Origin of the sequence: Pseudoduganella buxea (assembly GCF_009720835.1) — a bacterium.
In the GTDB taxonomy this organism is placed as follows: Bacteria; Pseudomonadota; Gammaproteobacteria; order Burkholderiales; family Burkholderiaceae_D; genus Rugamonas; species Rugamonas buxea.
The window spans coordinates 1-57,142 of record NZ_WNKZ01000012.1; the positions used below are offsets into that span (position 1 = coordinate 1).

53 protein-coding genes and 1 pseudogene (1 of these 54 cut by a window edge) are annotated in these 57,142 nt (G+C 65.2%); 31 read left to right on the top strand and 23 right to left on the bottom strand.

Features of this window, described 5'->3' with window-relative positions; translation table 11 throughout:
• Window positions 1-164: 164 nt before the first annotated feature.
• From GM672_RS06535 to GM672_RS06570, 8 genes are read right to left on the bottom strand one after another with little or no spacing between them, the layout of a single operon-like run.
• Complete coding sequence (locus tag GM672_RS06535) at window positions 165-407, bottom strand: hypothetical protein (protein ID WP_155469726.1); 243 nt, start codon at window positions 405-407, stop codon at window positions 165-167.
• Between the two features lie 56 nt (window positions 408-463).
• Complete coding sequence (locus tag GM672_RS06540) at window positions 464-1,471, bottom strand: hypothetical protein (RefSeq protein WP_155469727.1); 1,008 nt, start codon at window positions 1,469-1,471, stop codon at window positions 464-466.
• Between the two features lie 11 nt (window positions 1,472-1,482).
• Complete coding sequence (locus tag GM672_RS06545; protein WP_155469728.1) at window positions 1,483-2,679, bottom strand: HNH/endonuclease VII fold toxin-2 domain-containing protein; 1,197 nt, start codon at window positions 2,677-2,679, stop codon at window positions 1,483-1,485.
• A 7-nt stretch (window positions 2,680-2,686) separates the two neighbouring features.
• On the bottom strand, window positions 2,687-3,073 hold the full coding sequence (locus GM672_RS06550; protein WP_155469729.1) for a DUF4150 domain-containing protein: 387 nt from the start codon (window positions 3,071-3,073) through the stop codon (window positions 2,687-2,689).
• A 2-nt stretch (window positions 3,074-3,075) separates the two neighbouring features.
• Window positions 3,076-4,125 carry a hypothetical protein gene (locus GM672_RS06555; protein ID WP_155469730.1) on the bottom strand — a complete coding sequence of 350 codons (1,050 nt, stop codon included), beginning with the start codon at window positions 4,123-4,125 and terminating at the stop codon, window positions 3,076-3,078.
• Entirely contained in the window at window positions 4,122-5,249 is a 1,128-nt protein-coding gene (locus tag GM672_RS06560; RefSeq protein ID WP_155469731.1) for a DUF2169 family type VI secretion system accessory protein, read from the bottom strand. Before GM672_RS06560 ends, GM672_RS06555 begins: the two co-directional genes overlap by 4 nt.
• A gap of 13 nt (window positions 5,250-5,262) precedes the next feature.
• Window positions 5,263-5,781: a DUF6484 domain-containing protein gene (locus tag GM672_RS06565; protein ID WP_155469732.1), complete on the bottom strand. Its 519-nt coding sequence runs from the start codon at window positions 5,779-5,781 to the stop codon at window positions 5,263-5,265.
• A complete protein-coding gene (locus GM672_RS06570) occupies window positions 5,781-7,943 on the bottom strand; it encodes a type VI secretion system Vgr family protein (protein WP_155469733.1) in 2,163 nt (720 codons plus the stop codon). The genes GM672_RS06565 and GM672_RS06570 overlap by 1 nt, the downstream gene beginning before the upstream one ends.
• Window positions 7,944-8,154: 211 nt before the next feature.
• On the opposite strand from GM672_RS06570, the gene GM672_RS06575 reads away from it, so the two are divergent.
• From GM672_RS06575 to GM672_RS06590, 4 genes are read left to right on the top strand one after another with little or no spacing between them, the layout of a single operon-like run.
• Entirely contained in the window at window positions 8,155-8,571 is a 417-nt protein-coding gene (locus GM672_RS06575; RefSeq protein ID WP_155469734.1) for a Rap1a/Tai family immunity protein, read from the top strand.
• Window positions 8,568-9,077 (top strand): T6SS effector amidase Tae4 family protein, encoded by a 510-nt coding sequence (locus GM672_RS06580; protein WP_155469735.1) that lies wholly within the window; start codon window positions 8,568-8,570, stop codon window positions 9,075-9,077. Before GM672_RS06575 ends, GM672_RS06580 begins: the two co-directional genes overlap by 4 nt.
• A gap of 28 nt (window positions 9,078-9,105) precedes the next feature.
• Window positions 9,106-9,582, top strand: a complete 477-nt coding sequence (locus GM672_RS06585) for a DUF4265 domain-containing protein (RefSeq protein ID WP_155469736.1) — start codon at window positions 9,106-9,108, stop codon at window positions 9,580-9,582.
• Between the two features lie 45 nt (window positions 9,583-9,627).
• Entirely contained in the window at window positions 9,628-11,109 is a 1,482-nt protein-coding gene (locus GM672_RS06590) for a hypothetical protein (protein ID WP_155469737.1), read from the top strand.
• 36 nt (window positions 11,110-11,145) lie between these two features.
• On the opposite strand, the gene GM672_RS06595 is transcribed toward GM672_RS06590, so the two are convergent.
• A complete protein-coding gene (locus GM672_RS06595; RefSeq protein WP_155469738.1) occupies window positions 11,146-12,072 on the bottom strand; it encodes a LysR family transcriptional regulator in 927 nt (308 codons plus the stop codon).
• A 129-nt stretch (window positions 12,073-12,201) separates the two neighbouring features.
• Here GM672_RS06595 and GM672_RS06600 point away from each other — a divergent pair, with 129 nt between their 5' ends.
• Window positions 12,202-12,594 (top strand): RidA family protein, encoded by a 393-nt coding sequence (locus tag GM672_RS06600; protein WP_155469739.1) that lies wholly within the window; start codon window positions 12,202-12,204, stop codon window positions 12,592-12,594.
• Between the two features lie 161 nt (window positions 12,595-12,755).
• Here the strand turns inward: GM672_RS06600 and GM672_RS06605 are convergent, their stop codons facing one another.
• The 6 genes from GM672_RS06605 to GM672_RS06630 all read right to left on the bottom strand — a co-directional run bounded on the left by GM672_RS06605 (window position 12,756) and on the right by GM672_RS06630 (window position 22,079).
• Window positions 12,756-13,793 (bottom strand): DUF6708 domain-containing protein, encoded by a 1,038-nt coding sequence (locus tag GM672_RS06605; RefSeq protein ID WP_155469740.1) that lies wholly within the window; start codon window positions 13,791-13,793, stop codon window positions 12,756-12,758.
• A gap of 77 nt (window positions 13,794-13,870) precedes the next feature.
• Entirely contained in the window at window positions 13,871-14,908 is a 1,038-nt protein-coding gene (locus GM672_RS06610) for a DUF6708 domain-containing protein (RefSeq protein ID WP_155469741.1), read from the bottom strand.
• A 79-nt stretch (window positions 14,909-14,987) separates the two neighbouring features.
• Window positions 14,988-16,025, bottom strand: a complete 1,038-nt coding sequence (locus tag GM672_RS06615; RefSeq protein ID WP_155469742.1) for a DUF6708 domain-containing protein — start codon at window positions 16,023-16,025, stop codon at window positions 14,988-14,990.
• Between the two features lie 6 nt (window positions 16,026-16,031).
• Window positions 16,032-18,518, bottom strand: a complete 2,487-nt coding sequence (locus tag GM672_RS06620; RefSeq protein WP_155469743.1) for a T6SS effector BTH_I2691 family protein — start codon at window positions 18,516-18,518, stop codon at window positions 16,032-16,034.
• Window positions 18,519-18,526: 8 nt separating this feature from the next.
• Entirely contained in the window at window positions 18,527-19,366 is an 840-nt protein-coding gene (locus GM672_RS06625; RefSeq protein WP_155469744.1) for a DUF4123 domain-containing protein, read from the bottom strand.
• A 4-nt stretch (window positions 19,367-19,370) separates the two neighbouring features.
• Window positions 19,371-22,079: a type VI secretion system Vgr family protein gene (locus GM672_RS06630; protein WP_229417585.1), complete on the bottom strand. Its 2,709-nt coding sequence runs from the start codon at window positions 22,077-22,079 to the stop codon at window positions 19,371-19,373.
• 435 nt (window positions 22,080-22,514) lie between these two features.
• Between GM672_RS06630 and GM672_RS06635 the strand changes: the two genes are divergently transcribed.
• Entirely contained in the window at window positions 22,515-22,721 is a 207-nt protein-coding gene (locus tag GM672_RS06635) for a hypothetical protein (RefSeq protein ID WP_155469745.1), read from the top strand.
• Window positions 22,722-22,746: 25 nt separating this feature from the next.
• Here the strand turns inward: GM672_RS06635 and GM672_RS06640 are convergent.
• Window positions 22,747-22,950: pseudogene (locus GM672_RS06640) on the bottom strand (ankyrin repeat domain-containing protein); the annotation flags it as partial.
• 127 nt (window positions 22,951-23,077) lie between these two features.
• On the opposite strand from GM672_RS06640, the gene GM672_RS06645 reads away from it, so the two are divergent.
• Both GM672_RS06645 and GM672_RS06650 read left to right on the top strand, forming a co-directional pair.
• Complete coding sequence (locus GM672_RS06645; RefSeq protein ID WP_155469747.1) at window positions 23,078-23,578, top strand: MarR family winged helix-turn-helix transcriptional regulator; 501 nt, start codon at window positions 23,078-23,080, stop codon at window positions 23,576-23,578.
• 11 nt (window positions 23,579-23,589) lie between these two features.
• Window positions 23,590-24,432 carry a CPBP family intramembrane glutamic endopeptidase gene (locus tag GM672_RS06650; RefSeq protein WP_155469748.1) on the top strand — a complete coding sequence of 281 codons (843 nt, stop codon included), beginning with the start codon at window positions 23,590-23,592 and terminating at the stop codon, window positions 24,430-24,432.
• Here GM672_RS06650 and GM672_RS06655 read toward each other — a convergent pair.
• Complete coding sequence (locus GM672_RS06655; RefSeq protein ID WP_155469749.1) at window positions 24,429-25,784, bottom strand: MBL fold metallo-hydrolase; 1,356 nt, start codon at window positions 25,782-25,784, stop codon at window positions 24,429-24,431. The two genes, GM672_RS06650 and GM672_RS06655, sit on opposite strands and share 4 nt — an antisense overlap.
• Before the next feature lie 147 nt (window positions 25,785-25,931).
• Between GM672_RS06655 and GM672_RS28255 the strand changes: the two genes are divergently transcribed.
• From GM672_RS28255 to GM672_RS06670, 3 genes are all read left to right on the top strand, one after another.
• A complete protein-coding gene (locus GM672_RS28255; RefSeq protein WP_170299955.1) occupies window positions 25,932-27,110 on the top strand; it encodes a helix-turn-helix domain-containing protein in 1,179 nt (392 codons plus the stop codon).
• A gap of 157 nt (window positions 27,111-27,267) precedes the next feature.
• Window positions 27,268-28,314 (top strand): hypothetical protein, encoded by a 1,047-nt coding sequence (locus GM672_RS06665; protein ID WP_155469750.1) that lies wholly within the window; start codon window positions 27,268-27,270, stop codon window positions 28,312-28,314.
• 191 nt (window positions 28,315-28,505) lie between these two features.
• On the top strand, window positions 28,506-29,405 hold the full coding sequence (locus GM672_RS06670; protein WP_155469751.1) for a flagellin N-terminal helical domain-containing protein: 900 nt from the start codon (window positions 28,506-28,508) through the stop codon (window positions 29,403-29,405).
• Window positions 29,406-29,885: 480 nt separating this feature from the next.
• Here GM672_RS06670 and GM672_RS06675 read toward each other — a convergent pair whose 3' ends face one another.
• The 3 genes from GM672_RS06675 to GM672_RS06685 are packed head-to-tail and all read right to left on the bottom strand — an operon-like array spanning window position 29,886 to window position 32,303.
• Window positions 29,886-31,232 carry a TadE/TadG family type IV pilus assembly protein gene (locus tag GM672_RS06675; RefSeq protein ID WP_155469752.1) on the bottom strand — a complete coding sequence of 449 codons (1,347 nt, stop codon included), beginning with the start codon at window positions 31,230-31,232 and terminating at the stop codon, window positions 29,886-29,888.
• Between the two features lies 1 nt (window position 31,233).
• A complete protein-coding gene (locus GM672_RS06680) occupies window positions 31,234-31,836 on the bottom strand; it encodes a TadE/TadG family type IV pilus assembly protein (RefSeq protein WP_155469753.1) in 603 nt (200 codons plus the stop codon).
• The gene (locus GM672_RS06685; RefSeq protein WP_155469754.1) at window positions 31,833-32,303 is read right to left on the bottom strand and encodes a TadE/TadG family type IV pilus assembly protein; all 471 of its coding nucleotides are present in this window, start codon (window positions 32,301-32,303) and stop codon (window positions 31,833-31,835) included. Before GM672_RS06685 ends, GM672_RS06680 begins: the two co-directional genes overlap by 4 nt.
• Before the next feature lie 132 nt (window positions 32,304-32,435).
• On the opposite strand from GM672_RS06685, the gene GM672_RS06690 reads away from it, so the two are divergent.
• From GM672_RS06690 to GM672_RS06745, 13 genes are all read left to right on the top strand, one after another.
• Entirely contained in the window at window positions 32,436-34,157 is a 1,722-nt protein-coding gene (locus GM672_RS06690; protein WP_155469755.1) for a sensor histidine kinase, read from the top strand.
• Window positions 34,158-34,180: 23 nt separating this feature from the next.
• On the top strand, window positions 34,181-34,837 hold the full coding sequence (locus GM672_RS06695; protein ID WP_155469756.1) for a response regulator: 657 nt from the start codon (window positions 34,181-34,183) through the stop codon (window positions 34,835-34,837).
• A 167-nt stretch (window positions 34,838-35,004) separates the two neighbouring features.
• The gene (locus GM672_RS29530) at window positions 35,005-35,139 is read left to right on the top strand and encodes a hypothetical protein (RefSeq protein ID WP_260099319.1); all 135 of its coding nucleotides are present in this window, start codon (window positions 35,005-35,007) and stop codon (window positions 35,137-35,139) included.
• 33 nt (window positions 35,140-35,172) lie between these two features.
• Window positions 35,173-35,343, top strand: coding sequence for a Flp family type IVb pilin (locus tag GM672_RS06700; RefSeq protein WP_155469757.1), 171 nt, complete (start codon window positions 35,173-35,175; stop codon window positions 35,341-35,343).
• Between the two features lie 89 nt (window positions 35,344-35,432).
• A complete protein-coding gene (locus GM672_RS06705; protein WP_155469758.1) occupies window positions 35,433-35,996 on the top strand; it encodes a prepilin peptidase in 564 nt (187 codons plus the stop codon).
• A complete protein-coding gene (locus GM672_RS06710; protein WP_229427767.1) occupies window positions 35,993-37,345 on the top strand; it encodes a DUF8689 domain-containing protein in 1,353 nt (450 codons plus the stop codon). Before GM672_RS06705 ends, GM672_RS06710 begins: the two co-directional genes overlap by 4 nt.
• Window positions 37,345-38,199 carry a Flp pilus assembly protein CpaB gene (gene cpaB / locus GM672_RS06715; protein ID WP_155469759.1) on the top strand — a complete coding sequence of 285 codons (855 nt, stop codon included), beginning with the start codon at window positions 37,345-37,347 and terminating at the stop codon, window positions 38,197-38,199. The genes GM672_RS06710 and cpaB overlap by 1 nt, the downstream gene beginning before the upstream one ends.
• A complete protein-coding gene (locus GM672_RS06720) occupies window positions 38,196-39,629 on the top strand; it encodes a type II and III secretion system protein family protein (RefSeq protein ID WP_155469760.1) in 1,434 nt (477 codons plus the stop codon). Before cpaB ends, GM672_RS06720 begins: the two co-directional genes overlap by 4 nt.
• Entirely contained in the window at window positions 39,626-39,877 is a 252-nt protein-coding gene (locus GM672_RS06725; RefSeq protein WP_155469761.1) for a hypothetical protein, read from the top strand. The genes GM672_RS06720 and GM672_RS06725 overlap by 4 nt, the downstream gene beginning before the upstream one ends.
• Before the next feature lie 10 nt (window positions 39,878-39,887).
• Entirely contained in the window at window positions 39,888-41,060 is a 1,173-nt protein-coding gene (locus GM672_RS06730) for a CpaE/TadZ family protein (protein WP_155469762.1), read from the top strand.
• A gap of 25 nt (window positions 41,061-41,085) precedes the next feature.
• Window positions 41,086-42,429 (top strand): TadA family conjugal transfer-associated ATPase, encoded by a 1,344-nt coding sequence (locus GM672_RS06735; protein ID WP_155469763.1) that lies wholly within the window; start codon window positions 41,086-41,088, stop codon window positions 42,427-42,429.
• 10 nt (window positions 42,430-42,439) lie between these two features.
• A complete protein-coding gene (locus tag GM672_RS06740; RefSeq protein WP_155469764.1) occupies window positions 42,440-43,414 on the top strand; it encodes a type II secretion system F family protein in 975 nt (324 codons plus the stop codon).
• 10 nt (window positions 43,415-43,424) lie between these two features.
• A complete protein-coding gene (locus tag GM672_RS06745) occupies window positions 43,425-44,357 on the top strand; it encodes a type II secretion system F family protein (RefSeq protein WP_155469765.1) in 933 nt (310 codons plus the stop codon).
• 17 nt (window positions 44,358-44,374) lie between these two features.
• Here the strand turns inward: GM672_RS06745 and GM672_RS06750 are convergent, their stop codons facing one another.
• Together GM672_RS06750 and GM672_RS06755 are read right to left on the bottom strand one after the other, a co-directional pair.
• Window positions 44,375-44,911: a DinB family protein gene (locus tag GM672_RS06750; RefSeq protein ID WP_155469766.1), complete on the bottom strand. Its 537-nt coding sequence runs from the start codon at window positions 44,909-44,911 to the stop codon at window positions 44,375-44,377.
• 141 nt (window positions 44,912-45,052) lie between these two features.
• On the bottom strand, window positions 45,053-47,254 hold the full coding sequence (locus GM672_RS06755; protein ID WP_229417589.1) for a TonB-dependent siderophore receptor: 2,202 nt from the start codon (window positions 47,252-47,254) through the stop codon (window positions 45,053-45,055).
• A 273-nt stretch (window positions 47,255-47,527) separates the two neighbouring features.
• On the opposite strand from GM672_RS06755, the gene GM672_RS06760 reads away from it, so the two are divergent.
• Window positions 47,528-48,010: a hypothetical protein gene (locus tag GM672_RS06760; RefSeq protein ID WP_155469768.1), complete on the top strand. Its 483-nt coding sequence runs from the start codon at window positions 47,528-47,530 to the stop codon at window positions 48,008-48,010.
• A 21-nt stretch (window positions 48,011-48,031) separates the two neighbouring features.
• Here the strand turns inward: GM672_RS06760 and GM672_RS06765 are convergent, their stop codons facing one another.
• A complete protein-coding gene (locus GM672_RS06765; protein WP_155469769.1) occupies window positions 48,032-49,057 on the bottom strand; it encodes a LacI family DNA-binding transcriptional regulator in 1,026 nt (341 codons plus the stop codon).
• A 200-nt stretch (window positions 49,058-49,257) separates the two neighbouring features.
• On the opposite strand from GM672_RS06765, the gene GM672_RS06770 reads away from it, so the two are divergent.
• From GM672_RS06770 to GM672_RS06795, 6 genes are all read left to right on the top strand, one after another.
• Complete coding sequence (locus GM672_RS06770; RefSeq protein ID WP_155469770.1) at window positions 49,258-50,076, top strand: glycoside hydrolase family 16 protein; 819 nt, start codon at window positions 49,258-49,260, stop codon at window positions 50,074-50,076.
• Window positions 50,077-50,291: 215 nt separating this feature from the next.
• Window positions 50,292-53,297, top strand: a complete 3,006-nt coding sequence (locus GM672_RS06775) for a TonB-dependent receptor (RefSeq protein ID WP_155469771.1) — start codon at window positions 50,292-50,294, stop codon at window positions 53,295-53,297.
• A 108-nt stretch (window positions 53,298-53,405) separates the two neighbouring features.
• On the top strand, window positions 53,406-54,971 hold the full coding sequence (locus GM672_RS06780) for a tryptophan halogenase family protein (protein WP_155469772.1): 1,566 nt from the start codon (window positions 53,406-53,408) through the stop codon (window positions 54,969-54,971).
• 17 nt (window positions 54,972-54,988) lie between these two features.
• Window positions 54,989-55,708 (top strand): SapC family protein, encoded by a 720-nt coding sequence (locus tag GM672_RS06785; protein WP_155469773.1) that lies wholly within the window; start codon window positions 54,989-54,991, stop codon window positions 55,706-55,708.
• Entirely contained in the window at window positions 55,692-56,693 is a 1,002-nt protein-coding gene (locus GM672_RS06790; protein WP_155469774.1) for a cupin-like domain-containing protein, read from the top strand. The genes GM672_RS06785 and GM672_RS06790 overlap by 17 nt, the downstream gene beginning before the upstream one ends.
• Window positions 56,694-56,727: 34 nt before the next feature.
• Window positions 56,728-57,142: the beginning of a tryptophan halogenase family protein gene (locus tag GM672_RS06795; protein ID WP_260099322.1), read on the top strand. Its footprint extends 1,088 nt past the window's final position; the window shows 415 of its 1,503 coding nt (coding positions 1-415); it begins with the start codon at window positions 56,728-56,730; the stop codon falls past the right edge of the window.

The window sequence follows — 57,142 nt, forward strand, 5'->3', positions numbered from 1 at the left end:
CCCGGCTCGTACGTTTCCTTGACCAGCGCAGCCTTTTCCTGCACTGACCAGCGACGGCGCCGCTCCTCCGACACCGTCACTACTTCGATGGTTTGGTTGTTCCTAGTCATATTCACAGTCGTATTCCTATCCGTAAGGATACCGCATCGACTGTGTCTGGTGGATCAGGGGGCTATCTCACGATAGCCCTCAAACTCTATGTCCTGAATACGACTATCTTGCGTTGTATCGGCTAAACACCAAGTTACACGTTTGGTAACAGTCGCTTCCGCCGTCGGGCCGGCACGTTCGGATTCTGCGAGGTTGCGGCTGACGAAATAGTAATGTCCGCGCTTCAGCACCGCGCAATCGGTGACGATGTAGCCATCAAATCGCTTTCGGTATTCCTCTTCAGTTAATCCGAACATGGATTATCCCCCCATCGTCACAGCAATAGTCTCAGCGACACCACATGTGAGCGCGGTCATGGGAACTGCAAGCGGTGGAATATCAATTTCCATTCTTTTCCATCATGAACGGCTGCGCCATGGGTGCCCGCCATCAGCATTTCCCCATCACGGACTGACAGATTGCCCGCGCAGACCTTGATATCGGATGAGGGCAAATCTGCCTCGACCAGTTTTCCGTCGATCAAGTTCCACAAGCCATAGTCACTGGTAAGCCACACTTTGCCAGCATGCCAGACAATGTCTTTAAAAGGCAGCGTGAGCATTTCTCGTACCAGAAGCGTCCATTCGTTATCACGTCCACGGAAAACGCTGCCGGATTGTGCCCCGATGTAGACGTAACCGTCTCCGGCACAGCAGATGGAATACACGTCCATATTCGACGGAAATGCTACTGCGGACCATTTTTCGCCGTTGAAGTGCCAAACACGACCGGCGCCAGCAATAACATACAAATCCTCAGCGGAGAAACCGTCTATGTCGGTGAATGCCATGTTATCGGAGCGGTCCACATCGTTGGCATCTGCGGCAGTAGGCGTCGGTAAATTCAGACACAAGGATTCCCAATTATTTTTCCCTTTTCGGACGCAGACTGTATGACTACCTCCCACCACGTATAAGTTTTCGCCGACAGTTCGCAGTCGACGTATGGCACCACGACGTGGGCCATTTATCGACTTCGGAATAGCGTCCTCGTCTTCACTTGGCTCGCCACCACCTGTTGCGGTAACTAAACCTTCTACTGAAACGCAAAGCATACGCTCCTCGCCGGCAAAGCTAGGCCCGATTTCCAGAGTGCCATAGCCTGCGAAGCGCATATGCTTCAGGCGGTCACCCTCTTGTTGATTGGGGATAAACCAGCTCATACGTTTTGTTACCGTAGCTTCTGCAGTCGGGCCAGCTTTTTCAGATTCTGTTATGTCACGGCTTATAAAATAGTAATGGTTTTTCTTTAAAATGGAACAGTCAGTGATATTAAACCCATCAAAACGCTTTCGATACTCAGCTTCCGTTAACTGCAACATAGTTCCTCCTGTTATTCCTCGGCATCGCGTTTTCGGGGAACTCCCGCCCTCGGTGGGAGTGGTTTTATACATTTTGTTTTATAGTAAGCGTCCAATTGGGCTCGTAAGCATTTGCTGTCGCATTTGGACTCTCGAAACGTAGCTTGTAAGCTCTTTATGCCCAAGTCTCGAGCTTTGTTATAGCTGATGGCGTCTGGGTTTCCGAACACACCATGTACATGTTCTTCGATCCGCGTGTTCATCTGCTGATGAATCCTCCCATGCGATCCATTACTACCGTTAGCCCCCTCCACACAAACCGTAGGCGCGTCCCCGTGCACATAACCCGGGCAATTGCCGTTCTTAGTCATCTCATCCGGCAGCACATGGTGGCCCGTCTGTCCAGGGCAGCACCCGCTGCCGCCCAGGCTCGTCGCTGTTTGAGTTTTGTTGTACGGCACCAGCATGCACCGCCGGGCGCGGGTGCAAGGGTCGAGGCGGGACAGTACGCCCATGCCGTCTGCCATCAGGTCGGTGGGGGTCTTGTTGGCGATGTTGTCGCCCAGGGCGGACAGCTCGCGGCTGGCGGTTTCGGCGATATTGAGGACCGTGCCGATTTCCTTGATGGCGCCGTAGGCTTCGACGCCCATCGTGGCGGCCTGGTAGCCGGTCTTGCCCCAGTCGTAGATGTTCCAGGCCGTCGCGATGGTTTCCGTGACGATGGCGCCGACACCGCCGACGGCGGCGCCGCTCAGGCCGACGCCCCAGCGCGCGCCGCCGCGGATGCCGGCCTTGACGGCTTTTTCCTTGGCTTCGGCGATGGCCTTGTCCTTGATCTCCTGCGTGACCTTTTCCACCAGGGGCTTGACCTGCGATTCGACCGCCTTGCTGACGTCCTTCGACATGTCCTTCAACATGCTGTTGAATTCGAGCAGGTCTTCATTGATGCTGCTGGACGGCTTGACCCACAGGCCGTCGCAATGCGACATCCAGCCCGTGTCCGCCGTGTCCTGGAACTTGCCGCCCTTGATCTTGGTGGCCATCCTGTCCAGCGCGGCCACCGGTTTGTCGCCCAGCATCTTGCGCAGTACGGGGTGCTTGTTCTTCGGCGAGCGGTCGGTCTCCTTTTCGCAGGCCTTGTCGATCTTCTGGAAATCCTGCTTGCAGTCGCGCTTTACATCGGCATTGTCGATGTAATAGGTGACCGGGGTATTCGGGGCGCTCGGCATGGTCGGTTCAGGCGTGGTTGTGGGTCATCGGGTCGATGTGGCGGCACACGTTCAGGCCTTCCACTTTCACGTTCGGCGACCATGCCGTGAAATAGGCCTTGCCCGTGATCGTGTGCGAGGACACGCCCATGGCGAAATTGCGCGTGGCCGGTTCGTTGCCCGTGCTGTTGGCCAGGTAGGAAACGTCGCGCAGCGCCACCGGCGTGCCGCAGACGAAGACCGTGGCCGAGCCCTCCTTCAGGTTCTTCGCGTAGGCCGTGTTCGAGTAGGGAATGACGACGGGGCCGGCGCTGGGGGCTGGCGGGCTCCAGCACGGGTCCGGCGCGACCATCGACTTGCCGTCGGCCGCGCGCGAGCAGATCTCGTTGTCATTGGCGTAGACGTAGGTTTCCATGCTTATTCCTTCGGTGCGTGGACGACGACGGCATTGCGCAGCCCGGCATCGTTGGCCAGGTGCAGCAGTCCGGCGTGCCCTGGACGGCGCTGCGGGTGGTGCAGGTCGCGCGACAGCCAGGCCAGCATGGCCGGACCGGTGGCGGCGCCGATATCGCCCAGCTTGTCGGCCAGGGTCAGGAAGGCCGGCTGGCGGGTGCCGGCCATGACGCGCGTGATGGCGTTGGTGGCGTCGCGGGTGTAGAAGTGCTCGCCGTTCTGGTCGCTCAGGCGGAACTGCAGGTGGCCCGGGGCCACCTGTGCCTCGGCGCAGGCCTCGCGGATCGCCGCTGTCAGTCCTTCGCTGCGGTTCGGTACGCTGCCATCGAGGGTGCCCCGTTCGTTGGCGCTGCCCAGCCCGGCAATGCGGATGCCGCCGGTCGGGGCCGGCGTAGCCCCGAGGACCAGTGCCGCGGCCGCCTCGCCGGGGACGAAGCCGTCCGTATTGCCGGGCACGAACAGGCGCTCCTCCTGCAGGTAGAAGTTGATGTCGGCGGCATTGAGCAGGCTGTCGACGCCCACCAGCAGCACCTGGGCCTTGCCGGCATCGAGTGCGGCGCGGGCCTGGCGCAGTCCGGCCACCAGGCCGGCACGGCCGTGGCGGATGACGTAGGCGGCCGGCGCCGGGGCGTCGACCCCATAGCGTGCGGCCAGGCGCTCCAGCGCGGCGCGCACGGCTTCGGCCGGGTCGTCACCCTCGCTGGACGGGCGCTGGGCGTCCGCCACCAGGATCACGACGGCACTGCGGCGCTCGTCGAACAGGGCGGCCGGGTCGGCGATGGTGGACAGGCAATCCTGCACGGCATGCTCGACCCACCGTTGCAGGCGCTGGGCGCCGTACACCTTCTCGGGCAGCGACGCCACCTGCACCGGGTCGCCGCCCTGGCTGTAGAACGCGCTCTCGCGGAAGTGGTCCATATTGGCGCGCAGCGCGCAGACGGCCGCGTCCAGGTGATAACCCAGCGAGCAGCACAGGCCGGCCGCGTTTACATGCAGGTCGGGCAATCCGCTCACGGTTGCGCCTCCAGGGCATTGCTGTCGGGGGCCTCGCTGCAGCCGTCGCAGCCGTCGATGCCCATGGCCTTGCGGTGCCACCATTCGGTGCTGACGGGGCCGACGGCGACGGTGAGGAATTCCTGCAGCCGTCGCTTGATGGGCACGCTGGCGCGCCACACGACGGAAAAGCGGTCCAGGTCCGGCTCGAAATACAGCGTGTCGGCCACGGCCACCGGTTCTTCCGACGTGTAATCGGCGCGCAGGATGCGCACGGTGACGGTATCCAGCCTGGGCAGCCGGAACCGGACGAAGGGCCGGCCGGCCATCATGTGCTTGAGCACCACGTGCTCGCCGCCCACCGGATAGGGCATCTGCTGGTCCGCCGGCGCGCACTGGTTGAACTGCTCGTCGAAGTCGTCCGGCAGGAAGGGAAAGACGTCGCGCTCCCACGCCGCGTCGTAGGTGCCGGCGTAGGCAGGGCGCGGTTGCCAGTGACGGGCAACGGCGGAAAACGCCACCGGCGCATACGTGCCGCCCGGTTTGCGCACCGGCTCGTCGAGGGCTTCCAGGCACGGCGCCGGCTGGCCGACGGCGTCCTCGTCGGTCTTGGCGCCGAACCAGCCCAGTCCGGCCGGATTGGCCAGGTGCGCCTCGCACAGCACCTGGGCCTTGGCGCCGGACCCTTTCGTGAAGCTGCGGGTACCGCCGAAGGCCATGCCGAAATGCAGCGGCATCTGGGTGACCGGCTCGGCTTCCGACAGGCCGAACAGGCCCAGGCGCTTGCGCCAGGTGCGTGGGCCGTGGACGCGCAAGCCCTTGCGCAGCGGTCCCACCTGCCATGCCACGGCCAGCTCCTTGAACGGCGCGCCATCGGGCGCATGCGCGCTGGCATGGAACAGCACGTCGCAGCGCGGCTTGAAGCGCACCATGTCCGAGCCGTACAGCATCGGGCTTTCGCCCGGTTCGCCCAGGAACACGTCGGCGTGCTGCAAGGCTTGCGGCGGCAGTGGCCGGGGCCGCTGGCCCGGCTGGGGAATCTGCCAGCTGCTCTTGGCGACGACGACCAGGTGCTCGCGTCCCGTGGCATCGAGGACACACGCGGTATCCACGGCCAGGAATTTGGACCCGACGATGATTTCCATCCCGTTCCCCGGCCTAGTTGACGTTGACGGAGCCGCCGAGGATGCGCTGGGTGGCGCTGGCATGGCTGGTGATGTAGGTGCCGCGGATCTGGACGCGCCCGTCCGCCGACAGCACGATGGCCGCTTCGCCGCAGCGCAGTTCGATCTCGTGGCTGGCCGTCAGCACCACTTTTTCGCCATCGACCAGCGCTTCGGCCTGCGCGCGCGCTGGCGCTGCGGGCGGCGCTGCCAGCATCAGGCCCAGGACGATGGGACGGCCCGGGTCCGCCGCCTCGAAACCCAGGGCCACCTGCTGGCCCAGCTGCGCTGCATCGAGCGCGGCGACGCTGCGGGCGCGCACGCCCGTCAGGCCGAAGGCGGCGATATCGACCAGCGCGGTACCGTCGCCATCGAAGCCGGCCAGGATGCCCACCGCGATGCCGTGGGCCGGCCGGTCGCGCAGCGGCGTGCGATCGACGACGTCGTGCAGCAACCGGTCCGGCACTTCCGTGGCGGTGTCCGGCACGGCGGCCGGGTGGTCAGCTTGCAGCATCAGTTCTCCAGGATTTTCTTGCCCTTCATGGTGATGTTGCCATCGGCCTTGAAGGTCTGTTCATCGGTGGTGCCGACACTGAAGGTGTGGCCGTTGATGACGATGGTGCCGTCGGCCTTCATCAGCAGGCTGGCCTGGCCCACGGTGATCGACAGTTCGGTGCCGGCCGTGATGGAAATCGAGTTGCCGACCTTGGTGACCTGGTCCACCCCGACGATGGTGGCCATGCCCATGCCGACGTTGAGGTTGTAGCCCAGGCCGACGTTCTCCATGCGCCCCAGCACGACGTTCTGCAGCGAGGCCATATTGATGGTTTCCGTCTTGTTCTTGCCGACATCGATGGACCAGTTGTCGCCGATGCGGTCATCTTCGTTGGCGCCGACGGTCTTGCTGCGGTTGGCGCCAATGGTGATCGTTTCGTTCTTGCCGACATCCTCGGTGCGGTTGTCGCCGATGCTGATGCGTTCTTCGTGATCGACCGTCTCGGTGCGGTTGCGCTTGATGTGCGACGTCTCATCCCGGTCGATGGTCTTGCGGCGGTCGTTGCCGACCCACTTGTCCTCGTCGTGCTCGACTTCGGTGAGCTGATCCTTCTCCGCATGGAGCCACAACTGCTCCTGCCCTTTCTTGTCCTCGAAGCGGATGGCGTTGGCCGTCTCGTAGCTACCGCCCGGCGTCGAGCGCGACAGGATGCCGCTCTGGGTCTTGTTGGCCGGCAGCGCCCACGGCGGCATCGTGTCGGCATTGGGCACCATGCCCGTCACGAGGGGGCGGTCCGGATTCCCATCGAGGAACTGCACGATCACTTCGGTGCCGATGCGGGGGATCGACGTCATGCCGAAGTTCGATCCCGCCCAGGCGGTGGCGACGCGCACCCAGGCCGAGCTTTTCTCGTTGTTCTCGCCGATGCGGTCCCAGTGGAACTGCACGCGCACGCGGCCGTATTCGTCGGTATAAATTTCTTCGCCGGCCGGGCCGGTAACGATAGCCGTCTGCAAGCCTGGAATCTTCGGCTCGCTGCTGTTGTAGCCGCGGCCCGGCCGCCAGGGCACCCGCGTGCGGCTGCACACGATGCGGTTGGCATAATGCGATGGCGCCGCATCGGCATCCTGGTAGTTGTTGTGGGCCGTGTGGTGCGCCTCCACGATCAGGAAGTTCAGGTCGCCGCCCTCGGCCGCGTCGAAATGCTCGGTCAGGTCGAAGCAGCGGCCCGGCTGGACCGTCCGGTCGTTGCCATGGCCCTCGAAGCACTTGGCGACCGCCTCGATCTCCTCCATGCGCACGCGGGCCCGGGCATCGCCATCGTTGCGGTCGACAAAGCCGTAGGCTCCCGCGTATTCGTAGCTCTCTACCGGCAGCACGTCGCCCTGCTCGTTCGTGGTGGGCACGTCGACCCGTGTCGGCCGCGGCTTCTTGAAATCGAAGCTGGACAGCGCGACATTGGCCGGCACCAGGCGGCGCACCGGGGTCCAGTCGCCCAGGCCGTCGTCCTCGATGCTGCCTGCCTCGCGCTGGAACGGAATGTCCTGCCGCGCGCCGTCGATGGGCGGCGCGGCCGTCGAATCGTCCGACAGTACCAGGGTGTGGCCATCGGCCCGGTGCTCGTACCAGTAATACCAGCCCTGGGCTTCCCAGCGCCGGTGCAGGTAGTTGTAGTCCGACTCGTCGTACTGGCAGGCGTACGTCATCTCGGGATCGGCGCCCATGATCTGCAGCTTCGCCGCGTGCATCGGGTAGTCCGCGAAAATGGCGTCCGTTTGCTGGCTGAGCGACAGGTTGTGGAAGATGTAGTTGTCCCGCCGCAGCCGCAGGTAGGCCATCCATGGCGCCAGCACCATGTCGTAGTACACCAGCGCACCGTCGGTGCTGTCGCGCCGGAACTCGACCACATAGCCGTTGAAGTAGCGCATGCTGCCGTCTTCGCGGACCAGTTCGATGGTGACCATCCGGCCCAGCACGTCCTTCAGGGCGATGTTCTCGTCGTCGGACAGCACTTCCACGACGAAGCGGAAGTCGCGCGACAGGCTTTCCCTGGCATCCAGGCGGTTGGCGAGCAGGATGGCTGCAGGGCCATCGTCATGCGGAAAGCTCAGGCGCAGCAGGCGGTTATTCTGGCGCAGCTTGCTCAACAGCTGAAGTCCCGTTTGCAGAAGCGTGGTCATAGGCGAGATGGTCACGAAAGCGCGGGAACAGCCCCCGCAGGCGCACGCGGTTGCGATCCGCAGCCTCGGCATTATAATTAATAAATAAACCAGAGTTTATCAATTTAGATGCCAACACGGCACATCATGCGGTCGGGATTCATGTGAAATTGTCGGGTTGAAATACCCCATTAACGACAGCAATAATTTCGAATCGACGAGGTGAAAAACGATGTTGTTGTCTCAACGAGAACACGACGCGGCCAGGCGCCGCCGTTGCCGCCGCATCGGTTTGCTGGGCGGGTTGTCGCTGGCCTGCGCCGGCTTGCACGCCGCGCCCTACGTCTACCCGTTCAACACGATGACGGGGGCCGACGTCGTTGCCCGGCTCACCGTCGATCCCGTCACCGACAGCGATTTCCGTGAGCGCGACCGCGCCCATTACTATGTTGCCGGCATCAAGGATGCCACCCAGGGCAGCCTGTGGTGCTTCCGGCGCGCGCTGCTGCCGCATGAGTTGAATACGGAAGTGGCCCATGCGCTCAAGCAGCGCCATTCGGCCGCGGCCTTGAAGGCCAACGCCGCACCCCTGGTGCTCGACGAGTTGCGCCGGCGCTACCCCTGCGACGGGGCCGGGGCGGCACGATGAGCGGCCGTGCCGGCGCCAAGGGCAAGCGGCCGTCGTTCGCCGCGCTGCGCCAGGCCTATCCCACCACGAACGCGGTGTCGCGCGTCCAGCTGTTCCAGGAATTGGGCATCGAATCGCTGATCGGCGACATCAAGTACGAGAACACCTGTGGCATCCGGATGAGCTATGCGCTGACGAAAGCGGGGGCAGCGCTGACCCGTGGCGGGCTGCGCATCAACAAGGGGCCGTTCCAGGGCAGTCGCATCGAGCCGAGCATGCGCAAGCTGGCCGAACACCTGGCCGAGCTGTGGGGGCCGCCGCAGAAGTTCGATTCGAATGCCAAGGCAACGCAAGAGCTGACCTTGCAGCAAGGCGTGGTGGCCTTCTTCTTCGGCGAATTCCTGCCGCTGGTGGGCGCCCAGGGCCATATCGACCTGCTGCTGCCCCGCTGGCCCGGCTTCGAGGAGTGCGTCGGCAGCTGCAATTTCGGCCGCGACAACAAGGTCTGGTTCTGGCCGCTGCCATGAGCGCCCCATGCCGACAACGAAAGACATAATGAACGATGACGCAGCCGTACTGATCGAGGTCTTCGTGGCCATGCGCGAACACGGCCCCGTGCGCGAGCAGCTGCCGGCCCGCAGCCTGGGCGACAACCGTTACGAGCTGCTGGCGTCGCCAGGCCTGGCGCTGAATCTCGCACGCGGCGACGTCGTCGAGCTTTGCGACCCGCACGCACCGGCCACGGTACTCCAGCGCGGTGGCAATTTCTGCATCCAGGTGTACGCCGACGCACTGGCGCCGCAGGACGTGGCGGCGCTCGAGGCACAGGTCGCCAAGCAGTTGCACGGGTCGCTCGACGGCAGGTACCAGGGCAACCTGGCGCTGACGGTGCCGGCCAGTGCCGGCATGGACGGCATCTGCCAGGTCTTCGATGCATTTACCGCGTCGACGGGCGTGCAATGGTACTTTGCAAATATCTACCGGAACATCGACGACCCCGGCGACGAAACCCTGCTCGACTGGTGGCAGTAACGGGGCGTGCCCTCAACCTTTGGCCATGCCTGCCGTTAAGGCAACATGAGCTCCGTCGCCGCCCTGCCAACCATCGCCTCCGCTGCGCGCACCACGCCGTGGGCGACCAGCCGCGCCACCGCAAGCGAGGCCGGCGCCCCGGCGCCATCGGCCGTCGTTTCCCTCAGTGCGGCAGCGCTGGCGGCTGCCGAGGCCGATACCGGCGTGGCGCCGCTGTCCGCGTCGGTTCGCTTCCGTGACGTCGGCGCCACGGTGCTGGCCGCCCTGAAGGCAGGCGCCACCGTGCCGCTGGCGCAGCAGGTCCTGCCGAAGGATGTCGAGCACCGCTTCACATTGAGCGTCGTCACGGCCGGTGGCACGAAGGTCGACCTGGCGCTGGCCAGCCGCGACGACGGCCTGATCGTCCAGCTCAGTGCCGATGCCACATTGCGCGACGACGAGCGGCAGGCCCTGGCCGCCCTGGCCGATGGCTTCCAGGCCGCCATCGACGGCATGACGCAGGAGCCGCCCCGGCTCCGGCTGGGCGAACTGGCCGGCCTGGGTGGCGGCCTGCTGCAGTCCGTCGACCTGCAGGCCATGGTGACGTTGCCGACGACGCCGCCGGCCACGCAGACGCTGGCGTTTCACGCCGATGCGGGGCAGCGCAGCGTGCAGGCCGATGGCCCGTCCGGCAAGCTGGACGTGCGCGTCGACACGAGCATGGTAGACAGCCTCGGCACCCGGCAGCAGCAGTCGGCCGCCATCGACAGCTACCTGAAACAGGTCGACCAGGCCGCCGCGCGCGGCCATGGCGATGCGCAACTGACCACCTTGTTCAAGGATGCCTTTTCCGACCTGAGCCGCACCGCCAGCCGCGACGGTCCCGCCGCGCCGGGAACGACATCGTCCGGCAAGGCCTGGCCGCTGGCGAAGGAAGAGCATGCCGTGCTGACGGGGCTGGCCGATTTCAGCGCCAGCATGACGCAGGCGCCCCAGTGGAACAACCCGGTGCGCACCAACGAAGTCACGGCCTTCCAGTACGAGCTGTCGCAGCAGACCGAACGTGGCGGCGACTCGCGCGCCAACCGCAGCCTGACGCAAACCCAGCAGGCGCGTCTGACGGCCCGGTTCCACCAGCCGCTGCAGGAAGGCACGCCGCTCGCCTTCGACTATTCGGCCGAATCGCAGAACTATACCTATCACCAGATCGACGACACGGCGCGCAGCGATGTCAAGCTCGGCTACCGGGACGGGCGGCTGCGCGAGGCCACGCTGGCGCAGTCCGTCAGCCAGTCCGAACGCGTCCAGCAATATGTGCTGGGCCGGATGGTGTCCGACCACACCATGCCCGCCGAGCAGCACCTGGTGCGCGACCTGGTGGCGGCACTGGCGCCTTACCAGCCGGGGCAGGACGCTGCCGGGCGTGACGACAGCCGCGAAGTCCGCGAGGAACGCCGCCAGCAGTCGCTCGACGCGCTGGGCCAGCATATGGTGCTGCTGGGCGACAGCGTGGCGCTGGCGGCCCGGAATACGGCGTTAGGAGTGTAGTTGATAACGCCATGCCGCAAGTCGGGAAGCCAGGCATCAACTCCCGGCTGACTCGTCGCGTGCCAGCGGCGCATGCCGCGCCATCAATTCCTCGATCCACGCGATAAACACGCGCAGCTTCTTGCTCATGTGCCGGTTCGGCGGATAGGCGATCGACAGCGGCATCGGATCGATGCGCCATCCTTCGAACAGGGGCACCAGCGCGCCGCTGGCCACGTGGCTGCGGCTCATATAATCCGGCAGCCACAGCGCGCCCAGCCCGGCAAGGCCGGCGGCCAGGTAGGCGTTGCCGTCGTCGATGGCCAGCACGTGGCGCGCCTGCAGCGTCACCCGTTCGTCGCCCTTGTGCAGGGCATAGGGAAAATCGCGGCCCGACCAGCGGAACTTGACGATGCGGTGCGGCGGCGCTTCCAGCTCGGCCGGGTGCAGCGGAGTGCCGGCTTGCTGCAGATATGCCGGAGCCGCATACACGCCAAGGCGCAGCTCGCCCACGCGGCGCGCGACCAGCGACGGGTCCGTGATGACGCCACCCCGCAGCACGCAGTCCACCTTGTCGCCGATCAGGTCGACCTTGCGGTCGCTCGCGCCCATGTCGAACTGGATGTCGGGATAGCGGGCCAGGAATTGCGGCAGTGCCGGCACCAGGATCAGCGTCGCAAACGGGCTGGGCACATCCACCCGCAGCTCGCCCTGGGGCAGCGAGGCCGCACCCGGCAGGCCCGCCTCCACCTCGTCCAGCTCGGCCAGCAGGCGCACGATGCGCTCGTAGTAGGCGGCGCCGTCGGCCGTCACGTTCACCTTGCGTGTGGTCCGGTTCAGCAACTTCACGCGCAGGCGCGCCTCCAGCTGCTGCACCAGTTGCGTGATGGTGGCCCGGCTGATGTGGAGCGTTGCCGCCGCCCTGGTAAAACTGCCCGCTTCGACCACCCGCACGAACGCCCACATGGCGTCGAGTCTGTCCATGGTTCCTCCCCGATTGTTTGGATTATACAAACAGTCTTGGCGGCACTTGCCTGTTTATCCGTTACGGTCCCGTCGCTATAGTGGCCAAGTATCGCGCTCATGTGGGCGCGGCAATCCAAGGAGCACACCATGACCGTACGCGACGTCGTCTTCCCGCCGGGGCGCCAGGCCCTGTATGAAAAAAACCGCTATTCGCCCGCCGTGCGGGCCAATGGCCTGCTGTTCGTGTCCGGCCAGGTGGGCAGCCGCGAGGACGGTTCGCCCGAACCCGAGCTGGCAGCGCAGGTGCGGCGCGCCTTCGACAACCTGAACGCCGTGCTGGGCGCGGCCGGCTGCACCTTCGCCGACGTGCAGGACGTCACCGTCTTCATGGTCGACCCGGAAGCGATCTTCGAACAGGTATGGCCCGTGGTGCAGGAGTACTGGGGCACGGCCCCTTATCCGAGCGTGACGGCGGTCGGCGTCACGTGGCTGTATGGCTTCCAGTTCGAGATCAAGGTGATTGCGAAGTTACCCGGCTAGGGAAGCGCTGATTTATTGCTGGTGGATGAGATTCGTCTTGAAAAACGTGTCCAGCAAGACGCAAATGCCCTGTCATACCGGGGTATGGCGGGGCATTTGTGGCGCAGCTGGGCGCGTTTTCTCAGGGCGAAGATCGCCGCCATGAACAAATCAGCGGTTCCCTAGGCCTTCGCCCCCGCGACGCTGGTGAAGCGCACGCCGGCCGCTTCGGCGGCTTCGGGATACACGGCAATGCGGTTGCCGTCCGCGTCGCCGGCGATGGCATATGGGTCGCCCGTCTCGACAGCGCAGGCGGCCTCGACATGGTCCGGCCATCGGGGGATTTTGCTGGTACGCATGGCGAGGATACGGAACAGGCTGACCACGAGCAGGATCGGTGAGAGCATCAGCAGGAAAGGCCGTTGTGCGCCGTTGAAATTGACGAACACGCGGTGCATGCCGCCTTTGGCAGTTTCACGGCGGCCGTCGACGGGCATGCAGAACAGTATCTGGCGCGAGGCTTCGTCCGGTCCGTCCTCCATATAGCGGCGGATGAACTCCCAGTGCGCGCGGACGGTGTCACGGTCGCTATAGCGACGCGTGGCGGGATCGAGGTCCTCATGCGACATCAGGTCGCTGTGGCTCAAGGCGAAGGACTCGACGATGGTGAGCTTGTCGGGCGCCAGCACATGGCCTCGCACTTCCCATTGTTCGGCCACCTTGGCCAGCGTGAAAAATACTTCATCCCAAGGCACCTCGAGCACGGTGCCATTGGTTCGCCAGACATACACCATGCGGCTCTTGCGGTTGAAGCGCAGCGGATAGTGCGTGTAGGCGAACGATTCCCTGCGCAGGAAGGTGATGCAGCCCCAAAGAATCAAGCCATAAACCACCGCCATTCCGAGGCCATTGGCCAACATAAAGCCAGGCGTATCGACAGATGGCAAGAAACCAGCTGCTTCCAGAAGCCAGGATATTGCCAGGTAGCCTGCCGAGTGCGTGAAGACGAGCATTACAGCGACCGTGATCAGCGAAACCGTACCTTTCCATCCAAACCATTTGTCCACGGATTCCAGATAGGTCGAGTTCATCGTGATGACCGACAACTGGTCTCGCGGCGCCACCGCCAACTGGCGCTTCTGATGCAACTGGTGGGCCTTTTCCTGGCCTGTCAGGGGGCGGTTGATCCGAAAGGGGACAACGATGCCGGAGAAGTCCATGGTGTTCTGTTATCAGTAAAAGCGAGATCTCGGCGCGAGCGCACAGGCAAATCGGACTGCACGCGATCTGCCGGGCATTATGCCTTCGCCCCAGTGACACTGGTGAAACGCACGCCGGCCGCTTCGGCCGACTCAGGATACACGGCAATGCGGTTACCGTCCGCGTCGCCGGCGATGGCGTACGGGTCGCCCGGTTCCACAGCGCAGGCTGCCTCGACATGGTCCGGCCATTGGGGAATTTTGCTGGTACGCATGGCGAAGATGCGAAACAGGCTGACCAGCAGCAGGATCGGTGAGAGCATCAGCAGGAAGGGCCACGGCGCTCCACTAAAATTGGCGAGGATGCGATGCATGCCCCCCTTCGCGCTCTCACGGCGGCCATCGACTGGCATGCAGAACTGCACTTGGCGCGATACCTCGCTTGGCCCTTCTTCCATATAGCGGCGGATGAATTCCCAGTGTCCGCGGACGAAATCCTTGTCGCTGGAACGCAGCGTCGCCGGATTCAGGTCGTGAGAGGTGAGCAAATCGCTATAACTCAGGGCGAAGGTTTCCAGGATAGTAATGTTATCGGGGGCAAGTTTGTGTCCCCGCACTTCCCACTGCTCGACAACATTCGCAAGCGTAAAAAAAATATCGTCCCAAGGCATTTCGAGCACGGTGCCATCGGTTCGCCACACATATACTTTGCGGTTTTTCCGGTTGAAACGCATCGGATAATGGGTATAGGCAAAGGATTCCCTGCGCAAGGATTTCCAGCATCCCCAGGAGATTAGAACGCATACAGCCACCATGCCCAGGCCATTGGCTAAAAGCACGTCAACATCTGCGGAGGAATGAAGAACACCCGCCGCCTCAAGCAGCCATAATGCAGACATAAGGCCCGTCGAACCTGAAAATAGCAACATGATTGAGACTACGATTAATGAAACCGTACCTTTCCAGCTAAACCATTTATCTACAGATTCCAGGTATGTCGAATTTAATTTTATTACCGACAATTGATACCGCGGCGTCAGCTCCAGCCGACGTTTTTGATGAAGTTGGTGTGCCCGTTCTTGCTCCGTCAGCGGCCGGTTGATCAGAAAGGGGACGACGATGCCGGAGAAGTCCATGGAGTCCTGTTGTCAGTAGAAGCGAGACGGCGGCGCGAGCGAATAGAAAAAAATCGGCTTGCAGGCGATTTGCCTGGCATCAGGCCTTCGACCCCGTGACGCTGGTAAGTCGCACGCTGGCCGCTTCGGCGGCTTCCGGATACACGGCGATGCGGTCGCCGGCCGCGTCGCCGGCGATGGCATATGGATCGCCCGCTTCGACAGCGCAGGCTGCCTCGACATGGTCCGGCCATTGGGGAATTTTGCTGGTACGCATGGCGAGGATACGGAACAGGCTGACCAGCAACAGGATCGGTGACAGCATCAGCAGGAAGGGCCATGGCGCGCCGTTGAAATTGACGAACACGCGGTGCATACCGCCTTTGGCGGTTTCACGGCGGCCGTCGACGGGCATGCAGAACAGTATCTGGCGCGAGGCTTCTTCCGGTCCGTCTTCCATGTAGCGGCGGATAAATTCCCAGTGCGCGCGGACCGTGTCACGGTCGCTATAGCGACGCGAGGCGGGATCGAGGTCCTCATGCGACATCAGGTCGCTGTGGCTCAATGCGAAGGACTCGACGATGGTGAGCTTGTCGGGCGCCAGCACATGGCCCCGTACTTCCCATTGTTCAACCACCTTGGCCAGCGTGAAGAACACGTCATCCCACGGCACCTCGAGCACGGTACCATTGGTGCGCCAGACGTACACCGTGCGGTTCTTGCGGTTGAAGCGCAGCGGATAGTGGGTGTAGGCGAACGATTCCCTGCGCAGGAAGGTGATGCAGCCCCAAAGAATCAGGCCATAGACCACCAACGCTGCGAGCCCGTTGGCTAGCAAAACACCCGTTGCTAACGTAGTTTGCTTGATTCCAGCTGCCTGCAAAAGCCAAGTCGCAGCCATTTGGCCTACGGAATGCGTAAAGATCAGCATCAGAGCCACGGTAATCAGCGAAACCGTACCCTTCCACCCAAACCATTTATCGACGGATTCCAGATAGGTCGAGTTCATCGCAATCACTGACAGCTGGTCGCGCGGCGCCACCGCCAACCGGCGCTTCTGGTGTAATTGGTGGGCTTTTTCCTGGTCCGTCAGCGGGCGCTTGATGAGAAAGGGAACAATAATGCCGGAAAAATCCATGAGGTTTCAGTCCTTAATGGCAAGCTGGAATTCAGCTTGCTCGGTTTGTTCGTCCTTGTAACGCTTGTCCGTCAATTTGCCCCATGGACAACGCTCCAGCCAATCCTGCACGGGATTGTCCTTCATATGCTCGATCACAATAGCGACGCCGACTAGGAGTACAAACAGCACGCCAATGACGGGAATGGCTGCGCCGAATGCAATTGCAGGAAACGCTAATGTGAGCGTCAAGGCGGCGCCAAGCCCACCCGAGGCCGCGTACAGCCATGCAAGGCCCAGTTGCTCTTCCTCCAATGCCTGGCTCGCCTGCAGACCGTCGAGTACCGCCACCGCCAAGCCGCCAAAAATACCAGTGTACCTTGCTCCACCCAGCAGAAATTTCATACCAGCAGGACCATAGCTGGCACCATACTTCAACTGTCCCGCAGCCTTCCACGCGTTACCGAGCACATCCGCAGTCGTCGCCGCAAGCGCTGCGCGACCGGCGTGCAGCCGGTACTGCGCATCCTCGTGGTTATGCGCCAGCGCCTTGCCTTCGTCGTCCACCAACTTGGTCAGGGCGGCGAACTGCATCAGGCCGCCAATGACGCCGAAGCGCAATTCCTTCGTGATCACGCGGCGGAATTTGCTGACGTTCATTGCTTCGACGCCCGCCGCGTTGCGGACGTGTTTTGTCATCCAATCATATTGCTCCGCGTCGCTCAGGTTGGGTGGCATGCCGCCGATGTTCTCGTCGACGAATGCCAGCCATGTCGTATGCACATTGCCGTCCTTCTTGATACCGGTAATGTCCTGCAACAGCATCTCGGCGCCGACGGCGGAACTCAGCTTTTTCGGGTCCAGTGCCACGCCAGAACGCTGGAGCAGTTCTTTTGCCACCAGCTTGCGAAACTCCTTGCGTTTATCGGTAATTTCCAGCTTGATGATCGGATGTTTGGCGATCATGCCCAGGGCCATGACGCCGCCCCGGATGCCATACTTGCCGTCCAGGATGCTGCGGAACAGGAAGGCGATCGGTCCGCCGAAGGTGACAATCAGGCCAGCCACTGCTTCCTGTGCGCTTTTCGCCAGGGCTTCGATCGATGCCGCAAAGGCCGCGATGAGGTTGTCCCAAGGGATCGAGCGCCAGTCGATGCTGACCTTGACGGCCTTCGCGACGGCTTTGGCCACTTCCTCCTGGTTGAATACCAGCGCACGCAGCAGCAGGTTGCGCGTGTCGCTCATATCGCCGGCAATCCACTCCTGGTACAGCTTGATGCAGGCGTTCTTGTCCTGTGTGCCCGCCGCACACTTCGTGAACACATCGGTGTAGACCGCGCCCGAGTGGATGTTGCCCGAATCGTAATTACATTCGAAGTAATCCGCCAAGTCGCGGCTCTTCATCAAGGTCGCATGGCTCAGTGCCAATGGCCCGACCCACTTGCCGTCATACGCGCTCAGGTCGGCGTGATATTTCGTTTCCCATGCCTTGCGGGCCGGATCATCGAACTTGGCCGTATAACGCAGCCACTCCCGGTCCGCAGCGGTCGCAGCTTCCTCCGGCGAGACATGGCGCAGTTTCTCCGACTGTTTTCGGGCGTCTTCTGAAATCAGGAGCATGAACCAGCCGTCGCGGGCCTGTGTGTCGGCCAGATCCTCCGCAGCCGCTTTTTCCACCAGCATGGCGCGATCGCGTACCCCTTGTCGAATGGCACCGATGGCGGCGTTGGCCGCGAGGTGGCGTTTGCGCTCGGGTTCTTGCGTGAAGTAGTCGACATTGCGCTTCATCAGCAGCGCCAGTTCTGTTGCCACGCCCACCGGATCCGGCACGGTGACGATCAGCCCTTTGCCCGGGCGCATGGCATCGCATGCCTTGCGCAGGCGCTCGGCGCGCCCCTGGCGGCTCGTGAACGTGTGGGCGCTCCAGGCGAACGTTTTTTCGCCCTTGGCCTTGTCCATCGCATATTCGGCCACAACGGCGGACAGTTGGGACAGGGGCCGGCAATCCCGTACCGGCCCGCCCGCCAGCGCTGCCTTGATATCGATGGCCACCATATGGCGCTTGCGCACGGCCGCATCGTCGTTGCGCTTGCGCACCGCGTCGGTCCAGAGAACGTCGGAAAAACCGATCCACACCTTGGTCGCATTGGCCGGATCGGGCACCGAGATCACCCCGGCGATTTCGGCGTGCCCCTGGTCCGGGCAATTGAATGGCTTCTGCGGCTTGACCGGGATGACGCCCGGCGTCAGCATCATCTTGAAATAGTAGCCGTCCTGGGTGACGAAATAGGCGTCCCAGCGCTTGCGTGCCTCGTCATAGACGTTCAGGTAGCCGGTGCGCAGCAGCCGCTTGGTGTAGTGCGCCGCATGGCTGGGCAAGTCCAGCGGCAGGGCCGGCGCCAGCGGCGCGCCTTCGTTGGCCGGTGCGACCGCATCGCGCACGAGCAGCAGCGGCAGGCCGCGCTTGTCGCAGAATTCGCATTTCTTGGTGGTGTCGCCAGGGGAATCGGTCACGGTGCTGCTCACAGGTAATCAGGTTGACGAAGTTCCGCCCACACGCTTTCATCGGCCAGCGCGAGACGGTCGGCCAGGCGCGAGTCGTCGTCCGGGTGGTTACCGGGACGGATCAGCTCGGCGATGGCCGGGTGGGAATCGAAGGCAGGGCGGGTCAGCAGGCCGCGCACGGCGAACTCGACCAGGTCCGCCTGGTCCGTGAGGCCGTGGTCCAGCGCGGCCCGCACGATCAGTTGCTCGGCCAGTGCACCCTGCCGCGTCATGGCCCCTGCCTGGCGCACGCCGGCGCCATGCAAGGCGCGGTTGATCGCGCCGATCCGCTCGATGCGGGGCCAGTCCCAGTCCGCTGCCCCGGCGGGGCCGGCCGCGTCGCCCACCGGGACGTCGAATGTCGCGGTGACCCAGTCGTCGCCCAGCCAGTAGGTGAATGCGTCGACCTGGCTGAAGATGCGGGCGCGCTGGCGCGCGGTCAGCATGCGCAGCAGCTGGTGCAGCACGCGTGGGTCATGGAGGCGCAGCCACACCTTCCGGCCGGGCGAAGGCGTTCTCACCTGCAGCACGTTCCACCAGGCGGCCAGCGCCTGCGCATCTTTTTCGGTATCGACAAGCAGGGTCACGGGAGGCTGCTCGCCTTGCCGCTGGGCCTCGTACACGACATCGAGCAGGGATTCGCGCACCGGAGCCGGCAGCGTGCGCAAGGTGACCAGCCGTGGCATCAGGTGCTCGCTAGCCGTCAGCTTCGCGGGCACGATCGGCACCGAAACGACGCCTTCGGGCAACCATTCCACCATCGATGGGTCGAGCAGCGCGAATGCATGCCTGTCGAGGAGTTGATGATCGAAGTTCATTTGCTCAGCTCAACGGCACGACGCTGTCGCCTGCCGCGGCGGCACCGGCGGCGCGCAGCTCGCATACCTTCGGCTCGCTTGGACCCGGGAGCGTCATTTCCCTGGTCGCGCTTGCCGGACCGGCCAGCTCTTTCATACTGGCCTTGAAGCTCATCGTCCCGGGGCCATGGATCATGATGTTACCGCCCTCCAGCTTGAGGTAGGCCCCTTGCGCAGTCAGCATCACACTCTGCTGTGGCGCACTGATCGTGACCGACTTCGTGACGCTGGCAACGGTGATTGCCTTGTCCGCCGTCACGGTGGTGGCTCCCGATTGGCTCTGGCTGCTGACCTTGCCACTGGCCGCGTGCAGGCGAATGCCGGTCTCGGTATTGGGTTTGTCCGCGCCGCCGGCTTTGCCGTAGGTAAACATGCTGATGCCTTTCAGGACCTGATGCGCGCTGTTGCCCTGGGCGGCAAGGTTCACGTCCTGGTCTGCCGTCAGGCTGGTCGACTTACCCGCAGCAATCAACGCGCTGGCCGGTGTGACGGCGGCGATGCCGGCAGGCGCTGACAGTTGCAGGTGCGGTTGGCTGTACGCACCGACCTGGCCCCTGCCACCCTGGCTGCCCTCGTCGCCGCTTTCGCTGGCGTCCAGGACGGCGAGGCTGTCCGCCATGTGCACGATGGCCGGCAGCTTGTCTGGCGCGGGGTCATCCTGCAGCTTGGCGTTGTGCTGCTGCGCCGTGCCGGCCAGGGATTCCTGCAGCGCCTTGCTGCCGCCGAGCTGACTGGTGGCCTCGCGCGCATCGAGCTGCGTGCCGCTGCCATTGCTGCGCGCGTCGGCAGCGAGCAGCAGGCCCCTGCCCGCGCGGATGGCCAGGCCATGTGCCGTTTTCAGTTCGGCACCGAATCCCGTGGGCTGCAGGCGCTGGTTGTCGCTCTGGTGACGCAAGCTGCCCAAGTTCAGTTCGTCCGTACCCTCGTGGGCGGCGGCATGGCGTTGCAACGACAGCCGCGACTGGCCGGGCGAATCGTCCATCACCAGCTGGCTGTAGGCGCCGGCGCCACCCTGGCTGGCCTTCATCGCCTGGCTCTTGATGCCGGACAGGGCAGCCGCATGGGCATGGCTGCCGCTTTCGCCAGGGAACCAGGCCGGCGCGTTGCCCGTGCTGCCGCCTGGGCCGCCGGCAACCTGGTTATGCTGCGCGTCGGCCTCGCCTCGGCCGTTGTAGACGGCGCCGATCACCACCGGGCGGTCGATGTCGCCTTCGAGGAAATCGACCAGCACTTCCTGCCCGACGCGCGGTAACGCATGACTGCCCCAGTTGGCCCCCGCCACCGGCGCCAGCGGGGTTGCCACGCGCACCCAGGTGCCGGCCGTGTCGTCGCCCGGTGCCCCGGTGTGGTTAGCGCCTGCGGGGTGATCGAGCCGGCCCTGGCCCTGCGTACCCCGCTGCCAGTGGAACTGTACCTTCACGCGGTGGTCGCGGTCCGTGTGGATGACGGCGCCAGCCGGGCCCACCACGATGGCGGTCTGCTGGCCCTGTACCCGGGGCCGCGGTGGATGGGCTGCAGGACCGGTGCGGTAAGGCGTGCCGCCGCGGATCGCATCGATGCGGTTGCGGTACAGCGGCCGCTCGCCGATTTCCTGGCCCACCGCGTGCAGGCTGGTGTTCTGCTCGGCTGCAAGCTGCAGGGCCAGCGCACTGGGCCCGAGGCGTGTGGCGGCGCCAGCCTGCAGCGCGGCCGTGAGGTTGTTGTGCATCAGGTGAAGGACGCGCACCACGGCAAAGATACGCGCATCGTCGTCACCGGCGAAATCGAGCTGGGCCTGGCCGTGCAAGGCGAACGTCGTGCCCGGCGCAAGGGTGCGGACTGTGCCAGCGCCCACGTACACCTCGGCCCCGGCCGCCAGGCTTTCCAGTTGGCGGTCGGCCAGGCGCTGGCCGTGCGCGCACGTGGTGTACGCGTATGGGCCGGGGGTATCGCGGTCGGTCAGGGCCGCGCCGTGGCCGGCGGCACCGACGGGACGTCGTCCCAGCGTGCGATAGTCCCAGCTGCTGCGCTCGATCGCCCCGGCGCGCAGTCGATGTTCCACGCGCCAGCGGTCCATGCCGTCCTCCTTCATGACGGTGCCCGATTGCGTAAAGCGCACTTGCGGCTGGAGATTGGGCTGGAACGCTCCGTTGTGGTCGGCGATGAGCATCGTGTGGCTGCCCAGCGACGGACTGTCCGGGTCACCCGCGTGCTCGAAGAAGTGGAACAGGCCCTCTTCCGCCATCAGGCGCTGCACGAAGGCGAAATTACTTTCCTGGTATTGCGTCGTCAGGCTGCGCACCGGGTACACACTGCGATCGGCGATATCGAAACGCCATGCGGGCACCAGCCGGCCCTTGCCCTGGTACTCGCCAAACACGGCATCGATGATGTCGAACACCGTCATGTCCTGGAATACGCGGCTGTCGCGCCCCATGGCGGCAAACCGGGTCCACGGTTCCAGGGTCAGCCGGTAGCGGGCCAGGCCGCCATCGGCCCCGCAGTGCTCCACGGCTGTCAGGTGGCCATGGAAGGGCCGCAGGACATCGCGGCTGTGCGCCGTCATCAACTGCAGCAAGGCAGGCTGGCCGATCAGCGACTTCAAGGGAAGGTTCGCGTCCAGCGACAGCGCACTGATGGTGAAGGAAAAACCATGGCCCAGGCTCTCCTCGCCCCGCGCGCATTCGGCCAGCATGGCATGGCCTGATGAGGTCGTGAGCCGCAATAAGCGTGTTTCCTGTGACAGCTGCGAAAAAGGAAACTGCAGCGCTGCCGGCAGCATGTCAGCCATGTCGATTGCCCCTGTTTAGTCGTCCTGGGGAACCAGCACGCCGAGAAAGTTGGCAACTTTACACTAATTTGTACGATTCGGCGGATTTTGTTGCCGTTTTGTCGGAAGACGTTATCGACAATGCCCCCACGAAATCACAAGGTTTGACGGATCGTTTCGGATCATGACGTTGCTTCGACGAGCAGGTGACCTGGCGCGTCATGAACCCACCGTTCAGCCTGGTTGTGCCAACACCAGCCACTCTGTCACGCATTCCCGCCGTGACAATCCGAGAGTTTTCCGCAGCTACCGGCATGATAGGCTCGCCTATCCGCCTTCCCCTACGATAGGAATCTCTCCGTGAGCAAACTCATTGTCCTGGCCGCGCTTGCAGCGGCCCTGTCCGGCTGCACCGGCAAATACCTGGCCCTCGACCAGCAGGATTGCGACCGCGCGGTCGACTGGAACGACCGCAAGGCGTGCAAGGAGAAACGCAGCACGGAAGAGCGCGAGTGGGAAAAGCGCGCCAGGCAGGAGAAGCAGCAGGACAAGCAGCTGGACAAGTAGCAGGTCAGGCAAGCCGGCGCCGCCTTTACTCCGTCGCGCCCCGTTCCCGCAGCAAGGGCACCATCGCCGGCACGGGCGGTCCCGTGCCGATAATGCTGGCCGGCGTCTTGCCGAGCGCCAAGGCCAGCGCCGTCCTGCCTTCGTTATCGCGGGCATTGACGTTGGCGCCATGCCTGACCAGCACTTCCGCCATGGCCGCCTGCCCCTTGCGCACGGCGTGATACAGGGCGTCGTGTCGTTGTAGCCGCGGCCGCTGCCGCGATCCATGTTTTCATCGTACCTCCCTGTTCCCGCCATTGTCCCTGACACGGCAAAAATTTATATAAGCGCTTATATAAATGCGTTAATATCAAGGCATGAAAAAAGAAAGCACGAAGGAAAACACGAAACAAGGACTCGGCACCCAACTGCGCCACCTGATCGAACTGCTCGACGGCGCCGTCCAGGATGCCTATACGGAAGCGGGACTGGACTATCGGCCTCGCTACACGCCCGTCATGCGCATCCTGGCGCAGCAGCCCAGCGCGACCATTGGCCAGCTGGCCGAGCTGGCCGGCATCACGCAGCCGGCCGCCACGCAGACGGTGGCGCTGATGAAGAAGGAAGGCCTGTTGCAGGTGCGTGCGGGCGGTGTCGACGGCCGCCAGCGCGTCGTGCGGCTGAGCCCGCAAGGCGAAGCCCTGCTGCCGCAGTTGCAGGCCTGCTGGCAGGCCACGAAACACGCCGCCGACAGCCTCGATGCCGAACTGGCCTTTCCGCTGTCGGCCTGCCTGGCGCAAGCCATCGCCATGCTCGGCGAGCGCCCGTTCGGCGATCGCATCCGTGAAGCACGCCGGAGCATTTTCCCCACCCCCTGACGAAAGCGCATATGGACACCACTCTCAGCATGGCAACGGTCAAACCCTCCCTGGCGGCGCGCCTGATGGCCCATCCCCTGGTGCGCATCGTGCTCGGCACGCTGCTGACCTTTGCGGCCGTGCCCCTTGTCATGCTGTCCGCCTCGCAGCTGGTGGCAAAGCCCTACCGCATCGTCTGGCCGCAACTGCTGGCCGCCGTGCTGGTGTGGTGCGGCTACCGCCTGTATGTGCGCCGCGTCGAGAAGCGGCCGATGGTGGAACTTGCCACGCAGGGCATGGCGCGGGGCCTGGGCGCCGGCCTTTTGCTCGGTGCGGCCCTTGTGACGCTGACCTTTGCCGTGCTGGCCGCGCTGGGCGCCTATCGCTTCGACGGCGTCAATCCGTTCACCGTCATGCTGCTGGTGCCGCTGGCCGAACTGGTGCTGGTGGGCCTGGCCGAGGAAATGGTGTTCCGTGGCGTGATCTTCGGCGTGACCGAGCGTTCGCTGGGCAGCAAGGCCGCCATCGCCATCTCGGCCCTCGTGTTCAGCCTGGCGCATTTACCCAATGACGGCGTGTCGCCGCTCGCCATTGCCGTCATCGTTGCCGTCGGCATCATGCAGGCGGCCATCTACCTGTCCACGCGCAGCCTGTGGCCTTGCATCGGCGTGCACATCGCATGGAATTACTGCGTCGGCCAGGTGTTTTCATCCAGCGTGTCCGGCCACGCAGCCACCGACGGCCTGCTGCGCGGTGAACTGGTGGGCGACACCCTGCTGACGGGTGGCGCCTTCGGCGTCGAGGGCTCGCTGGTGGCCCTGGTGCTGCTGGCCGCTGCCGCCGCGTTCTGGCTGCGCCGCGCCTACAAGCGCTAAGGCCTGGCCAGCAGGCGGCGCAACTGGGCCGCCTGGTAGGCGCCGAAGGCGTCGTCGAACAGGCAGCGGATCAAGGGGTCTTCCACCACGTCCGCGTCCAGGATCTGCGCTTCGGTGGCGGCATCGAACACGGCATCGTTGATGCGCATGTACATCGACGTCAGCGATTCGCCCAGCGCCAGCGCGCCATGCAGCTTGGCCAGCGGCAGTTCCGTGGTCCAGCCCAGCGGCGCGCCGGGCTCGATGGCCTCAATGGCCTCAATGCCGCCCACGCCGTCCAGCCGGTAATGGAAATGCGTGCCCGTGCCGGTATCGTCGAAGACGGTCAGGCGCCACACCCGGGGCGTCTCGAAATAGCCTTCCGGCGGCTCCATGGCGGCGTAGCGTGCCAGCAGGCCGCTGCGGCAATAATCAAGGGCGCGCGCCGCCTGCTCCGGCGCCAGCGCGCCGAACTGCCGGGCGATGTCCGCCGTGGACGGTGGCGCGGCATTGCCTTCGTACCGGTAATCGACATCCTGCTCGCCCACCGGAATCACCCAGTCCAGCGGCGCATCGGCCTGCAGCGACGCCGCATCGAGCCGCACCGATACGGACGGATCGAGCCGCACCACGCGCGCGCCCGGCAGTGCCGCTTCCACCTCCTGCCGGAACTGGCGGTACGTGATGGGGAAGAAGGCGCGGTTGTACCAGGACCAGCTCTCCTGCTGGAACTGGCAGGAACTGGGCACCACGTAGCGCGGGTTCAGTACCTTCAGCTGGTCGATCCATTCCTCCGGCAGTTCCACCGGGGCCGGCACGGCACGCGACGGCGTCAGCACTTCGATCTCACGCATGGTCTGGAACGGCCACAACACCATGTCCCACGGCGCCTCCCGCGCCAGCTTGGCCAGGGTGCCGTCGTCGATCCACGAGTCGACGACATTGAGGACATTCATGCCCGCTGCCCGCACCTGGAACATCGAATCGACGTCCGCATCCATGGCTTCGCGGGGAATGACGGTGAAGGCGCCCACCGCCACGGGCACGTCCAGCTGCAAGGGCCGCACGTCCGTAAAGCCCAGCGCGCGCAGCATGGCGAACAGCGGCTCGAACTGGCAATACAGGTGGATCGGCGTGGCGCGGTCGAGCAGGTCCAGGCTGTCGAGCGAGCAGTGGTCGTCATGGAAGTGCGAGATGAAGACGGCGTCGAAGCGCTGCCGGCGGATCAAGGCGTGATCGAAACGCACGTCGGGAAAGGCGTGGCAGTTGCGGCTGAACGGGTTCTCGAAGATGGGATCGAAGGCGATGCGCGTGCCGGCGCAGTCGAAGACATAGCCGGCATGCAGGATGCGCGAGATTTTCAGGGTGGACATGGTTGCGTGGATCATACAAGGGACGGCCCGGGACTGGCAGGATACCAGCCGCCATGCCTCGGCCCAGCTTGACAGGAATTTTCACGGACGTATCGTGGACCCAACACGTGGCCTCCATCACGTGGACCCAAGCGTGGGGACAGCGGCATGCCGGCCCCGCGCGCCACTGCCGGTTGCAAGACCGGCCGCGCCATCATGCGTCATCGCCCGGACTGGACTTCGCTTGTCGCGGCAAGCTACGACCTGCGGGGCAGCAGCCCCGAATGGGTCGGGCGCGTCGGTCGCCTGGCCGCGCCGGTCCTCAATGGCGGCATCGCCCCGCTGGCCTGGGCCTTCAGCTACACGCCGGGCAGCTTCAGCCTGGGGCATCTGTCGCCCGCCTGCCTGCAGGCCGTCGTGCGCATCCCGCAGTCCTTCGTTGCGCTGTCGCCGGAAGCATCGCTGGACCGGGCGTGCGGCGCCGGCTACACCCATCTCGTCACCCGCATCACGGACCTGCTGGTGATCCACTGCCTGGACGGTGCCGGCAGCGGTGTCTGCCTCGGTACCCTGCTGGCGAACGCCGCGCCGTCGTCGTGCCATCAGCGCAGGCGCTGGGCCCGCGTTGCCGCGCATCTCGGTGCGGCGTTCAGGTGGCGCACGCTGTTCCACACGCTGGCGCCCGATGCCGACGACGCGCCACCATGCCTGGACGGGTCCCACAAGCTGCACCAGATGGTCCGGCGCAGCGCCGACGGCCATGCCGACGCCGGCATGGCGTCGGCCCACTGGGAGGCCCTGGTGCATGGCCGCTGGTCCATGCTTGACAAGTTCGATGCCGACGGCCGCCGCTTCGTCGTCGCCGTGTGCAACGATCCGCCCTGTTGCGACCCGCGGGGCTTGACGCCGCGCGAGCGCCAGGTTGCCGAGTTCGCCGCGCAGGGCAAGGCCGTCAAGGAAATCGCCTTCCTGATGGGCGTCACGAAGGCCGCCGTCAGCAATTGCATGGCGCGCGTGCAACACAAGCTGGGCCTGCGCTCGCTGGTCGAACTGGTGGCGTTTTTCGGCCACGGCGGCCTGCGGCGCGAGCTGGCCGAGGTCGCTGTCGCCCGGGAGCGCCTGCTGGTGGGCTCGTACCCGCTGCTGGACCCCTGCGTGGCGGGCTGCCTGTCGCGGGCCGAGCAGGCCGTCGTGGCGCATTTGATGGCCGGCGCGAGCTGCGCCGCCATCGCCGGGCTGCGCGGTACCAGCCGGCGAACTGTGGCCAATCAGCTACAGTCGGCATACCGCAAACTGGGCGTGCGCTCGCGCGCCGAACTGGCCGTTCGCCTGCAGCCACCCTGTTGATGCGCCCGCCGGCGCGGGCCTGGTGTGTGGAATTGACCATGGATCGGCGTCGCGCCACCGTTCTATGGTTTAGCCAACGAGGCCGTTTCCTCGCTGACAAGCCGCTTTGGCTTCATTCCAGCACTGTTCCTTCGATGGCTACCCAAGGAGACACACCATGAACGCATTTCGCATACTGAAGTTGACAATGTCCGTGTTTGCCGCCGTGACTGCGGCCTCGGTGACAAATCCGGCCCACGCGCAGGCAACGGTCCCGCTGGTGGCGTTCTACAGTCCCAGCGCCGGCGATTTCTTCACCACCAGCGAGCCGGCCTGGACATGCCGGCTGCAAGGCTGCAGCGGCGAATTCGGCGACTACCAGCTGTATGGCATGCAAGGCCACGTGTTCAACCCCGACTTGCCGCAACCTGCAGGCACCTTGCCGCTGTGGCACTGGTTCAGCGAAGCGCGCGAAGACAACCTGCTCACCACCCATCCGGGCTGGAATCCGGCTGACGGCCTCACCCGGGAATCGGGCGAGGCTTACCAGTTCGTCCGCCTGGCCGGCTATGTCAAGCCGGTCGGCTCGACGGGCCTGCCACTGACCAACTTCTGGAAGCTGGAAGACCGCGACAACGCGGCACTGACTACGGCGCGTTTCATCACGCGGTACGGCGACCGGGTGCCGCATCGGGTACCGCCTGGCTACGGCGAGTCCGTCGTGGAAGGGGTCCTGCCGCTGCCATCGTCGTCGCAACTGGAGGACTGCCACCGGGCGGAGCCGCCGATCGGCGGCGACGGCGCATCCTGGCTCGCCCCAGCCAACACCATCACGCCTTGGGCCGCACTCAACAGCTTCCTTGATGGCGACGTGATCCGGATCACGGGCCCGATTGGCAAGTATAAATTCAATGCTGAAGGGCACGAGGTGTCGGTACGTGGCCTGCGCGACCTCGCCACCGGCGGAGCGTTCCCGGCACCGGGTATCCAGAAATACGCTCTGCTGGCCCGGGTTACCAAGGGCCGGGTATTCGTCCGGGGCCAGGGTTGGTACGAGGCAAACCAATGGTTCCGCGCACTTGGCGAATCCGGCAACGAACCCGGCGGATGCATCCTGTATGACGCGCAGGGAAGTGGACCGGGCAAACTGGAACTGGGGTTCAACGATGGCTATATTCTCGACAATAGCGGTGGCGCCATGATCCGCATCCACCAGTGGTGGTGATGCCGCACCGGTGGCAAACCAACCGCGTCAGCGGTTGGTTTTTCGTTACGGTTTCGCCCCACGCGTGCAGGACCGAAAAAAACTTTAAAAAATTTCTGCAGGGCACTTAATGTCCGGTAAGAGTCGGTCGTCTTGTACTCATGAGCGCGCAAAATCTGCGCACAACCAAACGTCAAACCGGAGTTTTTATCATGCTGAGCCTGCACACCAACAACGCCGCCCTGTCCGCACAAAATTCGCTGACCCGTACCCAAAGCACGCTGTCGACGTCGATGACGCGTCTGTCGACCGGCTACCGCATCAATTCCGCGATGGACGACGCGGCAGGCCTGCAGATCGCCACCCGCCTGAAGACCCAGACCAGCGGCATGCAAGTTGCAATGCGTAACACCCAGAACTCGATCTCCCTGATGCAGACCGCCGAAGGCGCGCTGGACGAAACGACCAACATCCTGAACCGCATGAAGGACCTGGCCACCCAGTCGGCCGACGGCTCCTCGACCAAGGACGACCAGGCCGCCATGCAGGCCGAGTTCGATTCGCTGAGCAATGAGTTGGGCAACATCATGACGAACACCAAGTTCGGCGGCACCAACCTGCTGACCAGCGGCACGGGCAAGCTGTCGACGACGATCACGTTCCAGATCGGTGCCGACAAGGACGAGAAGATGACCGCCGATTTCACCACCGAAATGACGGCCGTGCATGACAAGATCCTGGCTGCCGCCGCCCAGTTCGACGGCGCCACCGGTGTCGCCGCCGCTGCGGCCGGGACGGAAATCTCCGGTGCCGACGCCGCCACGGGCGCCACCAACGCCAACGCGACGATCAAGGACCTGTCGGACGCCATCGACGCCGTCGGCACGATGCGCTCGAAGCTGGGTGCCATCTCGAACCGTCTGGACCACGTCAACAGCAACCTGTCGAGCATCTCGACCAACACGAAGAACGCTTCCGGCCGCATCATGGACGTCGACTTCGCCACGGAATCGGCCAACATGACGTCGAACCAGATGCTGCTGCAAGCCGGCACCGCCATGCTGAAGCAGTCGAACAGCCAGTCGTCGCTGGTCATGTCCCTGCTGCAGTAATCCTCACCGCCGGTTCGCCGGCCGAGCACAAAAAGCCAACCGTATTCCGGTTGGCTTTTTTTATGGCGTGCCGCTTTTGCCAGGAAAGGCGGCCATTCATGCCGTCCTGGCGCGGTGCAATCAGCCTGCCCCTGCCAGGGCGGCGGGGACGCGAGCCGTTTTTACCGTTGCCACGCTCCTGCACCACGCACCCGGCGACTGGCGTCATCGGCAGAACGCAGCGTGGCCGCATCAAGCGCGGGTGGAAATACCTCTCAAATTGGCCGGTCGCCATTCAGCGAGGCACGCAGCGGCCGCACCCTATTTGGCCGTCGATGCCAACTGCCATCGCTTACGGCGAGGCGGTCGTTGAAGAGCGGCCGATGGCGTTTGACGGCGGGGTGACCCGCCTCGCTGACGCCAGCCTGGAGGAACCGAAGCTGGACGGCCACAGGCCCGCCCAGTCCGTTTGTGGATGGTGGTCGGCCGCGAAATGCTGGCTTATTTCGAGATGCGCAGGATGGCCGAGGCCAGGCGCGAGAAGCAGGGTGTCAGGTCAGCCTGGGTGGCGGCGTGGCAGTACATGCCGACGGGTTTGTTCGGGTTGTGGCAGCGCGCAGGGCCATCGGCCACGTTGGCCATGCATTTCAGGACGTTTTCGCCGATTTCGTTGTCGATGCCCTTTGGTACTTTCAGGTTCGCACCGAGGCCGAGCGTGAAAACGAAAATTCCCTCATCCTGGGCCTTTGCAGCCACGGCCTCGACCAGGTTGCGCGCAGCGCGATCGACATTGGTTCTCCAGGCAACTGTGTCGCCGACGTTGAGCGAAACGGGGCGCGGGCTCGTTGCCTTGATGCGGAACTCCTGATTGTCCGTACCCGTGGCGCTGGTTTCGTGTGCGTTATACCATTCCGGCAGTTGCTTGACATAGCCATAGCCTCCACCATTAAAGTTGCATCCTGTGATGAGCTCGGACTGCGCATTCAGTTTGTACATGCCGCGACCATCCAAATCAATCGTGCCCGCCCTGTCCTTGCAGGCGCCGGCGTTGGGGGGGGCCAACGTCAGGAACGAACCGAACGAGGTCGGTTCTCCATCCGAAAAGAAGACGATGACGCGCAAGGTTGATTTGTTGACATCCAGGATCGAGTTCAACTGCTGCCGAGCTTGCCACATTCCTTCCACCGACGCCGTGCCACCGCCGTAACTGTAGTTCGTGATCGTATTGATCATGGCGGGGCGATCGAAACCCCGATCGACAGGCCGGATGGCTTTGTCGATCACGGCGCCATATGAAAAATGGATCAGGCTGACCCGGTCCTGCGCCATGTTGAATTTTTCCAGGAAGCTCTTGGCAGCAGTCTTGACGGCAGGGAAAGCCGTGCTCAGCGATGCCGAGGTATCGATGACGAATGCCATATCCAGGTCCTGCCGGATCGTCTGGGCCGACGCCACCGGCGTCATCGACGTGGCGCCCATCACCTGCATCAGCGAAACGGGCATCGGGGCTTCGGCCTTGACATCGACAGTGACCATGCCGCCATTGAAGGAGACGGTGGTGCCCAGCAGCTTCGGCTTGGACAGCATATAGCTGCTGGGGATATTGGCCGCGAAGAATTCCGCTGCCGCCTGCTGTGCGCTGGCCCGTTGCTGGGCTTCGGTATTGCCCGTCGTGACGGCGCGCGCGCCGGCCACTGCCGCCGCATCCACTGCCGCGTTCAGGCGGGCCTTGACCAGGTAGGCCAGGCCGCCGTCCATCACCAGGCCGGCCATCGCCAGCACCAGTACCAGGCACACGGCCACCATGATGGCGACAGCGCCGCGCTGCCGTTGAAGAGTTGGTTGCATGTCAGAACACCGTCATCGAGTACAGGTCGGGCCCGAGCGTGGGCAGGGCCAGGAAGCCGCCGCCGGCCACCAGCATGTTGAAGCGGTAGAACGTTTCGACGATGTAGATGACTTCGCCGTCGGCCAGCTGGCCGTTCATGATCAGCACCGTCGGGCGCGCCGCGCTGCTGGTGCAGGCTTCATTGAGCCATCCGCTGCACTTGTAGATCCTGCTGCCCGGATCGTAGGTATTGTTGTTGTAGCCCAGGCCCAGCTGGCGCGCGCCATCCATCCACCGGTACTGGTCCAGCACGACGTTCGTGGCGGCCGAGCCGCTGCCGACCCCCATCACGCGGGTGATGTACATCATGCCGCGCTGGTTCACGTTCAGCGGCGGCGCGCTGGCCATCAGGGCATGCATGATGTCCTGGCTGTTCGTCTCGAGCGGGGTGTTGCCGCGCGCGGCCAGGTTGGCGCCTTCGCGGCTCAGGTTGACGAGGATGGTATTGGCCTGCAGCGCACGGGCCAGGTCGATCATGCCGAACAGCACCACGACCAGGAAGGGCAGCAGCAGGGCCAGTTCGACGGCGGCCAGGCCGCGCTGGCGGGCAAGGCGCGCCCTCATTCGAAGAACTCGTTGCGCATCGTGGCCGCCACCTTGAAGCGGTATTTACCGTCCGTAAACAGCGTGGACACCAGTGGCGTCGTCACGGGCCAGGTGCAGTCCAGCTGCAGCACGACGATGTCGCCGGCCGCGCCGAACATGCCGTTGCCGTAAGCGGTGGTGGAATACGTCTTGCCGTTGACGGAAATGGACGGCGCCAGCTTGTCATAGAAGCCTAACGAGCTGAGCTTGATTTTCTCGATGATGGCGGCGGAGCGTTGCGCCTTGGCGGCGGGATCGAGATTGCTCTGCCCCGTGACGGCATAGCGGGCGCCCTCGCGCACGGCGTACTGCATCGTCAACGTTGTGAAAAAGACCAGGCTGAACTCGATCAGGGCGACCAGCACCAGCAGGAAGACCGGTGTAATGATCGCCATCTCGACGAGTGTGGCGCCAGACTGACGCCGGGTAACCGTTGGTATCATCATTCACACAACATTTAGGGGTTTTCTGCAGACGATGCAGTAAGATGTTGACATTCTACATGGCAATAAATCTTGCCGTGTGCTTTTAGAACGCGCCCCAAAACGATTTACCGCCGGTGTCGGCCAGGAACAACGATGAGTTGGTATCAAAGCACGGTGCTGTCACCGTTACGCTGGCTCGACCTGGGCCGGCAGGACGCGCCTGCCGCGTCCATCGACCGGCGTGGCGCCATTCCCGGGGCGGAAGCGTGGATGGTGTTCGGCATGCGCCTGCTGCTGGCCGTCTCGGCGCTGCTGACCCTGTATATCGGGCCGGACGGCGTCGTGCTGGCCGGGCGCTGGGCCTGGATGATCTTCACGGCGTATGCATTGCACAGTCTCGTCCTGCTGTGCGTGGCCCGGTCGCGCGCCGGCTTCTGGCACGGCCCTGTTATCTACTGGCTCGACATCGGCTGGTATGGCCTGATGTTGTGCGCCACCGATGGCGTGCGCAGCCCCTTCTTCTCGTTCTTCTTCTTTGCCATCCTGGCCACGTCGTTCCGCCGCGGCTTCGATGCCGGCGCGCGGCTGACCTTGGGCTCGGCCCTGGTCGCCACGGGGGCCGTGCTGGCCGCCCATGGCCTGGTGAATATCCAGTTGCTGCTGCTGCGCGCCACCTTCGTGCTGGCGCTTGGGTACATGATCGCGTTCTGGGGCGGCCTGGCTGTCGACCAGCGCCGCCGCCTGGCGCTGCTGCGCGATGTCAGCCGGCTGTCCAACCCCCGGTTCGGCGTGCAGCACACGCTGGACTCGCTGATGGCAAAAATCCTGCGCTTCTACCGGGGCACTACCTGCGTCCTGCTGATGCAGGATAACAGCGGGCGCTGGATGCTCAACACCGTACACCACCCCAGCACGGGTCGCGCCATCAGCCACAACAGCATTTCCGATGCGGCCGTGCTGCCGCTGCTGAACCTGGGCGAAACCGCCACCGTGCTGTACCGGGGTACCGCCCGGCCCCTGGTGCCCTACGATATTCCCGCCGCCCAGCTGGCCACGGGCGAACAGGACTGGACCGAGATCGATCCGGCCGCCTGCGAAGGCATTGCCGACCTGCTGGACACGAGCTCCTTCATCAGCGCGGCGCTGCCGCTGCGCAAGGGCGCCGGCCGCATCTTCGTCACGTCGGCCGAGCGGCTGCGCCGGGGCGACGCCACCTTCCTCAACCATATCGTGCAGCAGGCCTTCCCCGTCATCGAGACCATCGACCTGCTGGACCGGCTGGCTTCGGATGCGGCCTTTCGCGAGCGCCAAAAAATCGCGCGCGACTTGCACGACAGCACAATCCAGCCGTATATCGGCCTGCGCCACGCGGTGGCCGCCATCCGCAACCAGGCCGGCGACGACAACCCCGTCGCGCCCGACCTGGACCGGCTGACCGAGATGTGCACGGAGGTGATCGGCGACATGCGCCAGTTCGCCCAGCGCTTCCGCAGCGGACGGCAGGAAGAGCCGGAGCTGCTGTTCGCGCTGCGGCGCCAGATCGCCCAGGTGCGATCGTTCTACGATATCGACGTCACGCTCGACGCGCAGGACGCGCCCGTCATCAACGACCGCATGGCCGCCGAGGTGTTCCAGATCGTCACCGAAGGCATCAGCAATATCCGCAAGCACACGAGAGTGCGCAGCGCTACCGTGCGCCTGGCTGACGACAACGGCCAGCTGGCCATCGATATCGTCAACCCCGCCGGCGAGCGCGCCGTGCCGGCGCCGTTCATGCCCGTGTCGATTGCCGAACGCGTGCTGTCGCTGGGCGGCACCCTGAGCGTCGAGCCCACCGCGTGGCAGACGCAGCTGCGCATCCGCATTCCCACCTGATCACCGCTATCCCTGGAGAGACCATGACGATCCGCATCATGCTGGTGGACGACCACAAGACCATGCTGTGGGGGCTGGAACGGCTGATCCAGGCCGAGGCCCCCGCGTTGAGCCTCGTTGGCAGCGCCGCCGACGCGGCCGAAGCCACGGCCCTGTGCGCCGCGTTGAAGCCGGACATCGTGCTGCTCGACCTCGACCTGAAGGGCAGCAGCTCGCTGGAGATCCTGCCGGCGCTGCTGGCGAACGGCGTCACGCGCGCCGTCATCCTCAGCGCCAACCGCGACCAGGCCACGTTGACCAATGCCGTCAAGCTGGGCGCGCGCGGCGTCGTCAGCAAGGAAGCGGCGACGGAGGATGTATTGGCCGCCGTGCGCAAGGTGCACGCGGGCGACCTGTGGCTGGACCAGTCGCTGATGCAGGCTTTGCTGGGCCAGATCGTCGCGCCCACGCCCCGCGCCGACCCGGAAGCGGCGCGCATCGCCTCGCTGACGGCGCGCGAGCGCGAAGTGGTCGGCATGATCGTGCAGGGCAAGGGCGCCCTGAACAAGGACCTGGCCGAGCGGGCCTTCATTTCCGAACGCACCTTGCGCAACCACCTGACGACGATCTACCAGAAGCTCGACGTGGCCAACCGGCTGGAACTGTATGTCTACGCCACCCGCCACGGCATGGGCAATTAGGTCCATCCGGTACGCATCTAGTACATATGTACCAGGCCGGGGTGGCGGACAGTCCTACCCAAAAAGGGAGGTTTGACGGATGTGCAAGGGCAGTGCCCTGCGTACGATGTCGTTCATGCGCTGCGCACTGATTCATGCGGCGCGACGGCAACCGGACAGGAGCAGACGTGTACGACAAAGAAGATTTCCCGGAACAGCAATACGAACGCACGGGAACGCCGACGATGTCGTACGTGATTCTGACCGCCCTCGTTGCAGTCGTCGGCTTCATCGCGGTACTGGCCGCATGGACTGGCGCATAAGCACCGACCAACCTCTCATTCGAAGGACACACTATGCAATTCATCAAGAACTTCATTAAAGAAGAAGACGGCGTCACCGCCATCGAATACGCACTGATCGCAGCACTGATCGCCGGCGTCATCGGCGTGACCGTCGGTACCCTGGGTACCAACATCAAGGGCATCTTCGAGAAAGTCACCAAAGCGATCGCCGGCACGGCCTAAGCACTACCGCAAGGGCGCGCCGCCACGGCGCGCCACGGTCCGGAACCGGTTCGCCCGTTCCGGACTTTTACTTTATAACGGAGCCCACCTTGTCATCCCTGCCACTGATGTTGCTATCCGCCCTGCTCGGCCTGGCCGTCTGGCATGACCTGCGTGCGCGCCGTATCCCGAATTTCGTTGTCTTCCCCGGCGCCCTGCTGGCGCTGGCGCTGCATGCGCTGCTGCCGGCCGGCGCGGGGCTGTTCGGCACGCCGATGGGCGCCCTGGGCATTCTGTCCTCGCTGGGCGGCCTGGCGCTGGGCCTGGCCTTGCTGCTGCCGATGTACGTGCTGCGCCTGATGGGTGCCGGCGACGTCAAGCTGCTGGCCATGGTGGGCGCCTTCGTCGGCACCGGCGATATCCTCACCGTCGGCATCGCCACCCTGCTGGCCGGCGGCGTGCTGGCCATCGTCGTCGCCGCATGGGGCGGCAGCCTGCGCCGCGTATTGGGCAATACCTACCAGACCATGCTGCATGCCGGGCTGACCGGACTGCGTGATGGCATCGCCCTGCCGGCCGCCGCAAGCGGCCGCCTGCCGTATGCCGTTGCCATCGCTGCCGGCACCGGCGCCTGCGTGCTGTGGCTGCGCGCGTTCGGGGAGCTGCCGCTGTGAGCGAAACGATCATGGCCCCGGCCGACGCGCGCGCCCCGCGCACCGTCGACGACACCGGCCTGCCCTTCCTGTTCCTGGCCGAACTGGTGGCGAAAGTGCTGCACCAGCGGGGCCAGCTGCGCCTGCCGGAACTGGCCTCCCACCTGAAACTGAGCGTCAGCGTCATCGATCCGCTGATCGCCTTCCTGCGCGCCGAGAAGCTGTGCGAAGTGGCGCGCATCGGCAACAGCGGCACCGATGCCGATCTGTCCTATGTGCTGACGGAAGGCGGCCGCGTGCGCGCCGCCACGGCGCTGGGCCGCAATGCCTACGCCGGCCCCGCGCCCGTCACCCTGGCGGCCTACACGGCACAGGTGCAGGCGCAGAGCGTGGCGGGCGTGCATGTCACCCGCGCGCACATGGCGGCCACCTTCGACGGCATCGTCGTCAATCCCCGCGTGCTGGCGCAACTGGGGTCGGCCATGAACTCGGGCCGCGCGCTGTTCCTGCACGGCCAGGCCGGCAGCGGCAAGACCTTCCTGGCCGAGCGCCTGCGCAACCTGCTGTCTGGCGCCATCGCCGTGCCGCACGCGCTGATGGTCGACGGCGAAGTGATTCCCTTCTTCGACAATGTGCAGCACCAGCTGGTGGAAGAGACGGTCGCGGCCAGCACCGGCTTCGACCGCGGCACCGCGCCGGACATGCGCTGGGTGCGCGGCGTGCGCCGCCCCGCGGCGCTGGCCGGCGGCGAACTGACGCTGGACATGCTGGATTTGCGCTTCGACGCGCATACCCGCCTGTACCAGGCACCGCCGCACCTGAAATCGAACAACGGCATCTTCATCATCGACGACCTGGGGCGCCAGCGCTGCTCGCCGGAAGAGCTGATGAACCGGTGGATCGTGCCGATGGACCGCAACGTCGATTACCTGACGCTGCACACGGGCCACACCTTCCAGGTGCCGTTCGACGTGATCGTCGTGTTCTCGTCGAACTTCGTGCCGCACCGCCTGTCCGATGGCGCATTCCTGCGCCGCCTGGGCTACAAGATCGAAGTGCCGCCGGCCTCGGAAACCGAATACCACCAGTTGTTCCGCCAGGCCTGCGACCAGGCCGGCGTGGCGTTCGATGCGGCCGTCTTCGAATACCTGCTCGACTGCCACCGCCAGCGCGACGTGCCGCTGCTGGCCTGCTACCCGCGCGACCTGCTGCGCCAGCTGCGCGACCTGGCACGTTATGAAGACCGCCCCCCGGAACTGAGCCGCCCGAACCTGGACTGGGCCTGGGATAACTATTTTGCCGCGGGCAGCCTGCATGGCTGCGCCCTGGAGCTGGAACGCCGCGAACGCGGCAGGATGGAGAACGACTGATGCGAAATTCACGATCACTGCTCATTATCGGCGTGGCCCTGTTCCTGGCGCTGGCCGCCGTGCTGGTCGCGGCCAAGCTGATGAGCGACCAGGGCCCCAGCGGCACGCGCGTGGCCGTTGCCGCCGCCGATATCGGCCAGGGCGCGCGCCTGGTGCCCACCAACCTGCAACTGGTCGAGTGGCCAAGCGGCTCGGTGCCGCCCGGTGCCATCACGGACCTGAAGCTGCTGGAGAACCGCGTCACCCGCACCGATATCGGCAACGGTGAACCGATCCTGGAATCGAAGCTGGCGCCGCCCGGCACCACCGGTGGCCTGTCCGCCGTCGTCGCCGCCGGCAAGCGCGCCATGACGGTGCGCGTCAACGACGTGGTCGGCGTGGCCGGTTTCGCCCTGCCGGGCAATTATGTCGACATCCTCGTCAACCTGGCCGCAGGTGCCAGCGACAACGGCGTGCGTGAGCAGTCGATCTCGAAGATCGTGCTGGAACGCATCCTCGTGCTGGCCGTGGCGCAGGAATCGAACCGCGACGACACCAAGCCGCGCGTCGTCAATGCCGTGACCCTGGAACTGACGCCGGACCAGGTCGAAAAGCTCGACCTGGCGCGCAGCATCGGTTCGCTGTCGCTGGTGCTGCGCAACCAGGTCGACCCGCAGCCGGCCAACACGGTAGGCGCCACGCGCGAATCCGTGCTGGGCCTGCCGCCGGCAAAGGCGCCCGCACCCGTGCGTGCCGAGGCCCCGCGCCCGGCGAGCGCTCCTGCCCGTCCGCCCGCGCCCCGCGCCGAAGGCGTACTGGTGATCCGCGGCCTGGACGCCGCACCGCAAGCATTTGATTCGAAGGCACCGCAATGACGCACGCACTGAACAAGACCCTGCTGGCCGCCGCGCTGGCGCTGGCGATGGACGCCGGCTGGGCCGCCACCGACTGTATCGACCTGAAGGGCGGCGCCACCCAGCGGCTCGAACTGGTGCGCGGCAAGTCCGTGCTGAAGCGCTTCTGCTCCCCGGCCGCGCAAGTGACCGTGGGCGCGCCGGAAGTGGCCAATGTCGTCGTGCCGAACGTGAACGAAGTCGTCATCGTCGCGCGCGCCGTCGGCACCACCAATATGATCGTGTCCGGACGCGACCAGCGTTCGACCGTGTTCGATATCGCCGTCACCGTCGATACGGCGCCGCTGCGCGCGCAGTTCGACACGCTGTTCCCGGACGAAAAGGGCATCCACCTGGGCAGCACGGGCAACACGCTGGTGCTGTCCGGCATGGTCAGCGATTCGGCCGTGGCCGGCCAGCTGATGGCCCTGGCCACCGCCTTCCAGGAGAGTGCCGCGCCGGCCGCCGGCGCCTCCGCCGGTGCTGGCAGCCCGCCCGCCAGCGGCGTCGGTGCGCCAGCCGCCGCCGCGCCGGCAGCGGCATCTTCCACCCAGCCGAAGGTGCTGAACATGCTGTCCATCGCCGCGCCCCAGCAGGTGCTGCTGGAAGTGAAGATCGCCGAGGTCTCCAAGTCCCTGGTCGACCAGCTGGGCGCGACGCTTGGCTATACCAAGACCAACGGCAGCTGGAGCTACGGCATCCTTTCGAGACTGCTGTCCGAGACGGGCAATGGCATCACGGCGTTCAAGAACAGCACCACGCAGCTGACCATCGATGGCCAGAAGCGCGATGGCCTGATCAAGGTGCTGGCCGAGCCGACCGTGATGGCCGTCAGCGGCCAGGAGGCCAGCTTCCTGGCAGGCGGCACGATCTTCATTCCCGTGGCCCAGAACAATGTGTCCGGTACGACCACCATCACCCTGGAAGAAAAGCAGTACGGCGTGGCCGTCAAGTTCACGCCGACCGTGCTGGCCGGTGGCCGCATCAACCTGCGCGTGGCGCCTGAAGTGTCGGAACTGAACCGCGAAGGCATCGGCATCAGTGTCAGCGGCTCGACCGCGACGGCGATCCTGCCCGCCTTCACGACGCGACGCGCCACCACCACGGTACAGCTGCAGGATGGCGAGAGCTTCGCCATCGGTGGCCTGATCCGCAACAACGTGACCAGCAATATCAAGCGCTTCCCCTTCCTGGGCGATGTGCCCGTGCTGGGCACGCTGTTCCGCAGCAGCGACTTCCAGAACGACCGCACCGAGCTGGTATTCATCGTCACGCCGCACCTGGCCAAACCGCTGCCGGCCGCGCCGCGCCTGCCGACCGACGACTACGTGCAGCCCACGCGCGCGCAGTTCCTGATCGGCGGCCAGCACGAAGGCCCGGCCAAGACCGACGCACCGAAGGACAAGCCATGATTTTCTTCCGACCTCTCATCCTCCTGCTGGCATCGGGCCTCCTGCTGGGCGGCTGCGCCAGCAACGAGCCGGCCGGCACCGGCAACACCGTGCGCAACATCATGGCCAGCCAGATCCTGCCGCCGCAGCTGGACAAGCGCCGTGCCGGTACCGATGCCGGCATCGCCATCTCGGCCTTCGAGAATTACCAGAAATCGTACGAGACGCCGAAGGCGCAAAACGACAACCCGACGTTCGGCAAGAAGTAAGGAAGCCATCATGAAAATTGCCGTCCTGTCCCGCGACGACCGCCACCTGATCGAGCTGGCACGCCAGCTGCGCACGCGTCCCGGTGCCGATGAAGTCGACATGATTCCCGGCTCGCCGGCGCGCCTGACGACGCTGGCCGACGATGCCGTGCCGGACGTGCTGGTGGTCGACCAGCCCCGCGCCGAAGAAGGTGACCTGGACCAGCTCGAACGCCTGGGCCACCTGTTCCCGCAGATGGCCTTCATCGTGCTGTCGGGCGACCTGTCGCAGGAATTCCTGCTGCGTGCCATGCGCGCCGGCGTGCGCGAAGTGCTGCCGGCGTCGCCCCAGCCGGCCGCGATGACGCAGGCACTGGACCGCATCGCCGAGAAGCTGGGCAACCAGGGTGGCGCCAACGGCAAGGTGCTGGCCTTCATTTCCTGTAAAGGCGGCAGCGGCTCGACCTTCCTGGCGACCAACCTGGCCTATGCCTTGTCCGCCGGCGGCACCAAGCGCGTCGCGCTGATCGACATGAACCTGCAGTTCGGCGACGCCTCGCTGTTCGTCTCGGACATCAAGCCGCTGGCGACCCTGTCGGACGTGGCGACGCAGATCCACCGTCTCGACCCGTCGTTCCTGGCCTCGTCGATGGTCAGTGTCACGCCGAACTATAGCGTGCTGGCCGCGCCGTCCGACCCGGCCCATGCCAGCGACGTCAAGCCCGAGCATATCGACGCCATCGTCAAGCTGGCACGCCGCCAATACGATTTCATCGTGCTGGACGTGGGCCGCAGCCTGGACCCGGTCAGCATCCGCGCGCTCGATCACGCCGACACGATCTACCCCGTCCTGCAGATGACCTTGCCGTATATCCGCGACGGCAAGCGCCTGCTGACGGTGTTCCGCAACCTCGACTACGGCAAGGACAAGGTCGAGCTGATCGTCAACCGCCACGACAAGAACAGCGATATCCGGCTGAAGGACCTGGAAGAGGCCTTCGACACGCCCATCCTGCGCACCATGCCGAACCATTACGACGCCGCAGCGAAATCCGTCAACCAGGGCGTGCCCGTCACGCGCCTGATGCCGGAAAGCCCGCTCTCCATCGCGCTGCACGACATGGCGCGCGACCTGGCCGGCGTGGCCGCGCCGCAGCAGGCCACGGGCCTGATGTCGCGCCTGTTCGGCCGCCGCGCCGCCTGATTGCCGGACCGTTTTAGGACACACGATGAACATGCCTTCTTCCTCGCTGCGCGACCGCCTCAACAGCGGTGCCGTGCGCCCGACCGCCCAGCGCGGCGCCATCGACAACCGCGCCTACCACCAGCTGAAAAGCCGCATCCACGAGGCGCTGCTCGACCGCGTCGACCTGGAAAGCATGCAGCGGCTGACGCCGGACCAGATCCGCCAGGAGCTGCGCCTGCTGGTCGAGCGGCTGCTGGAAGAGGAGATGGTCGTCATCAACGACGCCGAGCGCAAGACGCTCACGCGCGACATCCAGAACGAGATGCTGGGCTTCGGCCCGCTGGAGCCGTTGCTGGAAGACCCGACCGTCTCGGACATTCTCGTCAACACCCACAAGCAGATCTACGTCGAGCGGCGCGGCCGCCTGGAATTGACGGATGTGACGTTCACCGACGAAGCGCACCTGATGAAGATCATCGACAAGATCGTCTCGCGGGTGGGCCGCCGCATCGACGAATCGAGCCCGATGGTCGATGCGCGCCTGCCGGACGGCTCGCGCGTGAACGCCATCATCCCGCCGCTGGCCATCGACGGCGCCGTGATGTCGATCCGGCGCTTCTCGGCCGACCCGCTGCGCCTGGCCGACCTGGTCTCGTACGGCAGCATGACGGCCGACATGGCCGAGGTGCTGCAGGGCCTGGGCAAGGCCAAGGTGAACATCCTGATCTCGGGCGGCACCGGCTCGGGCAAGACGACGATGCTCAACGTGATCTCCGGCTTCATCAACCACAACGAGCGGATCGTCACGGTGGAAGACGCGGCCGAGCTGCAGCTGCAGCAGCCGCACGTGGTGCGCCTGGAAACGCGCCCGCCGAATATCGAAGGCAAGGGCGAAGTGACGCAGCGCGCGCTGGTGCGCAATGCGCTGCGGATGCGGCCCGACCGCATCATCCTGGGCGAGGTGCGGGGCGCCGAGGCGATGGACATGCTGGGCGCGATGAATACGGGCCATGAAGGCTCGATGGCAACGATCCACGCCAATACGCCGCGCGACGCGCTGACGCGGCTGGAAAACATGGTCAGCATGGCCGCCGGCACCTTGCCGGCCAAGGCGATTCGCCAGCAGATCGCCGCCGCCGTCGGCGTCGTCGTACAGGTGTCGCGCCTGACGGACGGCAAGCGCAAGGTGCTGTCGATCTCGGAAGTGACGGGCATGGAGGGCGACGTCATCACGATGCAGGAGATCTTCTCGTTCAAGCAGAGCGGCGTGGGCGACGACGGCACCGTGATCGGTCATGCCACCGCCAGCGGCGTGCGGCCCCGCTTCGCCGAGCGCCTGCGCACCTTCGGCGTGAACCTGTCGCCGGCAGTATTCGAGCCGCGCTAGGAGAGGGGTCATGAACGTCACCTTCCTGCTGTTCATCGTGCTGGTCTTCGCCGCAGTCATGCTGTTGGTATGGGGGCTGTATGTCGGCTGGCACACGCACCGCAGTCCGGAAGCGGAGCGGGTGGCGCGGCGCCTGCAAGGCATCATCGGCGGCGAAGTGCGGCAGTCGGAAGTGACCATCGTCAAGGAGCGGCGGCTCAGCGAAAGCCCGGACCTGGACAGGCTGCTGCGCCGCCTGCCCGGGACGCGCAAGCTCGATCGCATGCTGGTGCAATCCGGTGCCCGTTACCTGGTATTGCGTCTGGTGGCCTTGTGCGCCGGCGGCTTCGTGCTGGGCCTGGTCGTCTCGGCCTGGCTGCAGCTGCCAGGACTGGCCATGCTGGCCGTGGCGGCGCTGCTGGCCTGCCTGCCGGTCTGGAACCTGACGCGCGTGCGCGATGCCAGGCTGGCGCGCTTCGAACGCCAGCTGCCCGAGGCACTGGACATGATGAGCCGCGCCATGCGCGCCGGTCATGCCTTCCCGACGGCCCTGAAGCTGGTCGCCGACGAAATGAGCGCGCCGCTGGGCGAGGAATTCAAGACCGCGTTCGACGAAGTCAATTTCGGCGTCGCCATGGGCGACGCCCTGAACAACCTGGCGCAGCGCGTGCCCAGCATGGACCTGCAGTATTTCGTCGTGGCCGTGCTGATCCAGCGCGAGACGGGCGGTAACCTGACCGAGCTGCTGACGTCGATCAGCGCCATCATCCGCGACCGCCACAAGCTGCAAGGGCAGGTGCGGGTGCTGTCCGCCGAAGGCCGCATGTCGGCCTGGGTATTGTGCCTGCTCCCTTTCGGGGCGGGCGCCATGATGTACTCGACCAACCCCGAGGCGATGCATGTTTTCGTTGCCGATCCGGGCGGCCGCAGGATGCTGCTGACCGCCGCCGGCATGATGCTGTTCGGCGTGCTGGCTATCCGCAAGCTGGTACGGCTGCGCGTTTGAGGAAATCCCGATGAGCCATTCACAGATCCTGTTTCTCGCCGTCCTGTTCCTGCTGATCTTCGGCGCGGTGGCCCTGGCAATGCTGGTGCTGACGCGCGACCCCGTCAAGGGGCGCCTGTCTGCCCTGGACGAACGCGAGGTGCTGGCGCCGCGCGGCGAGAGCTGGCTGCAGCGCCTGTCGCAACTGGCCGCTCCGCTGGCAAAGCTGTCCGTGCCGGCCGAGGGCTGGGAAAGCTCGCCCGTGCGGATGCGCTTCATCCACGCCGGTTGGCGCGGTGCCGCCACGCCCGGCCTGTTTCACGCCGGGAAGACGGCATTGACCGTCGGCCTGCCGCTGCTGCTCTACCTGGCCATTGCCGGCGATGCGGCGCGCGACAGCACGGTGACGTTCCTGTACCTGGCCGCCGCCGCCGCTTGCGGCTACTACGTGCCGGACCTGGTCCTGAAGCGCAAGATCAAGGAACGCCAGCGCGAAATCTTCGAAAGCTTCCCCGATGCGCTGGACCTGATGACGGTCTGCGTCGAAGCCGGCCTGGCAATGGATGCGGCGCTGGCCCGCGTCGGCGCGGAGATCGGCCTGAAAAGCCCGGTCCTGGCCGACGAGCTGCAGCTGGTGACCCTGGAAATGCGTGCCGGCAGTGCCAAGGACAAGGCGCTGCGCAACCTGGCGCTGCGCACCGGCGTGGAAGACGTCGATGCGTTGACGAAGATGCTGATCCAGGCCGACCGTTTCGGCACCAGCGTGGGCGTCGCGCTGCGCGTGCAATCCGAGCAGCTGCGCACGCGCCGCCGCCAGATGGTGGAAGAGCAGGCCGCGAAGATCGCCACCAAGCTGCTGTTCCCGCTGATCTTCTTTATCTTCCCGGCCCTGCTGGTGGTGTTGCTGGGTCCTTCCGTGCTGCAGATCATGAAGTCGATCGGCCCGCTGGCCGGCAGCGCCTGATACGCCGCCTCGCGCCCTCAGTTCACGTCCGGCACCAGCAGCACCAGGTCCGTCACGCCGAGATCGACACCGGCCTGCGTCAGCAAGGTGCTGGCCTGGCCGCGGTGGTGGGTCTGGTGGTTGAAGAAGTGCAGCAGCAGGCTGCCGAAGCGCTTGCGGAACTCGGTACCCTTCGTGCTGCGGTAGACGAAGGCCGTCTCGAGGTCGGCCGGCTGAAGTTCGGCGGCAAAGGCGGTAATGAAGCCGTCGAGCCGCTGGCGGTGGGCCCGGAGCGTCGCCAGGTCGTCGCCATACGACTGCGTCAGGCTAGTGGGAATCGGCGCCCCCCGCAACGGCGCCAGCGCGGCAAAGGCGCCCGGATGCAGCGCAAAGCGCGACAGCCAGATCGTGTCGCCCGCCACCAGGTGGTTCATCGTCCCCAGCAGCGAACCGAAGAACGCCTTCCGCTCCGCCCCCAGTTCCCCGGGCGCCAGCCGCCCCGCCGCGTCGTACAGCTTGCGATTCATGTCGGCGTTGTACGCCGCCAGCAAAACGATATCGTCACACGTCGGCATCGGCGCCCCCGTCATTGCGGCACATGCCGCCGGGGGAGTGTACTACGACCAACTTATCCAACCTCCGGCTTGGCCAATTTTTGAGCGGTGTCCAGCGCGGCGCGCAGCGGCTTGGGTGTCTGACACCGATGCGCGGGCGGCTTACAGCATCGCGCGCAGCGACACGACGACGTTGCGCGGGTCGCCGTAGTAGTAGCTGATGCCCGTCGGCGCGTATTTCTTGTAGTAGACCTTGTCGAACAGGTTGTTGACATTGACCTGCACCGAGTAGCGCTCGTTGAACTTGTAGCCCAGCATGGCGTTGTAGACGGTGTAGCCGCCCTGGCGGGCCTTGATGGCGCCGCCCGTGACGTAGGTGTCGCTTTGCACTTGCGCGCCGCCGCCGACGGCCAGGCCGCGCAGCGCGCCGTCCGGGCGGTACGTGCTGAACACGCGCAGCTGGTGGCGCGGGTCGATCGTGCGCAGCGGCTGGCCGACGTTGGCGGCGCTGCTGTCGACAATGTACTTCGTGCGCGTATTGGTGTAGCCGCCCATGACCTGCCAGCCCGGCAGCACTTCGCCGGCCATTTCCATTTCGAAGCCTTCGCTTTGCGTCTTGCCGCCGGCGATGCGGCAGTAGCCGCTGGTGTAGTACGGCAGGCAGGGGTTGGCGGTGGAGCCGTCCTCGATCGCGCGGCCGACGTTATCGATGCGGAAGGCGCCCAGCGATGCGCTCAAGCGGCCGCCGAAGAATTCGCCCTTGATGCCGGCTTCGTAGTCTTCGCCGCGGATGGGATCGAGGATATTGCCGCTGGCATCCTTGACGTTCTGCGGCGTGAAGATCTCCGTGTAGCTGATGTAGCCGTTGACCTGCTTCGTGAAGTCGTAGACCAGGCCGGCGAAGGGCGTCGTCTCGCGCCCGATCCTGTAATTGCTGGCCGGCGTCTTGACGGCTTCGTACTCCCACCAGCTCAGGCGCGCTCCCAGCAGCACCGTCAGCGGATCGGTGATGGACAGGCGCGCCGTCGCATAGGCGCCCTTCTGGCGTGTGAACGTGGGCGAGGCGCTGCCGCTGACTGGGACGTCCCGCTCGGCGTAGGAGGTGTACGGATTCCACGTGCGGATGTCGACATTGTCAGCCTGGTACAGGTTGCCCTGGCCCCAGCTGTCGGTGGCATCGGTGCGCAGGCTCTCGCCGCCGACCACCAGCTGGTGGGTGCGGCCGAACAGCGCGAACGGGCCGTTGGCGGTGACGTTGAAGCTGCGCTGGTCGCTGTCGGCACCCGTGTACTGGGCCGTCGTCACGTTCATCAGGTAGGGACTGGTGGCGCGGGCCTGGCGCGTGAAATAGGTCTGCTTGAAGCCGTTGTCCTTCAGGTGCAGGCGGGTCCATGCGGCGCTGGCCTTGATGCGCCAGTCGTTCTCGAAGCGGTGCTCGATTTCGACCAAGGCCTGCTGGTTGTAGCGGTTCCAGCGATTCCAGTCGGCGCCCAGGTAGGTGTCGCGCGGCAGATTCAAGGGCGAGCCGTCCAGGTTCCCCGGCAGGTTGCCCCAGGCGCCCGTGGCATCGAGGTCCGTGTGCTGCAAGCTGGCCGTCACGGTGGTGCGCGGCGTCAGGTCCGCTTCGATAACGCCGTACAGCACCTTGCGGTCCTCATGCCGCGCCTTCTGGAAGAAATCCTTTTCGTCGCCGACGGCGACGAGGCGGCCGCGCAAGGTGCCGGCCGCGTTCAGCGATCCGGAGACGTCGCCTTCCAGGCGATAGCGGTTCCACGATCCGGCGGTGGCGCCGACGGACGCGTGGAAGGCCTTCGTCGGCCGCTTGCGCACCATATTCACGGTGGCCGACGGATTGCCCGATCCGCGCAGCATGCCCGAGGCACCGCGCAGCACTTCGACCCGGTCCAGCACCGCCGTATCGGGCTGCACGAACGAGGAGCCGGCCTGGTTGACGGTGACGCCGTCGATCTGCAACGCGTCGATCTGGTAGCCGCGCGAAAAGTACGTCACGCGTTCGCTGTCGGTGTAATCGACGGATACGCCCGGCGTATTCTGCAGCACGTCCTGCAGGTCCAGCAGGGCGCGGTCGTCCAGCATCTGGCGCGTGATGACGGTGACGGGTTGGGGAATCTCGCGCACCGTGTCGAAGCCCTTCATCACGCTGGCCTTGCGGCTGGCCAGCGAGCCCGATCCCTCGCTGCCCTTGCCTTCTGCCGTGCCCGTGACGGTCACCACCGGCAGCGGCGCTTCGGCCTCCGGCAACGGCGCGGCATGGGCCAGCGGATACGCCAGCGCGAGGCTGGCGCACAGCATGGTTGCCTGGCGGCGGGGGCGGTTGGACGGGCTGGTGCGGTGGCGCGGCATGACGACTCCTGTAGGGAACAACCTTCGCAAATGCGAATGCAAATGATAATCACTATCAATTGTAAGCGCGGTATCGTTTGCTGTCGATCTGCAAGTTGAGAGAGGCTTTCCAGCTGGAGGGTCCGCACGTGCCGCCTTTCGCGCCGACTTGTCGGTCGATTCACGAAATATCCGTTCAACTTCCTGCCATGGGGCCATCCACGCGCTGCCGGCCTATAAAATATTCGTATTGCATTCGATGCTGGCAACCGACGTTAATCTTCAGAGGAAATCATGGCTGTTTCACACGATGGCTGGTTGGCTGCGCTGGTAGCGTTGGGCCTCGCACTCGTCAGTGGGACCTTCGTGGCGGGTACCATCTTTCAAAAATCCGAGAGCAGTGTGCAGATTGTCGCCGCTGAAAACGCGAAGGCGGAACTGAAGCAGAAGGTGCAGGAACTGGAGCTTGCCGTGGCCAACGCCCGGTCCGAGGCACAGCGGCTGGACCAGCTGCTGGGCGCCTACAAGACGGCAGTGGAGCAAAGGGACGCACGGATTGCCGTGCTTGAAGGCGGTGCGAGAATTCCAGACAACTGCCTGTTTATCCAAAAACAGATCGAAGAGTTGAACAAGCAACTTGCTGGAGTCGACCGGGACGACGTATTTTCACCGCGCCGGACGTACGAGCAAAAGGAGGCCGAAAGAAACCGGCTGGATAACCGGCTCGCTCAACTGATCCCGCAATTGGGCTTGGCCAAATGCGGCGCCGCGCCGTAGTCGTCGATCGGGCGTTCGTCACTAGCGTGGCGGTTGAATCGGGCTGGCTGGCGCCACCGACGCCCGCATCGTCACCGTCACGGGAAAATCCCGTTCGACGGGCCGGCCCAGGTCGTAGCACAGGTTCAGCAGCGCGTTGAGGCCGTTCAGGGTCATCTGCCGCCACGGCATGCGCACCGACGTCAGGCGCGGTGCCGCGTATTCGGCGCTGGGCGTGTCGTCGTAGCCCAGTACCGACAGGTCCTGCGGCACGCGGATGCCCGCTTCCTGGAAGTACGACAGCGCGCCCACGGCCATTTCGTCGTTGGCGCAGAACAGGGCCGTGCAGCGGTAGCCGGAGGCCGCCAGGGCGCGCGCCGCGTCCCAGCCGCCGGCCGGAGAGAAGTCGCTCCATTGCCGCCAGAGCGTAGCCGGATCGACGCCGTGGCGCGCCAGTTCGGCATCGAAGCCGTCGATGCGGGCCACGTTGTCCGGCAGGCCTTGCGGGCCGGCGACGACGGCGATGGCGCGGTGGCCGTGTTCCAGCAAGGTGCGCGCCGCCAGCCGCCCGCCCAGCGCATGGTCGACCGTGAAGCACTGGCCGGGAATGGCGGCGAAGGGGTGGTTCAAGGCCACCAGGCGCGCCACCTTCGGACCCAGTGCCGCCAGGTCGTCGTCCGCCAGCGCGCTGGTCATCACGATCAGTCCATCGCAGCCCCGCTCGATGAGGAACTCGATGCCTTCGATGGCCTGGCGGCGGTCGTCGCCCAGCCCCACGCCGAAAGCCACCACCATGTGCAGGCCGGCCGCGCGCAGTTCCGTGTCGACGATCTTCAGGATCGGCGTGTAGAAGGTACCGGACAGGGCCGGGATGTACACGCCGATCATCTTGCTGGACCCGGACAGCAGCGCGCGCGCCGCGTGCGAAGGGCGGAAATCCAGCGCCGCGATGGCCTGGTTGACCTTTTCCAGGGTGGCGGGCGACACGGGGCCGCTGCCGTTGATGGCCCGCGAGGCGGTGCCCAGTCCCACGCCCGCCAGCCGGGCAACGTCCTTGATGGTGGCCAATGCAACTCCTTCGTCGTGAATACGGCGAGAGCATAACTTACCCACAGCCGCTCGCGCCGGCCGGCGGGGCGCGTCCGGGCCAGCGGCCGGGTTCTGTTGTTTGTTTGTATAAAACGCGCCGGGCACGGTTGCGTCGTCAAAATGGAAACGTTACCATGAATCGACTCGCATGCACCCGATTGGACCGTGAAGGACCGCCAATGTCGCCAGCAGCAAAACAAATCTGCCTGATCGCCGCCCTGGCCTGGTGCGGCGGCGCGGTGGCGGGAACGCTGGCGAAGCCGGACGGCTGGCGCCTCGTCTGGTCCGACGAATTCGAGGTCGACGGCCTGCCCGACCCCGCCAGATGGGACTATGACACCGGGCGCAACCGCGCCGGCTGGCATAACGGCGAATTGCAGTACTACGCCCGCGCCCGGCCGGAAAACAGCCGCGTGCAAGGCGGCAAGCTTCTCATCACGGCCCGGCGCGAAGCCTTGCGCGGGCAGCCCGACCATGGCGGGCAGGCCTATTCGTCGGCCCGCCTGCTCACGCGCGGCAAGGCCAGCTGGACCTACGGCTTCTTCGAGGTGCGGGCCCGGCTGCCCTGCGCTGGCGGCAGCTGGCCGGCCATCTGGATGCTGGGCACGCGCGGCAAGTGGCCGGCCGACGGCGAGATCGACATCATGGAACATGTGGGCCACAAGCCGGGCGAAATCCTCGGCAGCGTCTACACGGAGGCGAGCAACTGGCCGAAGGGTACGGGCAAGACCGACCGGATCGTTATGCCCGACGCCTGCGACGCGTTCCACGACTACCAGCTCAGCTGGACGAAGGAGCGCATCGTCATCGGCGTCGATGGCCGCGCCTACGCCGAGCTGGTCAATCCGAAGGACGGCGACTACGCCAGCTGGCCGTTCGACAGTCCCCAGTACCTGCTGCTGAACCTGGCAGTGGGCGGCGACCTGGGCGGCGCGGTACAGGACGCCAGCCTGCCGTGGCGATTCGAAGTGGACTACGTGCGCGTGTACCAGCCTTAGCCGCGCGGTTTTACAACAGCAACATTCCTTCTTCAAGCAAAGCAAGAATATTCCGTTGACAATTTTTTCGACGCTGCCTAAGATTTATCGAATTCGCATGGAAACGTTTCCAGTCACATGAAAGGCCGAAGTTGGGCGGCGATGGGGGAGCAAACGCCTGCGGGCAGGCAGGCTGGGTAAGTGTCAAACAGACCGATAAGAACACAGGAGATGAAATGCATTATCCCAAGGCAAAACAAAAATTGATCGCGCTGGCCGTGGCCAGTGCCTGCGCCACGGCGGCGTGGCCGGCACTGGCCCAGGAGCAGGCGGCCACTGCGGCCACCACCGCTGGCCAATCCACCAGCGCCGCCACCGGCGCGGGCGACGACCAGCCGGTGCAGTCCGTCGTCGTCACGGGCCTGCGCGCCAGCATGCAGTCCTCGCTGAACCTGAAGCGCAATTCCGACGGCGTGGTGGACGGCATCGTCGCCGAGGACATCGGCAAATTCCCCGATACCAACCTGGCCGAATCGCTGCAGCGCATTTCCGGCGTGTCGATCGACCGCTCCATCGGCGAAGGCTCGAAGATCACCGTGCGCGGCGTCGGCCCGGACTTCAACATGGTGCTGCTGAACGGGCGCCAGATGCCAACGTCGAACCTGGGCGACCTGAATGGCCGCGCCTTCGACTTCGCCAATCTGGCCTCGGAAGCGATCTCGCAGATCCAGGTCTATAAAACCAGCCGCGCCGACACGCCCACCGGCGGCATCGGCGCCACACTGAACGTGATGACGGCGCGTCCCCTGGATCGCCCCGGCTTCCAGGCCAGCGTGGGCGTCAAGGGCGTGTACGACAAGTCGTCCACCAACCTGCCGGGCGACGTGGAATCGGGCAAGCGCGTGACGCCGGAAATCTCCGGCATCTACAGCAATACCTTCAACGACAATATGTTCGGCATCGCCATCACGGGCAGCCACCAGGAGCGCAACCTGGGCTACAACACGGCCGCGGTATCGAGCGGCTGGAAGGGCCCGTTTCGCGGCGACGAGAACAATTGGGGCACCATCCCCCAGCCCGGCACGCCAGGTTCCGGGAACATCACCAACCGGCCCGGCGCCAGCGACATCTATTCCGTGCCGCAGAACCTGAACTACGCCTTCTCGGGCGTACAGCGCGAGCGCACCAACGGCCAGGTCACGTTCCAGTTCGCGCCCCGCAAGGACATCACGACCACCCTGGACTACACCTATTCGCAGAACAAGATCCACACGCGCCGGCAGGACCTGTCGGCCTGGTTCAACTTCGGCACGTCCGCCAGCAGCTGGACGGACGGGCCGGCGGCCGGCCCGCTGGTCTACACGGAATTCCTCCCCGCCGCGAACAGCGATATCGCCATGGGCGGTGCCGACTTCGCCACCAAGACGCAGAACAAGTCGCTGGGCTTCAACGCCGCCTGGAAGGTCAGCAAGGACCTGAAGCTCGAATTCGACACGCACCGCTCCACCGCCGAATCGATGGCGGACAGCCCGTGGGGCTCTGACAATGTGCTGGGCACCTCGTCCTTCAGCCGGGGCGACACGACGGCCGACTTCAGCCAGGACTTCCCCGTGCTGTCGATCCAGGGGGCGGACTTCAACCGCGCACCCCAGCAGGTCACCGGTTCGGCCTTCCGCAACGGCTACATGAAGGGCGAAGTGGAGCAGACCCAATTCAAGGGCCGCCTGAAGCTGCTGGAGCGCTCGGAGCTGAACTTCGGCCTGTCCGCCACCAAGGTCGACAACCGCTCGGCCTTCTCGACCCAGCAGCGCGACACGTGGAGCGGCGCCACCAGCCCGGCCGACTACCCGCGCAGCGCCTGGCACGCCGAGACGGTACGCCAGTACTTCAACAAGATCGATGGTTCCGGCAACCCGAACCTGTTCAACAACTTCTACACCTTCAACTTCGGCGAAGTGCGCCAGCTGGCCATCGACGCATCCGGTCGCCCGGACCTGTACTCCGTCAAGGACCATTGGGATACCGACCAGCGTACCGAGGAAAAGTCGAAGAGCCTGTACCTGCAGTTCAATACGGACTGGGATACGGCGCTGCCGATCCGCACGGCGCTGGGCCTGCGTTACGAAAAGACGGACGTCGTCTCCACCGCGCTGGTGCCCACCGCCACGTCGATCAGCTGGGTGTCGCAGAACGAGCTGCCGGTGCAGTTCGGCGCGCCCACCTTCACGACCTTGTCGGGCAAGTACCATAACCTGCTGCCCAGCCTCGACTCGGACATCGAACTGCGCGAGGACATGAAGCTGCGCCTGTCGTACGGCCAGACCATCGGCCGCCCCCGCTACGACCAGATCGCCGGCGGCACGGTGCTGAACAACCTGGCCCGCCTCGATGGCGGCACCGGCTCGCAGGGCAACCCGGCCCTGAAACCGGTCAAATCGAAGAATCTCGACCTGTCCTACGAGTGGTACTACGGCAAGCAGAACTTCTTCGCGCTGGGCTTCTTCAAGAAGAACCTGGACAATTACGCGGGCCAGTCGAAGATCGACGCCACGCCGTTCGACCTGCACACGCCGGTGGGCGGGCCGCTGTGGAACCTGGCGCTGGCGAACGGCTGCAGCAATGCCGACACCACCTGCATCCGTAACTACATCTTCCGCAACCACCCAACGGCGCCGGGTGTCACGCCGGGCAAACCCGACGCCTCCGGCAACGAAACCGGCACCATCGTCGGGCAGCCGGGCGACCCCATCGCCAAGTTCCAGATCACCACCTTCGCCAACCAGAAGAAGGCCGACCTGAAGGGCGCCGAGATCAATGTGCAGCACATGTTCGGCAACAGCGGCTTCGGCATTTCCGCCAACTACACCTATGTCGACTCGGGCCTGGGCTATAACAACGCCGGCATCGGCGAGCAGTTCGCGCTGGTGGGCATGTCCGATTCGGCCAACGTGATCGGCATCTACGAGAACGACAAGTGGACCGTGCGGGCGGCCTACAACTGGCGCGACGAGTTCCTGGCGTCGACCTTCGATGCGGCCGGGCCGAACCCGATCTACACGGAAGCGTACGGCCAGTTCGACCTGTCCGTCGGCTACAACGTCACGCCGCAGCTGTCGGTACAGTTCGAGGGCATCAACGTCACCAACGAGACGTCACGCCAGCACGGCCGCACCAAGAGCCAGCTGGTGAACGCCACGCAGTCGGGACCGCGCTACATGTTGGGTCTGCGCTACAAGTTCTAAGTCCACCTCCTGGTGACCGGGGCCGGTTCCTGCGAACCGGCCCCAGCTTTTTGCTTGTCCAATTAGTTTTTCGGTTAAACTTTTAGACACATCCCTCAGGAATAATGTATGTCCCAACCGGTTCGGCATATCGTGATCGTCGGTGGTGGTTCGGCCGGCTGGCTGGCGGCGGGCATTATCGCGGCCGACCACCAGGCCCACGCGAACGCGGGGTTGAAGGTGACGCTGATCGAATCGCCCGACGTGGCGCCGATCGGTGTCGGCGAAGGCACCTGGCCCACCATGCGCGACACGCTGGCCCGCATCGGCGTGACGGAAACGGCCTTCTTCCGCGAATGCGACGCTGCCTTCAAGCAGGGCTCGCGTTTCAACGGCTGGCGCGGCAGCGGCGGCGACGATTACTATTTCCACCCATTCGTGCTGCCGCAAGGGTATGGCGACGCCGACCTGGCCGGCCCCTGGCGCGAGCGCTACCCCCACGTGCCGTTCGCGGACCTGGTCAGCTTCCAGCCGCACCTGTGCGTGGCCGGGCGCGCGCCGAAGCAGGCCGCGACGCCCGAATACGCGGCCGTGGCCAACTACGGCTACCACCTCGATGCCGGCAAATTCGGCACCTTCCTGAAAAAACACTGCCTGGAGCGGCTCGGGGTGCACTACGTGCCCGATCACGTCACCGGCATCGCGTCGCACGAGAACGGCGACATCGCCGCGCTGCAGACGAAGACCCACGGCCCGCTGGCGGGCGACCTGTTCATCGACTGCACGGGCATGCAGTCGCTGCTGCTGGGCCGGCACTTCCGCGTCCCCCTTATCCCGCAAAAGCACGTGCTGTTCAACGACAGCGCGCTGGCCGTACAGGTGCCCTACCCGGCCGACGACAGCCCGATCGCCTCGCAAACCACGTCCACGGCCCAGCGGGCCGGCTGGATCTGGGATATCGGCCTGCCGACCCGGCGCGGCATCGGCCATGTATATTCGTCCGCCCACACGAGCGATGAGCAGGCCGAAGCCGACCTGCGCGCTTATATTGGTAACTGCGTCGGCCACTGCGTGGAAGGGGGCAGCGGCCAGCCTGATATTCCCCAGCCGCGCAAGCTGACCTTCGAGCCGGGCTACCGGCAGCAGTTTTGGCACCGCAACTGCGTCGCCATCGGCCTGTCCGCCGGCTTCATCGAGCCACTGGAAGCATCGGCGCTGGCGCTGGTGGAGCTGTCGGCGGCGATGGTCAGCGACGAGATGCCGGCCACGCGCGCGGCCATGGACATCGTCGCGGCCCGCTTCAACGACGCGTTCACGTACCGCTGGGAGCGCGTCATCGAGTTCCTCAAGCTGCACTATGTGCTGAGCGCGCGCGACGGCGCCTACTGGGAAGACAACCGGCGCGATGAGACGGTGCCGGCGCGCCTGCGCGAGCTGCTGACCTTGTGGCGGCACCGGCCGCCGTCGCGCCTGGACTTTAACCGCATCGAGGAAGTGTTCCCGTCGGCCAGCTGGCAGTACGTGCTGTACGGGATGGGCTTCCTGCCAGAAAGCGGCGGCACGCGCCGCGCCGGCGTGGCGGCCGAACCGTTCTACCGCGAGGCGGCCGACCTGACGCGCCGCATGCTGGGCGCGCTGCCGTCGAACCGCGAACTGATCGAGCATATCCGCAGGCACGGCCTGCAAAAAATCTAAAACAACGAAGAGACACCATGCCCAATCCCGTCATGCTGAACAACGTCCACCACAAGGACCTGCGCGTCGTCACGCGCCGCGCCGCCGCCTATGGCGACGACGTGATGTTCGCCACCACCTTCCCCGCCGAGTTCCGCACCTTGCAGGGCTATTACCCCATCGTGTTCCGCAAGACGGACGACGCGGTGTCGTTCGAGCCGGTGGCGCTGTTCGGCTTCTACGAGGGCGAAAACCTGTTCCTGAACGAGGCCGGCTGGGATGCGGCCGAGGTGCCCCTGATGATCGAGCGCCAGCCCTTCCTGATCGGCCGCAACGGCGAGGAGCTGACGGTGCACGTGGACCTGGAGCACCCGCGTGTCGCCGCCGCCGATGATACCAACAGCGAAGCGGCCTTTCTGCCGCACGGCGGCGTGTCCGACTACCTCGAGCGCATCAACTCCGTGCTGCTGACGATCCACCAGGGCCTGCAGGCGGTGCCCGGCTTCGTCAAGGCGCTGCTGGAGCACGAGCTGCTCGAATCGTTCGTCTTCGATATCGAACTCGATGACGGCTCGCAGAACCGCCTGGCCGGCTTCTATACGATCCACGAGGAGCGCCTGGCCGCGCTGGACGGTGCCGCGCTGGCCCGGCTGCACGCTGCCGGCCACCTGCAGGCGATCTACATGGTCGTGGCGTCGCTGACGCAGTTCCGCCCGCTGATCGCGCGGAAAAACCTGGCCCATGCTGCCGGTCGCTGAGCTGCGCGGCGTCGGGCCCGATGGTCTGACGGCGCGCATCCTGGAATCGACCCAGCCGCTGATCCTGCGCGGCCTGGTGGACCGGTGGCCGCTGGTGCAGGCGGCGCGCACGTCGCAGCAGGCGGCCGATGCCTACCTGCGCCGCTTCTACCAGGGCGCGAACGTGGTGGCCATGCTGGGCCGCCCGGACATCGACGGCCGCTTCTTCTACAACGAGGACCTGTCCGGCTTTAATTTCTTCCCCGCCAACGTGCGCCTGGACGGCGTGCTGGAGGAACTGGAAGACCACCGCGACGACGAGCGCCCGCCGGCGATCTATGTCGGCTCCACCGCCATCGATGCCTGCCTGCCCGGCTTTCGCGGCGAGAACGACGTCGACCTTCAGGGCCGCGACGCGCTGGCCAGCATCTGGATCGGCAACCGCACCCGCATCGCCGCCCACTACGACCTGCCGGACAACCTGGCCTGCGTGGCCGCGGGAAGGCGCCGCTTCACCTTGTTCCCGCCGGAGCAGGTGGCCAACCTGTATGTGGGCCCGCTCGACTTCACGCCGGCCGGCCAGGCCATCAGCCTGGTCGACTTCCGCCAGCCCGACCTGGCGCGCTTTCCCCGCTTCGCCGAGGCGCAGGAGCACGGCCAGGTGGCCGAGCTGGAAGCAGGCGACGCCCTGTTCATCCCCAGCACGTGGTGGCACCACGTGGAGGCGCTGGACCGTTTCAATGTGCTGGTCAATTACTGGTGGCGCCAGTCGCCCGGCTACATGGACACGCCGACGAACGCGCTGATGCACGCCATCATGACGGTGCGCGACCTGCCGCCGGCCCAGCGCGATGCCTGGCGCGCGCTGTTCGACCATTACGTGTTCGACCAGGACGAACAGACGGCCGCCCATATCCCGCCGGCGGCGCGCCGGGTACTGGCGCCGCTGGACGCCGATGCCACGCGCGCGCTGCGCGCCCAGCTGCTCAAGCGGATGAACCGCTGACCCGACAACATCACAAAAAAGCAGGAGACAAACCGTGGAACAAGCCAGACAAAAACGCCCGATCAGGAAGGTCGTCATCGCCGGTGGCGGCACGGCCGGCTGGATGGTGGCGGCCGGCCTGTCGAAGTCGCTGGGCCGGCGCCTCGACATCAAGCTGATCGAGTCCGATGAAATCGGTACCGTCGGCGTGGGCGAGGCCACCATCCCGACCTTGATGAATTTCCACCACCTGATGGAAATCGACGAGCGCGAGTTCATGGCCGAAACGATGGCCACCTTCAAGCTGGGCATCAGCTTCGAGAACTGGCGCGACGTCGGGCTGGATTACATCCACTCCTTCGGCACCACCGGCACGGACCACTGGACGGCCGGCTTCCAGCACTTCTGGCACAAGGGCCGCGAACGGGGCGTGGCCGGCGACTACGGCGACTACTGCCTGGAGCTGAAAG

Bases quoted from the DNA above. Each gene is read 5' to 3' on its own strand.
- GM672_RS06535 (WP_155469726.1), bottom strand. From the start codon at position 407: ATGTTCGGATTAACTGAAGAGGAATACCGAAAGCGATTTGATGGCTAC.
- GM672_RS06540 (WP_155469727.1), bottom strand. From the start codon at position 1,471: ATGTTGCAGTTAACGGAAGCTGAGTATCGAAAGCGTTTTGATGGGTTT.
- GM672_RS06545 (WP_155469728.1), bottom strand. From the start codon at position 2,679: ATGCCGAGCGCCCCGAATACCCCGGTCACCTATTACATCGACAATGCC.
- GM672_RS06550 (WP_155469729.1), bottom strand. From the start codon at position 3,073: ATGGAAACCTACGTCTACGCCAATGACAACGAGATCTGCTCGCGCGCG.
- GM672_RS06560 (WP_155469731.1), bottom strand. From the start codon at position 5,249: ATGGAAATCATCGTCGGGTCCAAATTCCTGGCCGTGGATACCGCGTGT.
- GM672_RS06565 (WP_155469732.1), bottom strand. From the start codon at position 5,781: ATGCTGCAAGCTGACCACCCGGCCGCCGTGCCGGACACCGCCACGGAA.
- GM672_RS06570 (WP_155469733.1), bottom strand. From the start codon at position 7,943: ATGACCACGCTTCTGCAAACGGGACTTCAGCTGTTGAGCAAGCTGCGC.
- GM672_RS06575 (WP_155469734.1), top strand. From the start codon at position 8,155: ATGTTGTTGTCTCAACGAGAACACGACGCGGCCAGGCGCCGCCGTTGC.
- GM672_RS06580 (WP_155469735.1), top strand. From the start codon at position 8,568: ATGAGCGGCCGTGCCGGCGCCAAGGGCAAGCGGCCGTCGTTCGCCGCG.
- GM672_RS06585 (WP_155469736.1), top strand. From the start codon at position 9,106: ATGAACGATGACGCAGCCGTACTGATCGAGGTCTTCGTGGCCATGCGC.
- GM672_RS06590 (WP_155469737.1), top strand. From the start codon at position 9,628: ATGAGCTCCGTCGCCGCCCTGCCAACCATCGCCTCCGCTGCGCGCACC.
- GM672_RS06595 (WP_155469738.1), bottom strand. From the start codon at position 12,072: ATGGACAGACTCGACGCCATGTGGGCGTTCGTGCGGGTGGTCGAAGCG.
- GM672_RS06600 (WP_155469739.1), top strand. From the start codon at position 12,202: ATGACCGTACGCGACGTCGTCTTCCCGCCGGGGCGCCAGGCCCTGTAT.
- GM672_RS06605 (WP_155469740.1), bottom strand. From the start codon at position 13,793: ATGGACTTCTCCGGCATCGTTGTCCCCTTTCGGATCAACCGCCCCCTG.
- GM672_RS06610 (WP_155469741.1), bottom strand. From the start codon at position 14,908: ATGGACTTCTCCGGCATCGTCGTCCCCTTTCTGATCAACCGGCCGCTG.
- GM672_RS06615 (WP_155469742.1), bottom strand. From the start codon at position 16,025: ATGGATTTTTCCGGCATTATTGTTCCCTTTCTCATCAAGCGCCCGCTG.
- GM672_RS06625 (WP_155469744.1), bottom strand. From the start codon at position 19,366: ATGAACTTCGATCATCAACTCCTCGACAGGCATGCATTCGCGCTGCTC.
- GM672_RS06630 (WP_229417585.1), bottom strand. From the start codon at position 22,079: ATGCTGGCCGAATGCGCGCGGGGCGAGGAGAGCCTGGGCCATGGTTTT.
- GM672_RS06645 (WP_155469747.1), top strand. From the start codon at position 23,078: ATGAAAAAAGAAAGCACGAAGGAAAACACGAAACAAGGACTCGGCACC.
- GM672_RS06650 (WP_155469748.1), top strand. From the start codon at position 23,590: ATGGACACCACTCTCAGCATGGCAACGGTCAAACCCTCCCTGGCGGCG.
- GM672_RS06655 (WP_155469749.1), bottom strand. From the start codon at position 25,784: ATGTCCACCCTGAAAATCTCGCGCATCCTGCATGCCGGCTATGTCTTC.
- GM672_RS28255 (WP_170299955.1), top strand. From the start codon at position 25,932: ATGCCGGCCCCGCGCGCCACTGCCGGTTGCAAGACCGGCCGCGCCATC.
- GM672_RS06665 (WP_155469750.1), top strand. From the start codon at position 27,268: ATGAACGCATTTCGCATACTGAAGTTGACAATGTCCGTGTTTGCCGCC.
- GM672_RS06670 (WP_155469751.1), top strand. From the start codon at position 28,506: ATGCTGAGCCTGCACACCAACAACGCCGCCCTGTCCGCACAAAATTCG.
- GM672_RS06675 (WP_155469752.1), bottom strand. From the start codon at position 31,232: ATGCAACCAACTCTTCAACGGCAGCGCGGCGCTGTCGCCATCATGGTG.
- GM672_RS06680 (WP_155469753.1), bottom strand. From the start codon at position 31,836: ATGAGGGCGCGCCTTGCCCGCCAGCGCGGCCTGGCCGCCGTCGAACTG.
- GM672_RS06685 (WP_155469754.1), bottom strand. From the start codon at position 32,303: ATGATGATACCAACGGTTACCCGGCGTCAGTCTGGCGCCACACTCGTC.
- GM672_RS06690 (WP_155469755.1), top strand. From the start codon at position 32,436: ATGAGTTGGTATCAAAGCACGGTGCTGTCACCGTTACGCTGGCTCGAC.
- GM672_RS06695 (WP_155469756.1), top strand. From the start codon at position 34,181: ATGACGATCCGCATCATGCTGGTGGACGACCACAAGACCATGCTGTGG.
- GM672_RS06700 (WP_155469757.1), top strand. From the start codon at position 35,173: ATGCAATTCATCAAGAACTTCATTAAAGAAGAAGACGGCGTCACCGCC.
- cpaB (WP_155469759.1), top strand. From the start codon at position 37,345: ATGCGAAATTCACGATCACTGCTCATTATCGGCGTGGCCCTGTTCCTG.
- GM672_RS06720 (WP_155469760.1), top strand. From the start codon at position 38,196: ATGACGCACGCACTGAACAAGACCCTGCTGGCCGCCGCGCTGGCGCTG.
- GM672_RS06725 (WP_155469761.1), top strand. From the start codon at position 39,626: ATGATTTTCTTCCGACCTCTCATCCTCCTGCTGGCATCGGGCCTCCTG.
- GM672_RS06730 (WP_155469762.1), top strand. From the start codon at position 39,888: ATGAAAATTGCCGTCCTGTCCCGCGACGACCGCCACCTGATCGAGCTG.
- GM672_RS06735 (WP_155469763.1), top strand. From the start codon at position 41,086: ATGAACATGCCTTCTTCCTCGCTGCGCGACCGCCTCAACAGCGGTGCC.
- GM672_RS06740 (WP_155469764.1), top strand. From the start codon at position 42,440: ATGAACGTCACCTTCCTGCTGTTCATCGTGCTGGTCTTCGCCGCAGTC.
- GM672_RS06745 (WP_155469765.1), top strand. From the start codon at position 43,425: ATGAGCCATTCACAGATCCTGTTTCTCGCCGTCCTGTTCCTGCTGATC.
- GM672_RS06750 (WP_155469766.1), bottom strand. From the start codon at position 44,911: ATGCCGACGTGTGACGATATCGTTTTGCTGGCGGCGTACAACGCCGAC.
- GM672_RS06755 (WP_229417589.1), bottom strand. From the start codon at position 47,254: ATGCCGCGCCACCGCACCAGCCCGTCCAACCGCCCCCGCCGCCAGGCA.
- GM672_RS06760 (WP_155469768.1), top strand. From the start codon at position 47,528: ATGGCTGTTTCACACGATGGCTGGTTGGCTGCGCTGGTAGCGTTGGGC.
- GM672_RS06770 (WP_155469770.1), top strand. From the start codon at position 49,258: ATGTCGCCAGCAGCAAAACAAATCTGCCTGATCGCCGCCCTGGCCTGG.
- GM672_RS06775 (WP_155469771.1), top strand. From the start codon at position 50,292: ATGCATTATCCCAAGGCAAAACAAAAATTGATCGCGCTGGCCGTGGCC.
- GM672_RS06780 (WP_155469772.1), top strand. From the start codon at position 53,406: ATGTCCCAACCGGTTCGGCATATCGTGATCGTCGGTGGTGGTTCGGCC.
- GM672_RS06785 (WP_155469773.1), top strand. From the start codon at position 54,989: ATGCCCAATCCCGTCATGCTGAACAACGTCCACCACAAGGACCTGCGC.
- GM672_RS06790 (WP_155469774.1), top strand. From the start codon at position 55,692: ATGCTGCCGGTCGCTGAGCTGCGCGGCGTCGGGCCCGATGGTCTGACG.